51 protein-coding genes (1 of these 51 cut by a window edge) are annotated in these 56,155 nt (G+C 71.3%); 29 read left to right on the top strand and 22 right to left on the bottom strand.

What is annotated here, in order from left to right; genetic code table 11:
* The 4 genes in view from ACZ4TR_RS20715 to ACZ4TR_RS20700 are tightly spaced (at most 55 nt apart) and all read left to right on the top strand, a layout consistent with a single transcriptional unit that may run on beyond the window.
* A protein-coding gene (locus ACZ4TR_RS20715; protein ID WP_465288551.1) for a dihydrolipoamide acetyltransferase family protein crosses the window boundary here: on the top strand, positions 1–817 show its 3' portion. The gene continues 383 nt to the left of window position 1, outside the view; the window shows 817 of its 1,200 coding nt (coding positions 384–1,200); its start codon lies off the left edge, out of view; the stop codon is at positions 815–817.
* A gap of 55 nt (positions 818–872) precedes the next feature.
* The gene (locus ACZ4TR_RS20710; protein WP_465288550.1) at positions 873–1,421 is read left to right on the top strand and encodes a hypothetical protein; all 549 of its coding nucleotides are present in this window, start codon (positions 873–875) and stop codon (positions 1,419–1,421) included.
* Entirely contained in the window at positions 1,418–2,404 is a 987-nt protein-coding gene (locus ACZ4TR_RS20705; RefSeq protein ID WP_465288549.1) for a hypothetical protein, read from the top strand. The genes ACZ4TR_RS20710 and ACZ4TR_RS20705 overlap by 4 nt, the downstream gene beginning before the upstream one ends.
* A gap of 45 nt (positions 2,405–2,449) precedes the next feature.
* Entirely contained in the window at positions 2,450–3,490 is a 1,041-nt protein-coding gene (locus tag ACZ4TR_RS20700) for a class I SAM-dependent methyltransferase (protein ID WP_465288548.1), read from the top strand.
* Between the two features lie 5 nt (positions 3,491–3,495).
* Here the strand turns inward: ACZ4TR_RS20700 and ACZ4TR_RS20695 are convergent, their stop codons facing one another.
* The 6 genes from ACZ4TR_RS20695 to ACZ4TR_RS20670 all read right to left on the bottom strand — a co-directional run bounded on the left by ACZ4TR_RS20695 (position 3,496) and on the right by ACZ4TR_RS20670 (position 10,423).
* Positions 3,496–3,996, bottom strand: coding sequence for a putative immunity protein (locus ACZ4TR_RS20695; protein WP_465288547.1), 501 nt, complete (start codon positions 3,994–3,996; stop codon positions 3,496–3,498).
* A 38-nt stretch (positions 3,997–4,034) separates the two neighbouring features.
* The gene (locus ACZ4TR_RS20690; protein ID WP_465288546.1) at positions 4,035–5,177 is read right to left on the bottom strand and encodes an NAD(P)/FAD-dependent oxidoreductase; all 1,143 of its coding nucleotides are present in this window, start codon (positions 5,175–5,177) and stop codon (positions 4,035–4,037) included.
* Positions 5,174–5,494 carry a bifunctional 3-phenylpropionate/cinnamic acid dioxygenase ferredoxin subunit gene (locus ACZ4TR_RS20685; RefSeq protein ID WP_364519018.1) on the bottom strand — a complete coding sequence of 107 codons (321 nt, stop codon included), beginning with the start codon at positions 5,492–5,494 and terminating at the stop codon, positions 5,174–5,176. The genes ACZ4TR_RS20690 and ACZ4TR_RS20685 overlap by 4 nt, the downstream gene beginning before the upstream one ends.
* A gap of 213 nt (positions 5,495–5,707) precedes the next feature.
* Positions 5,708–7,369 (bottom strand): choline dehydrogenase, encoded by a 1,662-nt coding sequence (gene betA / locus ACZ4TR_RS20680; RefSeq protein ID WP_465288545.1) that lies wholly within the window; start codon positions 7,367–7,369, stop codon positions 5,708–5,710.
* A 9-nt stretch (positions 7,370–7,378) separates the two neighbouring features.
* Positions 7,379–8,938, bottom strand: a complete 1,560-nt coding sequence (locus ACZ4TR_RS20675) for an amino acid permease (protein WP_364519014.1) — start codon at positions 8,936–8,938, stop codon at positions 7,379–7,381.
* Positions 8,939–8,962: 24 nt separating this feature from the next.
* Entirely contained in the window at positions 8,963–10,423 is a 1,461-nt protein-coding gene (locus ACZ4TR_RS20670; RefSeq protein WP_465288544.1) for an aldehyde dehydrogenase family protein, read from the bottom strand.
* 91 nt (positions 10,424–10,514) lie between these two features.
* Between ACZ4TR_RS20670 and ACZ4TR_RS20665 the strand changes: the two genes are divergently transcribed.
* Together ACZ4TR_RS20665 and ACZ4TR_RS20660 are read left to right on the top strand one after the other, a co-directional pair.
* Positions 10,515–11,093: a TetR/AcrR family transcriptional regulator gene (locus ACZ4TR_RS20665; RefSeq protein WP_465288543.1), complete on the top strand. Its 579-nt coding sequence runs from the start codon at positions 10,515–10,517 to the stop codon at positions 11,091–11,093.
* Between the two features lie 238 nt (positions 11,094–11,331).
* A complete protein-coding gene (locus ACZ4TR_RS20660; protein WP_465288542.1) occupies positions 11,332–12,453 on the top strand; it encodes an aromatic ring-hydroxylating oxygenase subunit alpha in 1,122 nt (373 codons plus the stop codon).
* Here ACZ4TR_RS20660 and ACZ4TR_RS20655 read toward each other — a convergent pair.
* Complete coding sequence (locus ACZ4TR_RS20655) at positions 12,450–13,097, bottom strand: GntR family transcriptional regulator (protein WP_465288541.1); 648 nt, start codon at positions 13,095–13,097, stop codon at positions 12,450–12,452. The two genes, ACZ4TR_RS20660 and ACZ4TR_RS20655, sit on opposite strands and share 4 nt — an antisense overlap.
* A 57-nt stretch (positions 13,098–13,154) precedes the next feature.
* On the opposite strand from ACZ4TR_RS20655, the gene ACZ4TR_RS20650 reads away from it, so the two are divergent.
* From ACZ4TR_RS20650 to ACZ4TR_RS20620, 7 genes are all read left to right on the top strand, one after another.
* Positions 13,155–14,369, top strand: coding sequence for a sarcosine oxidase subunit beta family protein (locus ACZ4TR_RS20650; protein WP_465288540.1), 1,215 nt, complete (start codon positions 13,155–13,157; stop codon positions 14,367–14,369).
* A gap of 8 nt (positions 14,370–14,377) precedes the next feature.
* Positions 14,378–14,656: a sarcosine oxidase subunit delta gene (locus tag ACZ4TR_RS20645; RefSeq protein WP_284746047.1), complete on the top strand. Its 279-nt coding sequence runs from the start codon at positions 14,378–14,380 to the stop codon at positions 14,654–14,656.
* On the top strand, positions 14,653–17,190 hold the full coding sequence (locus ACZ4TR_RS20640) for a 2Fe-2S iron-sulfur cluster-binding protein (RefSeq protein ID WP_465288539.1): 2,538 nt from the start codon (positions 14,653–14,655) through the stop codon (positions 17,188–17,190). Before ACZ4TR_RS20645 ends, ACZ4TR_RS20640 begins: the two co-directional genes overlap by 4 nt.
* On the top strand, positions 17,180–17,665 hold the full coding sequence (locus ACZ4TR_RS20635) for a sarcosine oxidase subunit gamma (RefSeq protein WP_465288538.1): 486 nt from the start codon (positions 17,180–17,182) through the stop codon (positions 17,663–17,665). Before ACZ4TR_RS20640 ends, ACZ4TR_RS20635 begins: the two co-directional genes overlap by 11 nt.
* Positions 17,662–18,504: a formyltetrahydrofolate deformylase gene (gene purU / locus ACZ4TR_RS20630; protein ID WP_465288537.1), complete on the top strand. Its 843-nt coding sequence runs from the start codon at positions 17,662–17,664 to the stop codon at positions 18,502–18,504. Before ACZ4TR_RS20635 ends, purU begins: the two co-directional genes overlap by 4 nt.
* A gap of 12 nt (positions 18,505–18,516) precedes the next feature.
* Positions 18,517–20,952, top strand: coding sequence for a GcvT family protein (locus ACZ4TR_RS20625; protein WP_465288536.1), 2,436 nt, complete (start codon positions 18,517–18,519; stop codon positions 20,950–20,952).
* A 161-nt stretch (positions 20,953–21,113) separates the two neighbouring features.
* On the top strand, positions 21,114–22,514 hold the full coding sequence (locus ACZ4TR_RS20620) for a S1C family serine protease (RefSeq protein WP_465288535.1): 1,401 nt from the start codon (positions 21,114–21,116) through the stop codon (positions 22,512–22,514).
* Positions 22,515–22,518: 4 nt separating this feature from the next.
* On the opposite strand, the gene ACZ4TR_RS20615 is transcribed toward ACZ4TR_RS20620, so the two are convergent.
* Positions 22,519–22,893 carry a MarR family winged helix-turn-helix transcriptional regulator gene (locus tag ACZ4TR_RS20615; protein ID WP_465288534.1) on the bottom strand — a complete coding sequence of 125 codons (375 nt, stop codon included), beginning with the start codon at positions 22,891–22,893 and terminating at the stop codon, positions 22,519–22,521.
* Between the two features lie 86 nt (positions 22,894–22,979).
* On the opposite strand from ACZ4TR_RS20615, the gene ACZ4TR_RS20610 reads away from it, so the two are divergent.
* Positions 22,980–24,446 (top strand): MFS transporter, encoded by a 1,467-nt coding sequence (locus ACZ4TR_RS20610; RefSeq protein WP_465288533.1) that lies wholly within the window; start codon positions 22,980–22,982, stop codon positions 24,444–24,446.
* A gap of 62 nt (positions 24,447–24,508) precedes the next feature.
* On the opposite strand, the gene ACZ4TR_RS20605 is transcribed toward ACZ4TR_RS20610, so the two are convergent.
* On the bottom strand, positions 24,509–24,964 hold the full coding sequence (locus ACZ4TR_RS20605) for a carboxymuconolactone decarboxylase family protein (RefSeq protein WP_465288532.1): 456 nt from the start codon (positions 24,962–24,964) through the stop codon (positions 24,509–24,511).
* Between the two features lie 47 nt (positions 24,965–25,011).
* Here ACZ4TR_RS20605 and pdxR point away from each other — a divergent pair, with 47 nt between their 5' ends.
* The gene (pdxR, locus tag ACZ4TR_RS20600; protein WP_465288531.1) at positions 25,012–26,400 is read left to right on the top strand and encodes a MocR-like pyridoxine biosynthesis transcription factor PdxR; all 1,389 of its coding nucleotides are present in this window, start codon (positions 25,012–25,014) and stop codon (positions 26,398–26,400) included.
* Between the two features lie 106 nt (positions 26,401–26,506).
* Here pdxR and ACZ4TR_RS20595 read toward each other — a convergent pair whose 3' ends face one another.
* Both ACZ4TR_RS20595 and ACZ4TR_RS20590 read right to left on the bottom strand, forming a co-directional pair.
* On the bottom strand, positions 26,507–26,860 hold the full coding sequence (locus tag ACZ4TR_RS20595) for a VOC family protein (RefSeq protein WP_465288530.1): 354 nt from the start codon (positions 26,858–26,860) through the stop codon (positions 26,507–26,509).
* A 67-nt stretch (positions 26,861–26,927) separates the two neighbouring features.
* Entirely contained in the window at positions 26,928–27,728 is an 801-nt protein-coding gene (locus ACZ4TR_RS20590; protein WP_364516888.1) for a glycoside hydrolase family 25 domain-containing protein, read from the bottom strand.
* 259 nt (positions 27,729–27,987) lie between these two features.
* Between ACZ4TR_RS20590 and ACZ4TR_RS20585 the strand changes: the two genes are divergently transcribed.
* Positions 27,988–29,568 carry a substrate-binding domain-containing protein gene (locus ACZ4TR_RS20585; protein WP_465288529.1) on the top strand — a complete coding sequence of 527 codons (1,581 nt, stop codon included), beginning with the start codon at positions 27,988–27,990 and terminating at the stop codon, positions 29,566–29,568.
* A gap of 7 nt (positions 29,569–29,575) precedes the next feature.
* Positions 29,576–31,321, top strand: a complete 1,746-nt coding sequence (locus ACZ4TR_RS20580; RefSeq protein WP_465288528.1) for a hypothetical protein — start codon at positions 29,576–29,578, stop codon at positions 31,319–31,321.
* A gap of 4 nt (positions 31,322–31,325) precedes the next feature.
* On the opposite strand, the gene ACZ4TR_RS20575 is transcribed toward ACZ4TR_RS20580, so the two are convergent.
* Complete coding sequence (locus ACZ4TR_RS20575) at positions 31,326–32,000, bottom strand: class I SAM-dependent methyltransferase (RefSeq protein ID WP_465288527.1); 675 nt, start codon at positions 31,998–32,000, stop codon at positions 31,326–31,328.
* A 118-nt stretch (positions 32,001–32,118) separates the two neighbouring features.
* On the opposite strand from ACZ4TR_RS20575, the gene ACZ4TR_RS20570 reads away from it, so the two are divergent.
* Positions 32,119–36,129 (top strand): alpha-(1->3)-arabinofuranosyltransferase, encoded by a 4,011-nt coding sequence (locus tag ACZ4TR_RS20570; protein WP_465288526.1) that lies wholly within the window; start codon positions 32,119–32,121, stop codon positions 36,127–36,129.
* A 114-nt stretch (positions 36,130–36,243) separates the two neighbouring features.
* Here ACZ4TR_RS20570 and ACZ4TR_RS20565 read toward each other — a convergent pair whose 3' ends face one another.
* Positions 36,244–37,446, bottom strand: a complete 1,203-nt coding sequence (locus ACZ4TR_RS20565; protein ID WP_465288525.1) for a lipopolysaccharide biosynthesis protein — start codon at positions 37,444–37,446, stop codon at positions 36,244–36,246.
* Positions 37,447–37,516: 70 nt separating this feature from the next.
* Between ACZ4TR_RS20565 and ACZ4TR_RS20560 the strand changes: the two genes are divergently transcribed.
* Genes ACZ4TR_RS20560 through ACZ4TR_RS20550 form a run of 3 tightly spaced genes read left to right on the top strand, consistent with a single transcriptional unit; the run spans position 37,517 to position 40,454 of the window.
* Entirely contained in the window at positions 37,517–39,208 is a 1,692-nt protein-coding gene (locus ACZ4TR_RS20560; protein WP_465288524.1) for an MmpA family trehalose lipid delivery protein, read from the top strand.
* Between the two features lie 3 nt (positions 39,209–39,211).
* On the top strand, positions 39,212–39,394 hold the full coding sequence (locus ACZ4TR_RS20555; RefSeq protein WP_364516901.1) for a hypothetical protein: 183 nt from the start codon (positions 39,212–39,214) through the stop codon (positions 39,392–39,394).
* Positions 39,395–39,398: 4 nt separating this feature from the next.
* Complete coding sequence (locus ACZ4TR_RS20550) at positions 39,399–40,454, top strand: hypothetical protein (protein ID WP_465288523.1); 1,056 nt, start codon at positions 39,399–39,401, stop codon at positions 40,452–40,454.
* A 171-nt stretch (positions 40,455–40,625) separates the two neighbouring features.
* Here the strand turns inward: ACZ4TR_RS20550 and ACZ4TR_RS20545 are convergent, their stop codons facing one another.
* Complete coding sequence (locus ACZ4TR_RS20545) at positions 40,626–41,765, bottom strand: glycosyltransferase family 4 protein (RefSeq protein WP_465288962.1); 1,140 nt, start codon at positions 41,763–41,765, stop codon at positions 40,626–40,628.
* A gap of 112 nt (positions 41,766–41,877) precedes the next feature.
* Between ACZ4TR_RS20545 and ACZ4TR_RS20540 the strand changes: the two genes are divergently transcribed.
* Positions 41,878–42,612, top strand: a complete 735-nt coding sequence (locus ACZ4TR_RS20540) for a class I SAM-dependent methyltransferase (RefSeq protein WP_465288522.1) — start codon at positions 41,878–41,880, stop codon at positions 42,610–42,612.
* On the opposite strand, the gene pgfA is transcribed toward ACZ4TR_RS20540, so the two are convergent.
* Positions 42,613–43,680 (bottom strand): cell envelope lipid trafficking protein PgfA, encoded by a 1,068-nt coding sequence (gene pgfA, locus ACZ4TR_RS20535; RefSeq protein ID WP_465288521.1) that lies wholly within the window; start codon positions 43,678–43,680, stop codon positions 42,613–42,615.
* A gap of 274 nt (positions 43,681–43,954) precedes the next feature.
* On the opposite strand from pgfA, the gene ACZ4TR_RS20530 reads away from it, so the two are divergent.
* Positions 43,955–44,446, top strand: a complete 492-nt coding sequence (locus tag ACZ4TR_RS20530; RefSeq protein WP_465288520.1) for a hypothetical protein — start codon at positions 43,955–43,957, stop codon at positions 44,444–44,446.
* Here ACZ4TR_RS20530 and ACZ4TR_RS20525 read toward each other — a convergent pair.
* From ACZ4TR_RS20525 to ACZ4TR_RS20510, 4 genes are all read right to left on the bottom strand, one after another.
* Complete coding sequence (locus tag ACZ4TR_RS20525; protein ID WP_364516911.1) at positions 44,443–44,679, bottom strand: helix-turn-helix domain-containing protein; 237 nt, start codon at positions 44,677–44,679, stop codon at positions 44,443–44,445. The genes ACZ4TR_RS20530 and ACZ4TR_RS20525 overlap by 4 nt on opposite strands.
* A complete protein-coding gene (locus ACZ4TR_RS20520; RefSeq protein ID WP_364516913.1) occupies positions 44,679–45,158 on the bottom strand; it encodes a DUF2975 domain-containing protein in 480 nt (159 codons plus the stop codon). Before ACZ4TR_RS20520 ends, ACZ4TR_RS20525 begins: the two co-directional genes overlap by 1 nt.
* A gap of 45 nt (positions 45,159–45,203) precedes the next feature.
* Complete coding sequence (locus tag ACZ4TR_RS20515; RefSeq protein ID WP_465288518.1) at positions 45,204–46,385, bottom strand: PucR family transcriptional regulator; 1,182 nt, start codon at positions 46,383–46,385, stop codon at positions 45,204–45,206.
* A 104-nt stretch (positions 46,386–46,489) separates the two neighbouring features.
* Positions 46,490–47,119 carry a class I SAM-dependent methyltransferase gene (locus tag ACZ4TR_RS20510; RefSeq protein ID WP_465288517.1) on the bottom strand — a complete coding sequence of 210 codons (630 nt, stop codon included), beginning with the start codon at positions 47,117–47,119 and terminating at the stop codon, positions 46,490–46,492.
* 142 nt (positions 47,120–47,261) lie between these two features.
* Between ACZ4TR_RS20510 and ACZ4TR_RS20505 the strand changes: the two genes are divergently transcribed.
* Entirely contained in the window at positions 47,262–49,238 is a 1,977-nt protein-coding gene (locus ACZ4TR_RS20505; protein WP_465288516.1) for a glycosyl hydrolase family 28-related protein, read from the top strand.
* Positions 49,239–49,261: 23 nt separating this feature from the next.
* Positions 49,262–49,729: a nitroreductase family deazaflavin-dependent oxidoreductase gene (locus ACZ4TR_RS20500; protein WP_465288961.1), complete on the top strand. Its 468-nt coding sequence runs from the start codon at positions 49,262–49,264 to the stop codon at positions 49,727–49,729.
* On the opposite strand, the gene ACZ4TR_RS20495 is transcribed toward ACZ4TR_RS20500, so the two are convergent.
* The gene (locus tag ACZ4TR_RS20495; RefSeq protein ID WP_364516921.1) at positions 49,719–50,252 is read right to left on the bottom strand and encodes a GNAT family N-acetyltransferase; all 534 of its coding nucleotides are present in this window, start codon (positions 50,250–50,252) and stop codon (positions 49,719–49,721) included. The genes ACZ4TR_RS20500 and ACZ4TR_RS20495 overlap by 11 nt on opposite strands.
* An 85-nt stretch (positions 50,253–50,337) precedes the next feature.
* Here ACZ4TR_RS20495 and ACZ4TR_RS20490 point away from each other — a divergent pair, with 85 nt between their 5' ends.
* Both ACZ4TR_RS20490 and ACZ4TR_RS20485 read left to right on the top strand, forming a co-directional pair.
* Positions 50,338–50,916, top strand: a complete 579-nt coding sequence (locus ACZ4TR_RS20490) for a YdeI/OmpD-associated family protein (protein WP_465288515.1) — start codon at positions 50,338–50,340, stop codon at positions 50,914–50,916.
* A 261-nt stretch (positions 50,917–51,177) separates the two neighbouring features.
* Positions 51,178–52,533 carry a pyridoxal phosphate-dependent decarboxylase family protein gene (locus ACZ4TR_RS20485; protein WP_465288960.1) on the top strand — a complete coding sequence of 452 codons (1,356 nt, stop codon included), beginning with the start codon at positions 51,178–51,180 and terminating at the stop codon, positions 52,531–52,533.
* Here ACZ4TR_RS20485 and ACZ4TR_RS20480 read toward each other — a convergent pair.
* Positions 52,527–52,919, bottom strand: coding sequence for a hypothetical protein (locus ACZ4TR_RS20480; protein WP_364516925.1), 393 nt, complete (start codon positions 52,917–52,919; stop codon positions 52,527–52,529). The two genes, ACZ4TR_RS20485 and ACZ4TR_RS20480, sit on opposite strands and share 7 nt — an antisense overlap.
* A 156-nt stretch (positions 52,920–53,075) precedes the next feature.
* Between ACZ4TR_RS20480 and ACZ4TR_RS20475 the strand changes: the two genes are divergently transcribed.
* The gene (locus ACZ4TR_RS20475; RefSeq protein ID WP_465288514.1) at positions 53,076–54,275 is read left to right on the top strand and encodes a glycoside hydrolase family 18 protein; all 1,200 of its coding nucleotides are present in this window, start codon (positions 53,076–53,078) and stop codon (positions 54,273–54,275) included.
* Positions 54,276–54,330: 55 nt separating this feature from the next.
* On the opposite strand, the gene ACZ4TR_RS20470 is transcribed toward ACZ4TR_RS20475, so the two are convergent.
* Positions 54,331–55,470 (bottom strand): MFS transporter, encoded by a 1,140-nt coding sequence (locus ACZ4TR_RS20470; protein WP_465288513.1) that lies wholly within the window; start codon positions 55,468–55,470, stop codon positions 54,331–54,333.
* A 54-nt stretch (positions 55,471–55,524) separates the two neighbouring features.
* On the opposite strand from ACZ4TR_RS20470, the gene ACZ4TR_RS20465 reads away from it, so the two are divergent.
* Positions 55,525–55,893, top strand: a complete 369-nt coding sequence (locus ACZ4TR_RS20465; protein WP_465288512.1) for a MerR family transcriptional regulator — start codon at positions 55,525–55,527, stop codon at positions 55,891–55,893.
* Positions 55,894–56,155: the final 262 nt, after the last annotated feature.

Genomic DNA, 56,155 nt, shown 5'->3' with positions numbered 1-56,155 from the left:
GTTCGTGCGGAAGCTGGCTTCCGACAACGGGATCGACCTCGCCCGGCTCACCCCGAGCGGCCCCGACGGGATCATCCGCCGCGCCGACGTCGAGGCAGCCCTCAAGAACTCGACACCGAAGAAGCCCGCCGCGAAGGGCAAGCGCATTCCGCTCACCGGGGTCCGCAAAGCCGTCGCCGACAAGCTCACGACGTCCCGGCGGGAGATCCCCGAGGCCACGGTGTGGGTGGACGTCGACGCGTCCGGGCTGGTCGCCGCCCGCGCGGCCCTGAACGCCAAGACGGACCGGCCGGTCAGCCTGCTCGGGCTGATCGCGCGGTTCGCCGTCGCGGGGCTTCGCCGGTTCCCCGAACTGAATTCGCGCGTCGAGGGCGACGAAATCGTGCTGCTGGACGAGATCCATCTCGGCTTCGCGGCGCAGACCGACCGCGGGCTGGTCGTCCCGGTCGTGCGGGACGCGGGGGAGCTGTCGACCCGGGACCTCTCGGCGGCGATCGGCGACCGCGCCCGCACCGCGCGCGACGGCAAGCTGACGCCCGCGGATCTCACCGGCGGCACGTTCACCGTGAACAACTACGGCGTGTTCGGCGTCGACGGCTCGGCCGCGATCATCAACCACCCCGAGGCCGCGATCCTCGGCATCGGCCGGATCATCGACCGGCCGTGGGTGGTCGACGGCGCGCTGGCCGTGCGGAAGGTCTGCGAGCTGACGCTGGCGTTCGACCACCGAGTCTGCGACGGCGGCACGGCGGGCGGGTTCCTGCGGTTCGTCGCGGACTGCGTCGAATCGCCGGTCACGGCCCTGGGCGAGCTGTAACGACTCACCGGGCGCGTTGGCCGGTGGTGACGCTCGTGGCACTTAAAGTGTTCGCGTGACGACTCCAGCCCAGCACGACCGCGACCAGGCCGAAGCGCGCGTGGGCCGGCTCAAGCAGGACCTGCGGGACGGGCTGGCGACCCCGCCCGCGGACGTCGACGCGATGGACGAGCTCGTCGCGACGGCCCATCGCCTGCTCGATTCCGAGGTGGCGTTCGACGAGGCGAAGCACCGGCTCGCGAACGCCGAGCTCGAGTCGCGGCACGCGGCGACGCAGCGCGCGGTCGTCTACTTCGCGGCCGCGCCGGTGCTGGTGCCCCTGGCCGCCGCCGCGCTCGTGCTGTTCGACGTCCTGTCGCCGGTGTGGCTGCTCGCGCTCGTCCCGCTGTTCGCGGCGGGTGCGTGGGTCGGCTTCGGGCCGGTCCGCCGTGTCGGCGACGTCATCCGCGAGCGGACACGGGCGGCGTGGGCGGGGTCCGGCACGGCCGGGTTGCTGGTCTTGGCACTGGTCCCGTGGTCCGGGGCCGTCGTCTGCACGATCCTCATGGCCCTGGGCGTCGCGGTCACGTGCGGCCTGCTGTGGCGGGAAAGCCGGATCCCATGAGCCACGGCTACGCGACCTACGGCGACGATCCGGAGTTCACGCAGGAGTACGCCGAGCCCGTCGACTCGACGCGGCGCGACCTCGACGAGTTGTTCGCGGCGGTCGACGGGTTGCGCGCGGCCGTCGAGGAATCCGACGACCGCTTGCGCCAGGGCGTCGCCGAGCTGACCGAGCGGCTCGAGAGCGGCGGCGGTCACCGCCAGGAGGACCGGATCGACCTGCTCGGCCGCCAGCTGGAGCGGTTGCAGCAGCAGGTGCAGGCCCTCGAGCGCGCGGTCCGCGTGGCCGACGGCGTGCCGCAGATCAACCTCGACGACGTCGGCGCGGAGACCCGGGCGCTCGCGAAGGAGGCGGCGCGCTGGGACGACCTGCACAAGGAACTCGTCACAAAGGAGCAGCGCGCCCGGCACGAGCAGGAAATTCTTCGTTTGGATTCGGTGCGCGCGGCGCACGCGCAGTGCGATGCGGACCTGCTCGAGGTGATGCGCGTCCTGGCGTCGACGGACCGTGCTTCGCGGGCTCGCGGAGATGCGGAGTCCCGGTTGCGGGCGTTGTCGACGCGGCGCCGGACGCTGCTGGACGAGGAGATCCCGGCGGCGGCCGCGGCGGCGGACCAGGCGCGGCTGGCCTTGCTCGAGGCGGACGCGGTCGAGGCGCGGATCGTGCCGCAGCTGGAGCGCGCCGAGCGCGCGTGGCACGACCTGCAGGTGCGGCTGCGGACCCGGATCACGGACGCGCTGGGCTCGAACGCGCTGCTGCCGACGTGGTTCGGCCACGCTCTCGGCGTGTCCCCGCCGGCGGGTGCGTCGGGAGACGCGTGGATCCGCACGGCGGCGTCGGTGCTGGCCTACCGGGTGACGTTCGGGATCGTCGACCCGGCGTTGCCGTTGGGCCCACCGGCGGGCGAGGGCACGGACACCGGCGAGCGGCGCTGGACCTGGCGGGCGAGGCTGGAGTCCGACCTCGGCGAACTGGCCCTCTAGCGAATTCCGCCCCGGCCGGCGACGGCGATGAACTACGTTTCGATCATGTCCTACCGCGCCGCAACGGCCCACTACACGTCGCCCAAGAGGCGCGACCCGGTCAAGACGATGCTGGAAGAAATCGTCACCCACCGCGTGCTGCGTGACGCCATCACCCGGATCCGGCCCGAGCCCGGCCGGCCGCTGCGGGTGCTCGACGTCGGCTGCGGCACGGGAGACGGCCTGGCCCTGCTGACCGAGCCGCACGGCCCCCTCGCCCCGCTGACCGGCGAGAACACCCTCGACTACCTCGGGGTCGACCTCGACCCCGACATGGTCGGCACGGCACGTGCGCTCCACGCGGGACGGCCGGCCACGTTCGCCGTCGCGGACATGCGGTCCGAACTGCCCACGGGCGACTTCGACCTCTACCTGTCCTGCGGCGTGCCCTACTCCCACCTGCCCCACGAGGACGTCGTCGAGGTCCTGACCGGCCTCATGCGGCGGATCGTCGAGACCCGCGACCGCGCGGTGATCATCGTCGACGTCCTCGGCCGCTACTCGGTCGAGTGGACGCCGAAGTGGCCGGAGACCCGCTGGTCCTACAACATGAGCTTCTTCGAAGACGCGACCGAAACCCTGCACGACCAGATGAGTTTCTTCGACCGCAGGTCGCTCGACGAGGCGCTCGTCGAAGCCGCGACCCGGGCCGGAGCCCGGCTGGGCGGGACGACGTTCACCGACCGGTCCGTCCTCGCCGGCCGGCACACCGCCACCCGGTCGTTCAACCCGGCGATCCCGCCCTACCGCACCCTCCTCAACGAACTCGCCCGCGGCAGCACCGACATCGTCCCCGCGCAGCTGCGCTTCGACCCTCCCGCCGGATACGCGCCACGACAGGTCGAGCTGTTCTTCGCGGCCTTCGCCGAACGCTGGAACCGGATCATCACCACGGCCGCCCGCGACGGGCAGGGCTTGCCGTCGGCCGAGCACGCGAAGCAGCTGGCGACGGAACTGTTCGCGTGCGAACAGCAAGCGCAGCAGGGCCTCGGCGTCGGGCACTCCCTGATGGCCACCGTGGTCGTCGAACGCCCCACCAGCATCTGATCCGCTCAGGCGCGGAGGGCGGACTCCAGGCGGCGGTGCAGTTCGCCCAGGCGGGTCCGGCCGGGCTTGCCTTCCGGGAAGCGGCGCAGGATGTCCCGGACCGCCGGTGGTGCGTGGTCGAGCGCCCAGCCGATCTCGGCTTCCGCGTCGCCGCCGGCGAGTTCGTGAGCCAGCGCCGACTGCTGCGCGGGGCCGACGATGTGTTTCACCTGGTGCGGCGACTCCAGCGGGTGCAGGTAAGCCGCCCCCGCCGCACCGACGGCGGCGCGGGCCGCGGCGGCTGCCACCGCGTCGGAGGTTTCGCCGGCTGCCGCGAGCGCCGCCCAGGCGACCGTGCGAAGCAGCTTCGTGCGCGGAGCGCCCGAAGCGAACTCCTGCGCAGCCGAGATCGCTTCCCGGGGACGACGATCGCCGGGGACCCGCGACTCGTACAACGGCAACGCCCGCGAAGCGCAGTCGGCCGCCCAGCCCGTCAAGGCCCGCAGCTCGGCCAAGGTCAGCTCCATGTGCCTGAAGCGTATCTTTGAACTGCCGGTTGAGACTTTCAGGCAGCCGCCTGAACGCGAAGCGGACGTCGGAGCCGGTTGAACAGTTTCGGGTTGTTCAACGCGAACACGCCGACGGTGGCGCCTTCGCGCGCCCAGACGGCCACGAACGACGAGGACGTCGAATCGCCGTCCACGAACGAGAGCGAGTCGCCGGGACGCGGGTGGCCGGCGAGCTGCAACCGCCCCGAATACTGGTCCGACCAGACGTAACCGCTCGGCGTGTAGGTGCGCTCGGTACGGCCGGCCAGCAGGTTCGCCACCGCGACCGGCGCCTGCTCCGACGCGTTCGTCCAGTGCTCGTGCCGCCGTCCGGCGCCGTCGGCGTGATAGTGCGCGACGTCGCCGATCGCGACCACCTGGGGCAGGTCCGTGACCAGGCCGGCGTCGGTGTGGACGCCGTCGCCGACCTTCAACCCGGACCCGGCCAGCCAGTCCGTCGCGGGGGTCATGCCGACGCCCGTCACGACCACGTCGGCCGGGACGAGCGAACCGTCGGCCAGGCGGACGCCGGCCGCGTCCATGCCGGTCACCGACACCCCGCAGCGCAGGTCCGTGCCGTGGTCGGCATGCAGCCGGGCGCAGACGGCCGCCAGCTCCGGGCCCAGCACGGGCGCCAAGGGCGCGGCCAAAGCTTCCAAGACGACCACGTCGAGGCCGAGAGAACGGCACGTCGAGGCCACCTCGGCGCCGATGAACCCGGCCCCGACGATCGCCACCCGGACTCCGGGCACCAAGGCCGCGCGCAAAGCGAGGGCGTCGTCGAGCGTCCGCAGCGTGTGGGCGCCTTCGAAGCCCGGCAGCGTGCGCGCGCGGCCTCCGGTGGCGATGACGACGCCGTCCGCGTGCACGGAACCGCCGTCCGACAGCAGCACTCGACGCGCGGCCGGCTCCAGGGCCGTGGCCCGCACGCCGAGCCGGAAGTCCAGCGCCAGCGACGCGAGGTCGCCGGCGTCGAGCAGCTCCAGCGAGGCCCGCGAGGCCGTCCCGGCGAGGAACGCCTTCGACAGCGGCGGCCGGTCGTAGGGCAGGTGGGGCTCGTCGCCGATCAGCACGATGCCGCCGTCGTAGCCCTGCGCGCGCAGCTCCTGCGCGGCGCGGACCCCGGCGAGCGACGCGCCGACGACCGCGACGCGCTTCACGCGGCGTCCTCTTTCGCGGCGCTCCGCACGTAGATGACACCGTCGTCGACGACCACGGAGTACGTCCGGACCGGCTCCTTCGCGGGCAGGCAGCTCGGCATGCCCGTGCGCAGGTCGAACATCGCCGCGTGCAGCGGGCACTCGACGAAGCAGCCCTCGAGCCAGCCGTCGGCCAGGGAGGCGTCCTGGTGGGTGCACGTGTCGTCGATGGCGTACAGCTCCCCGTCTTCGGTGTGGAACACCGCGATGGCGGGAGACCCGGGGACTCGGACGGACTCACCCGGGGGCAGCTCGTCCACCGTGCACGCGCGAATCATGGGGTCCTCCGAGACTGTTGCGCATAGGGGAACATCAACTGTGATCCGCAACAAAGTCTGAATCCCGGGAAGGGCGTCGTCAAGGGGGTACGCCCCGGTAGTTTCCGCCCTGGTCACCGGACAATCCGGGCACGCCAAACCCGCCACTTTCGTCCTGAAAGTGGCGGATTTGGGGGCCGAAGGCGGAGCTTTCCCTAGGAAAGATGCATTTCGTCAGTGACGTAACGGTTCGCCGTGGCGGTAGAACGGCGTCTTGATCGGGGCGAGCGGGGTGTTGCCGAGGATGAGGTCGGCCGCCTTCTCGGCGGTCATCATCACCGGCGCGTAGATGTTGCCGTTGGGGATGTAGGGCATGACCGACGCGTCGACGACGCGCAGGCCCTCGGTGCCGTGCACCCGCATCGTCTGCGGGTCGACGACGGACATGTCGTCCACGCCCATCTTCGTCGTGCACGACGGGTGCAGCGCCGTCTCGGCGTCCTTGGCGACCCAGTCGAGGATCTCGTCATCTGTGTCCACTCGGGGCCCCGGCGAGATCTCCCCGCCGTTGTACGGCTCCAGCGCGGCCTGGTTGAGGATCTTCCGCGCCACCCGCACGGCTTCTACCCACTCGCGACGGTCGTTCTCGGTCGAGAGGTAGTTGAACTTGAGCGCCGGGTGCTGCCGCGGGTCGGTCGAGGTGATCTTCACCGAGCCGCGGGTGTCGGCGTACATCGGGCCGACGTGCACCTGGTAGCCGTGCCCTTCCGTGGGTGCCGAACCGTCGTAGCGGATCGCCACCGGCAGGAAGTGGAACATCAGGTTCGGATACTTCACCTCGTCGTTCGACCGGACGAACCCGCCGCCCTCGAAGTGGTTGGTCGCGGCCGGCCCGGAGCGCAGGAACAGCCACTGCGCGCCGATGTAGGGCCGTTTCCACTTCGCCAGCGACGGCTGCATCGACACCGGTTGCTTGCAGGCGTACTGGATGTACACCTCCAGGTGGTCCTGCAGGTTCTCGCCGACGCCCGGCAGGTCCTTCACGACGTCGATGCCGAGCTTCTCCAGGTCGGCCGCGTTGCCGACGCCGGAGAGCTGCAGCAGTTGCGGGCTGTTGATCGCGCCGCCGCAGAGGATGATCTCCTTGCCGTACACCTCACCCGGCACGCCGCGGCCTTCGGCGTACTCGACGCCGATCGCGCGGGTGCCGTCGAAGAGGATCTGTGACACGAACGCGTGCGTCTTCACCGTGAGGTTGGGCCGGTTCTCCGCCGGGTGCAGGTAGGCGCCGGCCGCGGACAGCCGCCGTCCTTTTCGGACGTTGCGGTCGAAGGCCGCGAAGCCTTCCTGCCGGTAGCCGTTGACGTCGTCGGTGCGCGGGTAGCCCGCTTGCTCGGCGGCGTCGAAGAACGCCTGGAACAAGGGATTCGAGGCCGGGCCGCGTTCCAGTTCGAGGGGTCCGTCGTGGCCGCGCCACTGCCCGTCGGGAGCGTCGGCGAGGCAGTTTTCCATGCGCTTGAAGTACGGCAGGCAGTGCGCGTAGTCCCAAGTGGACATCCCGGGGTCGCTCGCCCAGCGCTCGTAGTCCATGGGATTGCCGCGCTGGAAGATCATCCCGTTGATGCTGGACGACCCGCCGAGCACCTTGCCGCGCGCGTGGTAGATGCGGCGGCGGTTCATGTGCGGCTCGGGCTCGCTGCGGTAGCCCCAGTCGTAGAACTTCGACCCGATCGGGAAGGTCAGCGCGGCCGGCATGTGGATGAAGACGTCCCACTTGTAGTCGGACCGCCCGGCTTCCAGGACCAGGACCTTGTTCGCCGGGTCCGCGGAAAGCCGGTTCGCCAGCGCGCAGCCCGCCGAACCGCCGCCGACGATGATGAAGTCGTAGGAACTCATGCGTCCTCCTCAGCCGGGCAGGGTGTCCGGGGCGTTGTCGGGCATGTGCTCGGGGCTCGTGTGCGACGAGCCCCACGTGCCGCGCCGGACGTACAGCATGATCGCACCGATGATCACGATCAGCCCGGTGACGATCACCGCGCCCCACTGGAAGTACCAGTGGTCGTCGCCGTAGACCTCGGCGCGCGGCCAGATCAGGTTGACCGTCATCCCGGCGCCGTAGACGACCGCGACCAGGTTCACCAGCGTGCCCCAGCGGCCCAGCTTGAAGTACGGGCCGTGCCCGGGGCGCGGCCACTGTCCGCGCAGCCGGCGCAGCAGCATCGGGCCGGTGACCATCAGGTAGGGGATGTAGAACAGGATGATCGCCGTCGAGGTCAGGATGAAGAACGCGCGCTGGTTGCCGAGGTTGATCAGCAGCACCACGACGGTCAGGCCGCCGGTGAGCAGCGCCGGCAGGACCGGCGTCTTCGACCGCGGCGACACCTTCGCCATCGCCTTGCTGAACGGCAGCCGGCCGTCGCGGGCCATCGCCCACGCCATCCGGATCGCCGCGGTCTGCACGGCGAGGCAGCACACGGTGATCGCGATCGCCGAGCAGATCAGGAAGGCGTTGCCCAGTCCGGTGCCGAGCGTGCTCTTCAGCAAGTACGGCATGCCGGACGTGCTCAGCTCTTCGGCGTTGATGTCGCCCACGGCCATCATGCCGACCAGCATCACCAGGCCGCCGACGATGAACGACGCGGTGATCGCCCGCAGGATCGCGCGCGGCGCGTGCTTGCGCGGCTGGGTGGTTTCTTCGGCGAGCGAGCCCGCGGTGTCGAAGCCGTAGAAGACGTACGCGCTCATCAGCGACGCCACCAGGAACGCCCCGAGGTACCCGAGCGAGTGACCGTCACCCGTGGCGTGCGTCTCGAAGACCACCTGCGGGCCGCGCTTGATGTGGATCGCCAGCGCGATGATCAGCAGGATGACCGCGGACAGCTCCACCGCGACGCCGAAGTTGTTGATCTTCGCCATCAGCTTGACGCCGATGACGTTCACGATCGTGGCGAACACGACCAGCACCAGGGCCAGGATGATGGCGTTCTGCGCGCCGCCCGGCGTCGACGTCAGCCCGGCGTCGGAGTCGCTGCCGACGATCTGGAACGCGGTCGAGACCTGCGGCAGGATGATCTGGTAGGCGACCGCGACGGCGCCGGCCGTGACGATCGCGCCGATGATCATGATCCACCCGGCCAGCCACGACGTCGCGGGCTTCGCGATCTGTTTCGCCCATTGGTACACCGAGCCGGCGAGCGGGAACTGGCCCGCGAGTTCGGCGAAGCACAGCGCGACGGCGAGCTGGCCGATGAAGACCAGCGGCCAGGTCCAGATGAACGCCGGCCCGCCCGCGCCGAAGCCGAAGAAGAACAGCTGGAACACGCCGGTCATGATCGAGATGTAGGAGAACCCGGCGGCGAAGCTGGAGAAGGAGCCGAGGGAGCGTTCGAGTTCCTGCCGGTAACCGAACTTTTCGAGGTCGGAGCTGTCGTCGGGCGCGGCGTCCGGCTTTTCCTGCGTGGTCATCGTGGCGTCCTCACGTGGTGGGAGTCATCCCTTGAACCAGTGCTGCGGAACGGGATCGATGTTCTGGTAGACGTGCTTGCTCTCCTGGTACTCCGCCAGCCCGGACGGTCCGAGCTCGCGGCCGATGCCGGACCGGCCGAACCCGCCCCACTCCGCCTGCGGCAGGTAGGGGTGGTAGTCGTTGATCCACACGGTGCCGTGGCGCAGGGCCCCGGCGACCCGCTGGGCGCGGGACGCGTCCGACGTCCACACGGCCCCGGCGAGCCCGTACTCGGTGTCGTTGGCCAGCGCGATCGCGTCGGCCTCGTGCGCGAAGCGTTCCACGGTGACGACCGGGCCGAAGACCTCTTCCCGGACGACCGTCATGTCCCTGGTACAGCCGGAAAACACGGTCGGGCGGAGGAAGAAACCGTTTTCGTACTCCGGTCCTTCGGGGCGCTTGCCGCCCGCCCGGAGCGTGGCGCCTTCCTCGAGAGCGCTTTCGATGTAGCCCTCCACCTTGGCGCGGTGCTGCGCCGAGACGAGCGGGCCCGTCTCGGTCGCGGGGTCGAGGCCGTCGCCGACCCGGATCTTGTCGGCGCGCGCGGCGAGGTCCGCCACGAACCGGTCATGGATCCCATCCTGGATGATCAAGCGCGCGCCCGCCGAGCAGACCTGTCCCGAATGGACGAACGCGGCCATCAGCGCGTAGTCGAGGGCGGTGTCGTAGTCGGCGTCGTCGAACACCACGTTCGGGTTCTTGCCGCCGAGCTCGAGGGCGACCCGCCGGACGCCCTTCGCGGCGGCCGTCATGATCTTCTCGCCGGTCGCGTAGCCGCCGGTGAAGGAGACCAGGTCGACACCCGGGTGCTTGACCATCGCCGCGCCGACCCGGCCGTCGCCGAGCAGCAGGTTGACCACACCCGGCGGCGTCCCGGCCTCTTCCAGCAGGGCGACGAGCTTGATCGTGGTCAGCGGCGTGACCTCGCTGGGCTTGAGCACGACGGTGTTGCCCGCGGCCAGGGCGGGCGCGACCTTCCAGGACATCTGCAGCAGCGGGTAGTTCCACGGCGCGATGAGCGCGCAGACGCCCACCGGCTCGTGCACGATCCGGCTGACGACGGTCGCGCTGCCCGCGTCGACCAGGCGTCCGGCGTCCTTGCCGGCGAGGTCGGCGTAGTAGCGGAAGACGTTCGTCACGTCGTCGATGTCGATGCGGCCTTCGCCCAGCGTCTTGCCGGTGTCGAGGCTCTCGGTGCGGGCGAGTTCTTCGCGGTCGCGGACGAGCAGGCCGGCCACCTTGCGCAGGAGTTCGCCGCGCTCGGTGGCCGTGGTCCGGCGCCACGGGCCCTCGTCGAAGGCCCGCTCGGCGGCTCTGACCGCGGCGTCGACCTCCTCGCGGCCGGCTTCGGCGACCTGTTCGATCACCTGGCCGGTCGCGGGGTTCAGCACGTCGGAGTGGCTTTCGGCGTCGGACCAGACGCCGTCGACGTAAAGGTCCTTCATGCGGCCCCTTCCGGATCGGTAGTGGCTGCTCGGTGCCTTGAGTGCGTACATTTGTACGCGAAGCGTGTACAGATGTCCACAAGGGGGCTCGATGGCGAGAACCGAACCCGGCGCGACGCGGCGCCGTGGTCCGAACGACCCCGAACGGCGGGCGCGGATCGCCAAGGCGGCGATCGGGGTGGTCGCCCAGCGGGGGATCGACGGGGTCACGCACCGGTCGGTCGCGGCGGCGGCGGGGGTGCCGCTGGGCTCGACGACCTACCACTTCGCGACCCTGGACGACCTGCTGGAGGTGGCCCTGCACGAGGCGGCCGAGAAGAACGTCCACGCCTTGAAGGAGTGGGAGTCGGCGCTCCCGCCGGACGCCGACTTCGCCGCGGCCCTCTCCGACCTGGTCATGGGCTACATCAACGAGCAGTACCGGGACACGGTCGTCGAGTACGACCTCTACGTCGCGGCCCTGCACCGGCCGGCGCTCCGCAAGGCGAGCGCGGCGTGGGACGAGGCGCTCATCGCGTTCTTCGGCTCCCGCACCGACCCGCTGACCGGCCGTCTGCTGGCCGGCCTGTTCTGCGGCCTCCTGATGCAGGCGGCCCTCGCCGACCCCCGCCCGACCCGCGAAGAGATCGAAACCCTCTTCCGTCGAGCCATCCACGGCCCGACGGTGTGACAGAAGGGGCATCACGTGTGTCTGGAGGGGCATCACCTGTGATTGGAGGGGCATCACGCGTGATGCCCCTCCAATCACGCGTGATGCCCGCTCAATCACGCGCGATGCCGGAAACCTGTGGTGGGCGTTGAAAAACTTGGGTTGACAGCGGTCCTGGCTGCAGTCACTCTGTTCCGGAGTGAGCAACAAGACGCGTTCTGCGCAACTCCGGAACAGATCCGCGGAGAGGACCACGCCGGTGACCACTACCGATCTCCCGCCGAGCCTGCTGGCCACCCTGCCGGGCTCCGCCTACACCGATCCGGCGGTCTTCGCGCTGGAGCAGGCGAAGATCTTCGAGGCCGGCTGGTTCTGCGCCGTGCGCAGCGCGGACCTCGCCGGTCCCGGGTCGTTCGAGACCGTCCAGGTCGGCAAGGAGAGCGTCCTCGTCTCGCGCGGGCGGGACGGGAAGCTGAACGCGTTCCTCAACGTCTGCCGCCACCGCGGCGCCCGCCTCTGCACGTCCGAAAGCGGCACCGTCAAGCGTGCTTTCCAGTGCCCGTACCACGCCTGGACGTACGGCCTCGACGGCAAGCTCATCGCCGCGCCCAACCTCACCGGCATGCCGGACGTCGACCGCACCGAGTTCGGCCTGACGAAGGTCCACCTGCGCGAGTGGCTCGGCTACGCCTGGGTCTGCCTGGCCGACGAGCCGCCGTCGTTCGAGGAGACCGTCGTCGGCGCCGTCACCGAACGCCTCGGCAGCGCCGACGTGATCGACGCCTACGGCATCGACGGCCTGGCGCTGGGCAAGCGCATCGAGTACGACGTCAAGGCGAACTGGAAACAGATCATCGAGAACTTCATGGAGTGCTACCACTGCGCGACGATCCACCCCGAGCTCACCGAGGTCCTCCCGGAGTTCGCGGACGGGTACGCCGCGCAGTACTACGTCGGCCACGGCGCCGAGTTCGGTGGCGAGATCCAGGGCTTCACCATCGACGGCGGCGAAGGCGTCGACCGGCTCCCCGGCGTCACCGAAGCCCAGGACCGCAAGTACTACGCCATCACGATCAAGCCGGGCGTCTTCGTCAACCTCGTTCCGGACCACGTGATCCTCCACCGCATGTTCCCGCTGGCCCCCGACCGGACGCTGGTGCGCTGCGACTGGCTCTACCTGCCCGGAGTCGTCGAATCCGGCCAAGACCTGACGCGCTCGGTCGAGCTGTTCCACCGCGTCAACCTGCAGGACTTCGAGGCGTGCGAACGCTGTCAGCTCGCGATGGACTCACGCTCGTACGTCAACGGCGGGGTGCTCGTGCCCAGCGAGCACCACATCGGCGCGTTCCACGACTGGGTCCGCGCGAAAATCGCGGTCTAGATCAACGCCCGGATGGCGGCCTCGAAGCCGGCGACGTGCTCGAGCGTGAGCGCGGCGGCCTTCTCGGCGTCGCCTTCGATGATCGCGGTGAGGAGCGGGACGTGCTCGTCGACGTGGCCGGCCATCCCGGACAGCCGGGGCACGAACACGCACCAGATCCGCGTCGCGAGGTTGTCGTACCGGATCAGCGTGTCCTCGAGGAACGGGTTGTGCACGCACCGGTAGATCGCCCGGTGCAGGGCGAGGTCGGTGCGCAGCAGCTCGGCGTTGTCCCCGGCGGGGACCCCGGCGTCGAGCTGCGTGCGCAGTTCGGTGAGCGCCGCCCGGTCGGCCTCGGTCGCGCGTTCGGCGGCGGCCGCCGTGGCCATCGGCTCCAGCGTCCGCCGCACCTCGGAGATGTGCGCGAGGTCGGAGATGTGGACGTCGGTGGCGAACGTCCCGCGCCGCGGGTAGGCGACGACCAGGCGTTCGGACTCCAGCCGTTTCAGCGCTTCGCGGATCGGCGTCCGGCCCATGCCGAGTTCGCTGCCGAGCTCCTCCTCGTTGAGGGGGGAGCCCGGCGCGATGTCGAGCATGACCAGCCGGTCGCGGATGAAGACGTACGCCTGTTCCGCCAGCGAAGGGGCATTGACCTGTGGGTGCACGCCGCTTAGCCTACATCGACGATTGATATATCAGAAGTCGACCACGAAGGGTGCGCGATGACCATCCTGCCGGAGCACCCGGACTACCTCTGGGAGAACCCCGACCCGAAACCGGCCTACGACGTGATCGTGGTGGGTGGCGGCGGGCACGGGCTCGCCACCGCGTACTACCTGGCCAAGGTGCACGGCATCACGAACGTCGCCGTGCTGGAGAAGGGCTGGCTCGCGGGCGGCAACATGGCCCGCAACACCACCATCATCCGCTCCAACTACCTCTGGGACGAGAGTTCCGGCATCTACGAACACTCCCTCAAGCTGTGGGAAGGCCTCGAAGAGGACCTCGGCTACCCGATCCTGTTCAGCCAGCGCGGGGTGCTGAACCTGGCGCACAGCCTGCAGGACATCCGCGACAGCGTCCGCCGTGTGGAGGCCAACAAGCTCAACGGCATCGACGCCGAATGGGTGGACGCGGCCGGCGTCAAGGAGCTCTGCCCGATCGTCAACACCGCCCCGGAGGTCCGGTACCCGGTGCTCGGCGCGACCTACCAGCCGCGCGCGGGCATCGCGAAGCACGACTACGTGGCCTGGGGCTTCGCCCGCGCCGCCCACGAAATGGGGGTCGACCTCATCCAGAACTGCGAGGTCACCGGCATCTCGACGGTGAACGGCCGAGTTACCGCGGTCGAGACGTCGAGGGGCCGGATCGCCGCCGGCAAGGTCGCGCTGTGCGCCGCCGGGCACTCGTCGGTGCTGGCGAAGATGGTGGGCCTCGACCTGCCGCTCGTGTCGCACCCGTTGCAGGCGCTGGTGTCCGAGCTGCTGGAGCCGATCCACCCGACGGTCGTCATGTCGAACGCCGTGCACGTCTACGTTTCCCAGGCGCACAAGGGCGAACTCGTGATGGGCGCCGGCATCGACAGCTACAGCGGCTACGGCCAGCGCGGTTCGTTCCACATCATCGAGGAGCAGATGGCCGCCGCGCTGGAGCTGTTCCCGGTGTTCGCGCGGGCGCACCTGCTGCGGACGTGGGCCGGGATCGTCGACGTCAGCCCGGACGCGTCGCCGATCGTCGGGCTCACCCCGGTCGAGAACCTGTTCCTCAACTGCGGCTGGGGCACCGGCGGTTTCAAGGCCACGCCGGGGGTCGGTGACGTCTTCGCGGCCACCATCGCGCGCGGCAAGCCGCACGAGTACGCCGAGCCGTTCAGCCTCGACCGGTTCACCACCGGTGCCCTCGTCGACGAACACGGCGCCGCCGCCGTCGCGCATTAGGAGCTTTGATGCAACTGATTCCCTGCCCGTGGTGCGGGCCACGCGAAGAGGCCGAGTTCCACTACGGCGGCCAAGCCCACGTCGCCTACCCCGAAGACCCCGCCGCACTGTCCGATGAGGACTGGGCCAAGTTCGTCTTCTTCCGCGCCAACCCCAGCGGGCCGCTGGCCGAGCGCTGGAGCCACTCCGCGGGCTGCCGCCGGTGGTTCAACGCCGTCCGCGACACGCGCACCCACGACCTCCTGGCGGTCTACCGCCTGGACGAGCCCAGGCCGGTGATCTCATGACCCGGCTGTCCGGCGTCCCGCTCAAGTTCACCTTCGACGGCCGCGAGCTGACCGGTTTCCTCGGCGACACCCTGGCTTCCGCGTTGCTGGCCAACGGCATCCGCCAGGTCGCGACCAGCATCACCTACGGTCGGCCGCGCGGCATCGTCGCGGCCGGCGTCGAGGACTCGAACGCCCTCGTCCAGATCGAAGCGCCGTTCCCGGAACCGATGCTGTCGGCCACCACCGTCGAGCTGTACGACGGCCTGGAGGCCCGTGGCCTGCGCGGTCAGGGCCGGCTTGCCACCGAACCGGACCCGGCGCGGTACGACGCCAAGCACGCCCACTGTGACGTCCTGGTCATCGGCGCCGGACCCGCCGGGCGCGCCGCCGCGGCCGAAGCCGAGGGCCGGGTCCTGCTCGTGGACGACCAGCCCGACGGCGAAGCTCCGGAGGGTGTCCGGTTCCTCGCGCGCACCACGGCGTTCGGCATCTACGACGACGGGTTCGTGCTGGCCTTGGAGCGCCGAGGCGAGCCCGCCGCGCCCGAACGGATCTCGCGGCAGCGGGTGTGGCGGATCCGGGCTCGAAGGATCGTGCTGGCCACCGGTGCCCACGAGCGGCCGATCGTGTTCCCGGACAACGACCGCCCCGGCATCATGCTCGCCGGTGCCGCGCGCACGTACCTGAACCGCTACGGCGTCCTGGCCGGGCGGCGGGTGGTCGTGTTCACCACCAACGACAGCGCGTACGACGCCGCCTCCGACCTGGCCGGCGCCGGCGCCGGGATCGTGCGGATCGTCGACGCTCGCGAGGGCTACGGCGTCATCGGCACCGACGGCGACTCCCACATCACGGCCGCCCACGTGGCGAAACTGGGGGAGATGCGGGGGGAGCGGGTCGAGTGCGACCTGCTGCTCGTGTCCGGCGGCTGGAACCCCGCCGTGCACCTCTACAGCCAGGCTCGGGGCACCCTGCGATACGACCCCCGGCTGGGTGCGTACGTCCCGGACGGCGACTTGCCGGCCGTGAGTGTGGTCGGCGCGGCGGCGGGCGAAGGCCTGCCGGAAGCGAAGATCCTTTGGCAGGTGCCCGCGCCGGAGTCCGAAGTGGATACGCGGTTCGTCGACCAGCAGCGCGACGCGACCGTGTCCGACGTCCTGCGTGCCACCGGCGCCGGGCTGCGCTCGCTGGAGCACATCAAGCGCTACACCACGATCGGCACCGCCCACGACCAGGGCAAGACGTCCGGCATGCTCGCCGCCGGCATCACCGCGGTAGCTCTCGGTGTCGACTTGGCGACGCAGCGGCCGACGACGTTCCGCCCGCCGTACACGCCCGTGCCGTTCGCGGCGCTGGCCGGACGGCACCGCGGTGAGCTGCACGATCCCGTGCGCGTCACGGCGATCCACCCGTGGCACGTCGAGCACGGCGCCGAGTTCGAGAACGTCGGCCAGTGGAAGCGGCCGTGGTACTACCCGCGACCGGGCGAGTCGATGCACGACGCCGTCCGGCGCGAGTGCCGTGCGGCGCGCAACGACGTGGCCGTCATGGACGGGTCCACTCTCGGCAAGATCGACGTCCAGGGCCCGGACGCCGGCTGGTTCCTCGACATGCTCTACACGAACATGATGAGCACCCTCAAGGTCGGCCGGATCCGCTACGGCGTGATGTGCGGCGTCGACGGCATGGTGATCGACGACGGCACGGTCATCCGTGTCGGCGAGGAGCGCTTCCTCGTCACCACCACGACCGGCAACGCGGCGATGGTCCTCGACTGGATGGAGGAGTGGCTGCAGACGGAGTGGCCGCACCTCGAGGTTTTCGCGACGTCGGTCACCGAGCACTGGGCCACGATCCCCCTGGTCGGGCCGAAGTCCCGGGAAGTCCTGGGTCGCTTGGCGCCGAACCTCGACGTCTCCAACGAGGCCTTCGGGTTCATGACCTGGCAGGACGCCGAAGTCGCCGGAATCGCCGCCCGCGTCTGCCGGATCAGCTTCTCCGGCGAGCTGGCCTACGAGATCAACGTCCCGTCGTGGTACGGGCTCGCGCTCTGGCAGTCCATAGTGGACTCGGGCGCCACGCCGTACGGCACCGAGACCATGCACGTCCTGCGCGCCGAGAAGGGTTACCCGATCATCGGCCAGGACACCGACGGCACGGTGACGCCGCAGGACCTCGGCATGTCGTGGGCGGTGTCCAAGAAGAAGGCGGACTTCCTCGGCAAGCGGTCCTTCGCCCGCGCCGAGAACAACCGCCCCGACCGCAAGCAGCTGGTCGGTTTGCTCCCGGTGGATCCGTCGGTGCTCCTGCCGGAAGGCTCCCAGATCATCGAATCGGAAGTGGTGCCCGAGCCGCCGGTGCGGATGCTCGGCCACGTCACCTCCAGCTACGACAGCGCCGCGCTGGGCCGGTCCTTCGCCCTGGCTCTGGTGCGCTCCGGGCGTGAGCGCGTCGGCGAAACGCTCTACGTGCCGGTCGGCGACCAGGTGGTGCCGGTGACGGTGACCGAATCCGTGCTCTTCGACAAGGAAGGAGCCCGCCGTGACGGTTGACGCGGTCGAAGAACCGTTCCGCACCCAGCTCACCGTCCGCCTCCGCGACGGCGACACCCTCCTCGGCGTCGCCCTGCCCGCCCCATGCACCTTCACCACCGGCCGTGACATCGAGATCCTCTGGATGGGCCCCGACGAGTACCTCGTCCTGGGACCGGCGCTTTCACGTGAAAGTGCCGACCTGGAGGCCGCACTTTCACGTGAAAGTGCGGTTTTGGCCGTGGTGGACGTGTCGTGTCAGCGCAACGTCGTGCGGCTGACCGGGGAGCACGCGCGGGATGTGCTGGCGCACGGGTGCTCGATCGACCTCGACCCGGCGGTGTCGCCGCCCGGCACCTGCGTGCAGACGCTGTTCGCGCGCACCGGGATCGTGCTGATGGTGCGGGAAGAGGGCTTCACGATCCTCGTCCGCCAGTCGTTCGCGAACTACTTCGCGGCGTGGCTGGCCGACGCGAGCCTGGAGTACGTCTCGTGACCTTCACCCTGACGCTCAAGTGCCCGGAACGCTCCGGCATCGTGCACGCCGTCACGACGTTCCTCGTCGGGCAGGGCTGCGACATCGTCGAGCACCAGCAGTTCGACGACGACGTCCGCGGCTCGCTGTTCCTGCGCACGTCGTTCACCTGCCCGGGGCCGGCCACAGTGGACGATCTCACGCGGGCATTCGCGCCGGTGGCCGGCGACTTCGGGATGGAGTTCGGGTTCTCCGACGGGACGCCGCCGCGGATCCTCGTGATGGTGTCGAAGTTCGGGCACTGCCTCAACGACCTGCTGTTCCGCTGGCGCGCGGGCAGCCTCGGCGCGGACATCGCCGTCGTCGTGTCCAACCACGAAGACCTGCGGCCGATGGCCGAGGCGGCCGGCGTCCCGTTCGTGCACGTGCCCGTCACGGCGGAGACCAAGCCGGAGGCCGAGCAGCGGCTGCTCGACCTGGTCGGGGAGTACCAGGCCGACCTCGTCGTGCTCGCCCGGTACATGCAGGTGCTGTCCAACGAGCTGTGCCAGAAGCTCGAAGGCCGCGCGATCAACATCCACCACTCGTTCCTGCCCGGCTTCAAGGGCGCCAAGCCCTACCACCAGGCCTACGACCGCGGCGTCAAGTACGTCGGCGCGACCGCGCACTACGTCACCCCCGACCTCGACGAGGGTCCGATCATCGAGCAGGAGGTCCAGCGCGTCGACCACACCCACTCGCCGCGCGAGCTCGTGACCGTCGGCCGTGACGCCGAAGCCCTCGCCCTCTCCCGCGCGGTGCGGTGGCACTGCGAACGCCGCGTCCTGCTCAACGGCAACAGCACCGTCGTATTCCGGTAGAAGGAGTTCGCCATGACCGCACCGAAAGTCGTGATCATCGGCGCCGGCATCGTCGGCGCGAACCTGGCCGACGAGCTGACCGCCCGCGGCTGGGCCGACGTCACCGTGCTCGACCAGGGCCCGCTGCCGCGCACCGGCGGGTCGACGTCGCACGCGCCCGGCCTGGTGTTCCAGACGAACGCGTCCAAGGCGATGACGGAGTTCGCGAAGTACACCGTCTCGAAGTTCCTGGAGCTGGACTGTTTCCTCCAGGTCGGCGGCATGGAGGTCGCGACGACGCCGGCGCGCTGGGAGGACCTCAAGCGCAAGCACGGCTGGGCGCAGTCCTGGGGCGTCCCGGGTTCCCTCATCGACACCGGCGAGTGCGTCCGGCGCTGGCCGCTGCTCGACGGCTCGCAGGTCTTCGGCGCGCTGCACACCCCGACCGACGGGCTGGCCCGGGCGGCGAAGGCGGTGGCCGTGCTCGCTGAGCGGGCTTCGGCGCGGGGTGCTCGTTTTGTCGGCTCGACGCGTGTCACCGATGTCCTCCAGGAAGGGGGGCGCGTCACCGGCGTCCGGACCGACCAGGGCGACTTCCCCGCGGACGTCGTCGTGTCGTGCGCGGGGTTCTGGGGCCGGGAGATCGGCGCGATGGTGGGCATGGACGTGCCGTTGCTGCCCCTGGCCCACCAGTACGTGAAGACCGGGCAGGTCGCGGAGCTCGTCGGGCACACCACCGAGGAGGTCGAAGCGAGCCTGCCGATCCTACGCCACCAGGACCAGGACCTGTACTTCCGCGAGCACGCCGACCGGATCGGCATCGGCTCCTACGCGCACCGGCCGATGCCGGTCGACGAGTCCACATTGGATCCGTCGGTGACGGAGACGGCGATGCCGTCGATGCTGCCCTTCACCGAAGACGACTTCGCGCCGTCGTGGGAGGAGAGCAAGCTGCTCCTGCCCGCGCTGCGGCAGACCAAGGTCGAGGAGGGCTTCAACGGGATCTTCTCGTTCACCCCGGACGGTCAGTCGCTGGTCGGGGAGTCCGCCGACGTCCGCGGGTTCTGGCTCGCCGAAGCGGTGTGGGTGACGCACTCCGCGGGCATCGCCAAGGCCGTCGCCGAGCTGCTGGTCGACGGGCATTCCGAGACGGACCTGCACGAGGTCGACGTCCACCGCTTCGAGGACGTCCAGCTCGCGCCGTCGTACGTGAGCGAGACTTCGCAGCAGAACTTCGCCGAGGTCTACGACATCCTGCACCCGTTGCAGCCCAGGCTTTCCCCGCGCGACCTGCGCGTTTCGCCGTTCCACGTGCGGCAGCGCGAGCTGGGGGCGGTGTTCCTGGAGGCGGGGGGCTGGGAACGGCCGCACTGGTTCGAGGCCAACGCGCCGCTGCTGAAGAAGCTTCCGCACGATTGGCTCCCGCCGGCGCGGGACGCGTGGTCGGCGCAGTTCCACTCGCCGATCGCGGCGGCCGAGGCGTGGCACACGCGCAACGGTGTGGCGCTGTACGACATGACGCCGCTGAAGCGCGTCGAGGTCAGCGGAAGCGGGTCACTGGCGTTCTTGCAGTCACTGACCACGAACCAGCTGGAGAAATCCGTCGGGTCGGTCACCTACACGCTGATGCTGGACGACGCGGGCGGCATCCGCAGCGACGTCACCGTGGCGCGGCTCGGACCGGAGCGCTTCCAGGCCGGGATCAACGGGAACATCGACGTCGACCACCTCGTGAAGCACGCGCCTCCCGGGGTGCAGATCCGCGACATCACCGGCGGGACGTGCTGCGTCGGCGTCTGGGGGCCGCTCGCGCGTGACCTCGTGCAGCCGCTGAGCCGGGAAGACTTCTCGCACGCCGGGTTGAAGTACTTCCGGGCCCGCCAGGCGCGGATCGCCGGGGTGCCGGTCGTCGCGATGCGACTGTCCTATGTGGGCGAACTCGGCTGGGAGATCTACACGAGCGCGGACAACGGACTGCGGCTGTGGGACGCGCTGTGGGCGGCCGGGCAGTCGCTGGGCGTCATCGCGGCCGGACGAGCCGCCTTCAACGGCCTGCGGCTGGAGAAGGGCTACCGGCTGTGGGGCACCGACATGACGACCGAACACGACCCGTACGAGGCCGGTGTCGGCTTCGCGGTGCGGCCGGCCAAGGGCGACTTCCTCGGACGGGCGGCGATCGAAGGCCGCAGTGAAGACACCGCGTCACGGCGGCTGCGGTGCCTGACGATCGACGACGGCCGCACGGTCGTGCTGGGCAAGGAACCGGTGTTCGTCGACGGGGTCGCTTCGGGCTACGTCACGAGCGCGGCCTACGGCTACACGATCGGCCGGCCGATCGCCTACGCCTGGCTCCCGGCGTCGGCGGACGTCGGCAGCGGCGTCGAGATCGAGTACTTCGGCCGCCGGGTCGCGGCCACCGTGGCCGCCGAGCCGCTGGTCGACCCCGGCATGGACCGGATCCGGCGATGAGCCCCCGTCAGGTGGGCGCGGCGTAACTTCGATCACGTCGGCATGCCGGCCGGGGCTCCTCGGGTACATCCACAGCAACTCCATGGAAGCGCGCCAGGAAATTCTCAGGAACCAGGCGTTTCCTGGAACGGCCGGAGGCTTGTCGAGGGCTGGAGCTGTGCATGAGCGAGTACGAACGAGGACCGCGGGGCGGCGGCGAGTACCCGTACGGCTACGGCCAGGGCGACTACCCGCAGGGTCAGGGCTACTACGGGCAGCAGCCCCACGACCAGCAGCAGTACTACGGGCAGCAGCCCCACGACCAGCAGTACTACGGGCAGCAGCCGTACGGCCAGGCCCGTGACCAGTGGGGCCGCCCGTACCCGCCTCCGCAGTACACCCAGCCCCAGGGCTTCTACGGCCACGAGGGCGCCCCGCACGGCTACGGCTACCCGCCGCCCGTCCCGCAGCCGCCGCGCAGGCGTCCGCTGCGGGCCCTGACCTTCGCCGTCGTCGCGGTCGCCCTCGCCGTGGTCGCCGGGCTCGGCATCGGGCACTTCATCTCCGCCTCGAACAGCTCCACCGCCGGCGGCAACCAGAACTTCGGCTACTCCGGGCAGCCCAGCGCGTCGGCCACGGCACTCGACGCCGACGCCGTCGCCGCGAAGGTCAACCCGGCCATCGTCAACATCAACACCGAGCTCGGCCTGCAGGGCGCCGCCGCGGCCGGCACCGGGATCGTGCTCACCGCGGACGGCGAGGTGCTGACGAACAACCACGTCGTCGCCGGGGCGACCAGCATCAAGGTCACCAGCATCGGCACCGGGGACACGTACAAGGCTGAAGTCGTCGGCTACGACCGCAGCGAAGACATCGCGGTCCTGCAGCTCGAAGACGCGTCCGGCCTGCCCACCGCGAGCATCGGCGACTCGTCCACCGTCAAGGTGGGCGACCAGATCCTCGGCCTCGGCAACGCCGGCGGCCGCGGCGGCGACCCCGTCCCGGCGCCCGGCACGGTGACCGCGCTGGACCAGTCGATCACCGCCTCCGACGAGTCCAGCGGCTCGTCCGAGCAGCTCACCGGGCTGATCCAGGTCCGCGCGAACATCGAGTCCGGCGACTCCGGCGGCCCGCTCGTCAACGCGAACGCACAGGTCATCGGCGTCGACACCGCCGCGTCCACCGGGTACCAGCTCAACGGCCGCCGCAGCGGTGCCGGTGGTCAGGGCTTCGCCATCCCGATCAACCAGGCCGTCGACATCGCGCACCGGATCGTCGCGGGCACCGCGTCCGACAAGATCCACATCGGCAAGACGGCGTTCATCGGCGTCTCGGTGTCGGACGCGCAGGGGCAGGGCGCCCAGGTCCGCGAGGTCGTCGCCCGCGGCCCGGCGCAGCAGGCAGGCCTCGCGGCCGGGGCCGTGATCACCGCCATCGACGGCACGGCGATCGACTCGGCGACGACGCTGACGAACGTGATGGACACCCACCACCCGGGCGACAAGCTGACCCTGACGGTCACCAGCGCCGCCGGCGGTCAGCAGCAGCTCCAGGTGACGGCGGCCGAGGGGCCTGTGGGCTGACGCGTCAGCGCAGGGTTTCGTTGAGCACTTCGCGGTGCGTCCGCTTGGCCGCGAGGTACTTCTCCCGGCCGGCGTCGGTGAGGGTGACGAAGATGCCGCGCCGGTCCACCTCGCACAGCGCGCGCTCGACCAGGCCCTCCTTCTCGAGGCGGGCGACCAGCCGCGAGGTGGCGCTCTGGCTGAGGTGGATGGCTCCGGTGAGGTCGGCCGAGCGGCACTTGAAGTCGCAGGTCGCGAGCCGTTCCAGGGCCTCGAACTCGTTCGCGCCGATCCCGTGGCGCTCCTGCAGGCGGCACTCGAGCGTGGTGAACACGGCCGAGTAGCGGGCCAGCAACTCGTGCCACTCCTGGACCAGGCCCTGCTCGGCGACGTCGCTCACGGCGACCAACTTAGCATGCACGGGCATCAGATGCAAACGCATTAAATGCTTAGACATTAGATGCGTGTGCATGTACTGTCGCCGACATGAGTTCTTCCGTGTCCTTGTCCACCACCTCGACCCGGTGGGACGCACGTCTCTGGGGTGTCCTGCTCACCGTTTCGATCGTCATCGGTCTCGACGCGCTCGACGTGTCGATGGTCGGGGTCGCGCTCCCCGCCATCCAGGCCGACCTCGGCCTGTCCACCAACGCGCTGCAATGGGTCGTCAGCGGCTACGTCCTGGGCTACGGCGGGCTGCTGCTGCTCGGCGGGCGCACCGCCGACCTGCTCGGCCGCCGCCGCGTGTTCCTCGTCGCCGTCGCCGTGTTCGCGCTGGCCTCGCTGCTCGGCGGGCTCGTCGACGACGGCGCGCTGCTCATCGCGAGCCGCTTCATCAAGGGCCTGGCCGCCGCGTTCACCGCCCCGGCCGCGCTGTCCATCATCACCACGACGTTCCAGGAGGGCCCGGCCCGCAACAAGGCGATCAGCATCTTCGCCGTGTTCGGGGCGAGCGGGTACTCCGCCGGGCTCGTGTTCTCCGGCCTGCTGACCGAGGTCGGCTGGCGCTGGACGTTCCTGCTGCCCGCGCCGATCGCCCTGGTCGCGTTCGCCGCCGCGTGGAAGCTGATCCCGGCCTATCGGCGGGAAGAAGGCCGCGGCTACGACTTCCCGGGCGCCATCACCGGCGCCGCCGGCTCGCTGCTGCTGGTGTTCGGCGTCGTCGAGGCGCCCGAGGTCGGCTGGGCCGCACCGCGCACGCTGATCACGTTCGCCGTCGCGCTCGCCCTGCTGGTGACGTTCGTGGTCATCGAGAAGCGCAGTCCCCACCCGCTGCTGCGCCTGGGCATCCTCCGCGCCGGCCCGCTGGCCCGCGCGAACCTCGGCGGCGCGCTGTTCTTCGGCGCGTACATCGGGTTCCAGTTCGTCGTGATGCTGTACCTGCAGCGGGTGCTCGGCTGGTCGGCGCTGCAGACGGCGCTCGGCTTCCTGCCGGCGGCGCTGATCGTGGCGTTCGGCTCGCCGCGCATCGAGCCGCTGATCGACCGGATCGGCACCCCGCGCACGATCTTCGCCGGCGTCGTCGCGCACGTCATCGGCTACGCGCTGTTCCTGCGGGTGGACGAGCACTCGGGGTACGCGGCGTTCGTGCTGCCCAGCATGATCCTGCTCGGCATCGGCTTCACGCTGGCGTTCTCTTCGCTCAACATCCAGGCCACGGCCGGGATCGCGGACAGCGAGCAGGGGCTCGCGGGCGGCCTGCTGAACACGTCGCTGCAGGTGGGCGGCGCGATCGGGCTCGCGGTGGTGACGGCGGTCCTGACCGCCAACGGCGGCCGCGAGGCCTCCCCGGCGGCGCTGCTCACCGGGTTGACGCCGGCGTTGAGCGTGGTCACCGGCATCGCGGTGCTGGGGTTGCTGATCGCGATCAGCGGCCTGGCCGCCCGCAAGCAGCCGGTCACCGAAGAGCCGGCGGCCTCGGAGCCGGAGGACCTGCTGGCTCTCGCGGACTGACGCAAGCCCCTGAAGGCCACCATGAGGGCACTGGATGCCCTCATGGTGGCCTTCAGGGGCATTCAGGCGGCCCGCTCGTCCGTGCCCGGCACCTTCGCCGTGGTGATGGCGATGCGGTTCCACGTGTTGATGGTGAAGATCAGCGCGAGAAGCTGGGCCAGTTCTTCCTCGCCGAACCGACCGGCCGTCCGGGCGTAGACGTCGTCGGGGACGCCGCCGGAGACCAGCGTGACGGCTTCGGTCAAGGCCAGCGCGGCCTGTTCCTTTTCGCTGAAGAAAGGACCCGCTTCCCGCCACACGGCCACCAGGTGCAGCCGCTCCTCGCTCTCGCCGGCCTTGCGGGCGTCCGAGGTGTGCATGTGCAGGCAGTAGGCGCAGCGGTTGAGCTGCGACGCGCGGATCTGGACCAGCTCGACCAGTGCGGGGTCCAGGCCGGCGCGGGCGGCGGCGTCGAAGCCGATCAGGGCCTTGAAGGCCTTCGGGGCGGACTTGGCGAAGTTCAGGCGGGAGTTCGTCATGACCAGAAATCTAGGGCGCGGTTGACCTCTGTGTAGGGTGCATTTCCGTGGCGGATTCGTGGGTCAATTCCGGAGTCGACCTCCACCTGGAGCTGGCGGGCGCCGGCGGCAGGCGGGCCGCGCTCATCACGGCGCTGCGCGACGCCGTCCGCACCGGACGGCTCGCCCCGGGCACCCGGCTCCCGCCGTACCGGTCGCTGGCCGCCGACCTCGGGCTGGCGCGCAACACCGTCGCCGACGCCTACGCCGAGCTGGTCGCCGAGGGCTGGCTGACCGCCGTCCAGGGCTCCGGCACGCGCGTCGCCTCGCGGGCCGAGCCACTCCCGGCGGCCCGGACACCGAAGAAGGCGCCGGGCGTTCCGGCACCGCGGTACGACCTGCGGCAGGGCCGGCCGGACGCGACGTCGTTCCCGCGCCCGGAATGGCTTGCCGCCGCGCGCCGCGCGCTGGCCGTCGCCCCGCACGACGCCTTCGGGCCCGGCGACCCGCGCGGCCGGCGCGAACTGCGGGAGGCACTGGCCGGCTACCTCGCGCGGGCCCGCGGCGTGCGGACGTCGCCGGAGCGGATCGTGGTGTGCTCGGGGTTCGCGCACGCGCTGCGGCTGCTGTTCCCGGCGGTCCTGCGCGGCCCGCTCGCCGTCGAGGCGTACGGTCTCGCGTTCCACCGTTCGATCCTCGCCGCGGCCGGCGTCGAGACGGTTCCCCTTGCCCTGGACGAAAAAGGCGCGCGGGTCGGCGAGCTGGACGTGCCGGCGGTGCTGTTGACGCCCGCGCACCAGTTCCCGACCGGCGGCCCGCTGCACCACGACCGCCGCACCGCGGTGATCGACCACGTCCGCGCGACCGGCGGCCTGCTCATCGAGGACGACTACGACGGCGAGTTCCGCTACGACCGCAAGCCGGTCGGCGCGGTCCAGGGCCTCGACCCCGAGCACGTCGTCTACGCCGGGTCGGTGAGCAAGAGCCTCTCACCGGCGGTGCGGCTCGGGTGGCTGGTGCTGCCGGAGCGCCTCGTCGACGCCGTGCTGGCGGTGAAGGGCGAGCGCGAGGCGTGGGCCGGCGTGCTGGATCAGCTGACGCTGGCGGAGTTCCTGGAATCCGGCGGGTACGACAAGCACATCCGGCGCATGCGCCAGCGGTACCGGCGGCGTCGCGACCTGCTCGTCGAGGCGCTGGCCGAGCGGGCGCCGCACGTGGTGCCGACCGGTGTCGCCGCCGGCCTGCACGCGGTGCTGCGGTTGCCGTCCGGCAGCGAGCCGTCCGCGGTGAAAGCCGCGGCGTGGCAAGGACTCGCGCTGGACGGCCTGGCTGCCTTCCGGCACCCGGGCACCGCGATGTCCACAATGGACGGACTGGTGGTCGGCTACGCGACGCCGCCCGAACACGCGTACCCGGCGGCGATCGACGCGCTCTGCCGCGCACTCCCACCCGCCTGACCGACGCTCCGCCCCCCCCAGCGCCCCAATGTGGCCTTGGTTGCGTCTGACGCACCGAAGGCCGCCTTGGGTGCGTCAGACGCACCGAAGGCCACATTGGGGCGCTTCAGGCGGGTTGCCAGAGTTCGATGCGGTTGCCTTCCGGATCGGTGACCCAGCCGAAGCGGCCGACGCCGGCCATGTCCTGGGTCTCCTCGGCCACCTCCGCACCCTTCTCGCGGAGCTGGGCGAGCATCGCGTCGAGGTCGCGGACCCGGAAGTTGAGCATGGTCTGCTGGGAACGGGCGCCGAAGTAGTCGGTCCCGGCCTCGAACGGCGCGAACACCGTGGGCCCGGACTCCTGCTGCCACATCCCGTGCTCGTCGGCGCCGAGGCCGAGGGCGTCCCGGTACCACGCGCCCAGTGCCGCCGGGTCCGCCGCGCGGATGAAGTACCCACCGATGCCGAGCACGCGTTCCATGCCGCGATACTGCCAGCGGGGCGGGGAGTCCGGGGCCGCCGACACGCGGACGGCCCCGGACCTGCCGCTACCCGACGATGTCGACCTCGAAGGGGTCGGCCGAGCTGTAGTTGATGTCGGCCCACACCGCGCCCGGCAGGTCGTAGCGCCGGTGGGACGTCAGCTTGTTGTTGTAGCCCGCGACCTGCGTGGGGTTGTGGCCGACGCCCTGGTGGTCGTTGCCCCAGGCGAAGATGTCGCCGACCCACATCGGCTTCGAAAACCCGTCACCGCCGAGCCGCGGGCGGATGATGACCGCCGCGCCGGGGCTGCCGGACAGGAACACGCGCACCGTGTTCTGGTTGGCGTTGGGCGGGGTGACGGTGATGCGCTCCATGATCTCCACTCCAGTCGAGGCGGATCCGTTTCCGTCCACGCCGGGCCAGTAGTCGGCGACGGACGAGACGTCGTAACCCGGGGCGACGTCCCCGCGGTACTGCTTGGCGATCGCTCCGTCGGGGATCGCGGGATCCCCGTTGTAGTGGGCGATCCAGTAGTGCGGCTCGGCGACGCCGGCCGACGAGAACGCCGAGCGCACCGAGGGCCAGGTCGAAAGGTTGCAGTAGATCGTGGGGTCCGCGCCGGCCGCGCGGCGCATCCGGACCCAGCCCGGCGCTTCGGCCGGGGTGGCGTCGCCGGGTTCGACGTCCAGGACGTGGCCGTCGTTCGTGCTCGCCTTCTTGACGATCGTGACCTTGACCGCGTTGGGGAAACGTGCCCAGTCGGCGGCCGACCAGGGTTCCAGTTTGATCTTGTCGATGTATCCCGCGACCATCTCCGCGCCGGCGGGGATGTTCGCGGCCGTGACCGCGTCGTACATCGTGCGCACGGGTTGCGTCTCCGTTCGGTGCCGTTCGCCGTTTCGGGGACAGCGAAATCGTCTCCGCGACTCGCCATCGTGCTGTTACCCATGTGGGACGGGCGTCAAGCGCAAATGTTACGCAGTTCCGGACCGTCACCGAGACGGCCGCACCGCGCAATTCCTTCACCACGGGATCACGCGGCGATGGTGACTTTCCGCTATCGGGTCTGGCTTCCCGCTCACCCGGCTGGCAAGCTGCCAGGACTTCATGACGGAAGGTGCGTGCATGGCGGCACACCCGGCGCGATCCCGGCGCATCGACGCGCGGGTCGTCGTCCTGAGCGTGCTGCTCGTGGTCGCCCTGCTCGCCTGGGCCGGCGTCGACTACCTGCGCGACCGCCTCGCCGCCGGCGGCTGCGACACCACCACGCCCGTCCACATCACCGCGGCGCCGGACGTCGCGCCGGTGCTCACCACGCTCGCCCGGACCGTGCCGGCGCCGGACTGCTACACCGTCGAGGTCACGGCGGCCGCGTCGGCGGCCACCGCGGCGGCACTGGAAACCAACGGCGCGAACGGTCCCGACGTCTGGGTGCCGGAGTCGAGCAGCCGGCTGCTGCAGGCCCGCGACGGCGGCGCGTGGAACCTGCCCGAGTCCGGCCAGTCGGTGGCGAGTTCGCCGGTCGTGCTGGCCCTGACCGACGAGGTCGCGAAACAGGCCGGCTGGCCGGGAAAGTCACCGTCCTGGTCGGACGTCCTCGCGGGAAGCCCGGTCGGGCTGCCCGACCCGAGCCGCGACCCGGCCGGCATCGCCGCGCTGATCGGCCTGCAGCAGGTGACCAAGGACGCGCCCGACCCCGCTGCGGCGTTCACCGAGGAGATCCGCAAGCTCTCCGCGGTCAAGGAACCCTTCACCGCGTCGCCGGCGTCGGAACAGTCCGTGCTGGCGCGCGAGCTCGTCGCCGCGTACCCGGCGGCCGGCGTGCCCAGCCTCGACTACCCGTACGTCGTGCTTCCGCGCGCGTCGGAGGCTTCGCGGTCGGCGGCCGAGCGGTTCCTGCGGCTGCTGCTCGACCAGACCGCCACGAAGACGTTCGCCGACGCCGGATTCCGGACGCCGTCCGGGCAGCTGCTCGGCGACCGGCCGCGCGACACCCGCACGGACGCCGCGCCGCGCCCGGCCCGGCCGCCCGCGCCGGACGCGATGTACGGCGTGCTGCAGGCGTGGGCCGGGGCGAACCTCAGCGCCCGCGTCCAGGTCCTGCTCGACGTCTCCGGCTCGATGGCCGCCACCGTCCCCGGCACCGGCCGGAGCCGGATGGCGCTCACCCTGGAAGCCGCGACGCAGGGTCTCGGGTTGTTCAAGCCGACGACGGAAATCGGCCTGTGGTTGTTTTCCACCAAGCTCGACGGCGCCAAGGACTACCGGGAACTGCTGCCGATGCGGTCGATCGCGGAACAGCTCGCCGGTGGTGGGGTGGCGACGCTGCAGGCGGTCAAGCCGAAGGCCGGCGGCGCGACCGGGCTGTACGACTCGATCCTCGCCGCGTACCAGAACGCGCGGCAGAACTGGCAGCTCGGCCGGATCAACGTCGTCGTCGTGCTGACCGACGGCCGCAACGAGGACAGCGACTCCGTCGGGCTGCCCGGCCTGCTCGCGGAGCTGGCCCGGCTGCAGGACCCGCGGAAACCGTTGCCGGTGATCGGGATCGGCATCGGCCCCGACATCGACGCGAGCGAGCTGAAGCAGGTCTCGGCCGCCACCGGCGGCGAGTCGTTCACCACGCCGGACCCGCGCAAGATCTCCGACGTCTTCTACCAGGCGCTGAGCACGCTCATGTGCCAGCCGCCGGCCTGCAAGAAGTGAGGAACCCGTGCTGCAGCTGACGGAAAAGCCGGCGCCACGGGCGCTCCGGAGACCCACGGCCCTGGTGCTGGCGGCGTTCGTCGCCGGCGTCGTGCCGTTCGCGTTCCACGCCTGGGCGGCGCTGCACGGGAGTTTCTCGCAGGACGACTTCATCATGACCTACCGGGCCGCCGTGGCCGGGCCGTTCGACCTCGGGTTCCTGTTCCAGGACTACCACGGGCACCTGAGCCCCGGCGGGTTCTTCGTCGTGGCGGTGCTGACGTGGTCGGCGCCGCTGAACTTCCCGCTGCTCGTGGCGCCGCTGCTGCTGATGCGGGCGGGCGCGACCGTGCTGTTCTGGTGCCTGCTCGCGCGCTGCTTCGGCCGCCGCTGGGCGATCCTGGTGCCGTTCACCGTCTTCACGGCCTCGACGCTGCTGCTGGTCCCGACGCTGTGGTGGGCCTACGGCATCCAGATCGTCCCGGTGGTGCTCGCGGCCGTCGGGGCGTTGTACTGGCACGTCCGCTACCTGCGCGAGGGCGGCCGGTGGTGGATCGGCACGTTCGCCTGGACGCTCTTCGGTTTCGCGTTCTACGAAAAGGCCGTCGTGGTCCCGGTGCTGCTCGCCGGGGTGACCGTCCTGCTCGGACAGTCCTTCCGGGAGCGGTGGCGCTACTGGGCGGGGCACGCGGCGCTGCTCGTCGCGTTCGTCGTGACCTACCTCGCCCTGACCTCGAGCCAGGTGACCGCCGGCGGTCCGCCGATGACCGCCGGGACCGTCGCCGACCTGACCGGCCGGATGCTCGGCGACACCTTCCTGCCCGGGCTGGCCGGCGGGCCGTGGTCCGGGCCGGGCCCGGGCGCGACCTGGGCGCCGTCGCCGTTCGCGGTCGTGGTCGTGCTGTTCGCCGCGGCACTGGCGCTGCTGGCCGGCGGCGCGCGCGTGGGCGGGCGCCGGGCCTGGCGGGCGTGGGCGCTGCTCGGGCTGCTCTTCGCGGTGGACGTCGGGCTGCTGGCGTCGACGCGGCTGCGTGAAGTCGGCCCGGCCGCCGGCGACGATCCGAGGTACCTCGCCGAACTGGCGCTCGTGGCCGCCCTTTGTGGGGCGTTCGCGTTTCTGCCGCCCGGCGAAATTGGTCCGTCCGGCGGAAAGCGTGAACGGCCGATCGCGCTAGCCGTGTGCGTGCTTTTGCTCGTCGGTTCCGGGGTGGGATTTTCGCGGCTCGCGCCGGCGCTGCGGTTCGGCCATTCCGCGCAGTACCTCGGAAACGTCCGGGCGGCCGTCGCCGAGGACCCGGATCTGGTCTTCTACGACACGTTCGTGCCGTCCGATGTGGTCCACGAGTGGTTCGGCGCGGATTCGCAGGCGTCCCGGGTGGCCGGCCTGGTGCCCGGCACGCACTTCGACCAGCCGACGAACCGGATGCACCTGCTCGACGCCACCGGCACGCCGCACCCGATCACCGGGGTGGCCGCGGAATCCCGTGGGGTGCCGGGGCCGGTGCCGAACTGCGGGTACACGGTCGGCCAGACCCAGGTGCGCGTCCCGCTCGACACACCGGTGCTGGGGCGGCACCTGCTGAAGATCGACTACTTCACCTCCGACGGCGGCGAAGGCCTGGTGGACCGGACGCCGGTGTGGTTCCAGGCCGGGCTGCACTCGCTGTACCTGCCGGTGGACGGCCTCTTCGACCACATCGGCCTGCAGCTGTCGAGCGCGGGCGCGCCGGTGTGCGTGGCGAAGGTCGAGATCGGGAAGCCGGTGACCGGGTAGGAGTTCAGTAGGGGTCGTACGGGCTGTCGTGGCCGAAGAGCCGGGCGACCGGCCGCAGCCGCAGGCGCAGCAGCACCTTGATCCCGACGTTGCGCACGAACCACGGCAGCTGCGCCAGCACGCGCACGCGGTCCGCCGTGGACGGTGGCGACAACCGGAACCGCGCCAGCGACGTCGCCCGGTCCACGTAGGTGTACCGGCGTCCGAAGAGGACCTTCGCGATCGTGCCGAGCGTGACGCCGATCGAGGAAAAGCAGTCGTGGACCAGGATTTCCGCGCCCGGTGGCAGGTGTGCCGACCAGCGCAGATCGTCGGTGTAGGTCCAGTAGTCGTGCTTGCCGTCGATGTAAAGCAGCTGTAGGGGCCGGTCCCAGTCAGGGCGCAGTTCCGTGCTGTAACCGGCAACGAGCTCGACGACGTCGTCCAGCCCGGCCCGGCGGATGTGGCGCTCGAACAGCTGCCGCGTCGGCGATCCGCCGAACAGGCGGCCGTCCACGAAGGGGTCGACGGCGATCACCGTGGCGCCGACCGTGCGGGCCGCGGCGCCGAGGACGATCGTGGATCTGCCCTGGTGGCTGCCGATTTCCAGGATGACGTCGCCCTTCTCGAGGCGGCACGCGGCGTTCCACAGCGCTTCGCCCTGCGCGCGCGTCATCCAGCCCTTGACCGGTTCGGCCAAAGCCCAGGCGTCTTCGAACGAGATGGCGCACCTGCCTGGAGTTCGGGGGACTCGGGAACTCTGCCTTCAACAAAACTGTCGGCACATCGTAGCCAGGTTTCGGCCTAGTATCTACCGGATGGTAACCGCCACCCGCGAACGGTCCCGGGACGACGCCCCGCCCTCCGGCGGCGCCCGGAAGTTCTCGGTGGGCGCGTTCTTCCGCCGGCCCGGCACGTGGATCGTGCTGGCGCTGACCACGTTGTCGTTCCTGCAGATGCCGGGGAAGACGACGTTCGACACGAAGCTCGACCTCGCCGTCGACCCGCTCGCCTTCCTCGGCCGCGCACTGCACCTGTGGAACCCGCAAGCCACGGCGGGGGAGCTGCAGAACCAGGCGTACGGCTACCTCTTCCCGATGGGCCCGTTCTTCGCGCTGTGCCAGGCCACCGGGATGCCGGCGTGGGTCGCGCAGCGGCTGTGGGGGGCGGTCCTGCTCTCGGCGGCGTTCGGCGGTGCCCTGCTGCTGGCGCGGGCGATGAGGCTCGGCACCGAACGCACGCGGCTGATCGGCGCGCTAGGGTACGCGCTCGCGCCGCGCATGCTGACCGAAATCGGCGGTCTGTCCGCGGAGATGCTCCCCGCGGTGCTGCTCCCGTGGGTGCTGGTGCCGCTGGTCCGGGCCGGGACGATCGGCTCGCCGCGGCGAGCCGCCGGGCTGTCCGCCGTCGCCGTGCTGTGCATGGGCGGGGTCAACGGCGCGATGGTCGTGATGGCGCTCGTCCTGCCGGGACTGTGGCTGCTGACGCGCAAGTGGACGCGCCACCACGTCGAGCTGGTCCTGTGGTGGTTCGTCTTCGTCGTCGGCGCGACGCTGTGGTGGATCCTGCCGCTGCTGCTGCTCGGCGAATACAGCCTGCCGTTCCTGGACTACATCGAGTCCGCGACGAACACGACCGCTCCCATGTCGCTGTTCGAAGTGCTGCGCGGGACCAACCAGTGGGTCGCCTACGTCGTGCAGGGCACGCCGTGGTGGCCGGGCGGCTGGTCGCTGATCGACAACCCCGTGCTGATGCTCGCGACCGGGCTCGTCGCCGGCGTCGGCCTGCTCGGGCTGACCCGGCGCGGCCTGCCGGAGCGGCGGTTCCTGGTGCTGGGCGTCCTCACCGGCCTGACGCTGCTGACCATCGGCTACGTCGGCACGCTCGACAGCCCGCTGGCCGAGCAGGTCCGGCACCTGCTCGACGGGCCGCTCGCCCCGCTGCGCAACGTGCACAAGTTCGAGCCGGTGCTGCGGCTGCCGCTGATGCTGGCGTTCGTGCACGGCATCTCGAGCCCGCTCCGGGTGAAGTCCGCGCGCCGGTTCGTGCGTCCCGCGCTGGGCCTGCTGCTGGTGCTGGTGATGGCCGCGCCCGCGTGGCTGCTGAACCTGCGGTCCGGGCCGGGCTGGGACGAGGTGCCCGGCTACTGGTACGACGCGATGGGCTACGTCGCCAAGGCCGACCTGAACGCCCGGACGTTGCTGCTGCCGGCCACCGGGTTCGGCGAGTACGACTGGGGCCGCACGGTCGACGAGCCCGCGCAGGCGATCGCGAAGAGCCCGTGGGCGGTGCGCAACCAGGTGCCGCTCGGGTCGGAGGGCAACACGCGGCTGATGGACTCGGTCGACGCGGCGCTCGCCGACGGCCGTGGCGACCCCGGGCTCGCCGCGTTGCTCGCGCGGTCCGGGTACCGGTTCCTGCTGCTGCGCAACGACATCGACCGCGAGCGGAACACGGCTCCGCCGGTCGCGACGCTGCGGGCCGGGCTGGCCGGCTCGCCCGGCATCGGCAAGGCGGCGGAGTTCGGGCCGCTCGAGATCTACGAGGTGCGCAAACAGGTGCCGCGGGCCACCGCGACGTCCACAAAGGACGTTCCGACGGTGAGCGGCGGCCCGGAGAACCTGCTCCCGCTGATCGACTCCGGCCAGCTGGACCCGGCGACGCCGACCGTGCTGACCGGCGACGGCGGTTCACCCGGCGGACCGCGGCTGGTGACCGACGGCCTGCGCCGCGCCGAGCGGAACGTCGGCGGCGTGCGGGACAACCTCAGCCAGACCCTGACCGCCGGGGAGGCGTTCCGCCAGCAGCGCGCCGCGGGTGACCTGCTGCCGTTCCCGGGCGAGGAGCACCAGACCGTCGCCGCCTACCGGGGTATCCGCGCGGTGACGGCGTCGACGGCCGCGTCGTTCGCCGACGCGTTCGGCGGGTCCGACCCGGGCCACCAGCCGTTCGCCGCGATCGACGGCGACCCGCGCACGGCGTGGCACTCGTCGTCGTTCACCGGACCGGTCGGCCAGTGGCTCGAGGTGGAGCTGGACACCCCGCGGCTGGTGAACTCGGTGGACCTGCAGATGGTCGACGACCTGCGGGTGGGCTGGCCGCCGACCCGGATCCGCGTCACCACCGACAACGGCTCGGTCGACCAGCAGGTGATCCGCGGCGCGGGGTCGCACACCTACTCCGTCATGGCCGGGGTCACCCGCAAGGTGCGCGTCACGCTGCTGTCGCTGGTGGTCGGGCGGCAGGACGGGAACGTCGGCATCGCGGAGCTGAAGATTCCCGGCACCGAGCCCCAGCGCACGCTGGAAGTCCCGGCCGACCTGCCCGCCGGGCCGGCGCCCGGGTTCGCGTTCACGCGCGGCGCCCAGCCGCGGTACGCCTGCCTGCCTTCGGCCGGCGCGGTGCGGTGTGACGCGTCCGCCGCGCGGGACGGCGAGGAGCCCGACGGCATCCGGCGGCTGTTCAGCACTCCCGCCGAGCAGACGTTCCTCGTCGGCGGCTCGGTGCTGCCCGCGGGCGGCGGCAAGAACCCGGTGCAGCTGCCGGGGGTCACGGTGGCGTCGTCGTCGCAGCTGGCCGGCGACCCGGCGGCGGGCGGCTTCGCGGCGGTCGACGGCGACGCGGGCACGACGTGGCGTCCCGACGCCACCGACCTGCGTCCGGCGCTGACGCTCGGCTGGAGCGGGACGAAGCGGATTTCCGGGCTGCACATCGGGGTTTCGCCCGCGAGCGGGGCACAGATCCCGCGTCAGGTCGAGCTGGTGGGCCGCGCCGGGTCGCGCTCGGTGCAGCTCGACGCGGGCGGGTCTGCGTCCTTCGAACCCCTGGACACCGACCAGCTGCAGGTCGTGCTGCCCGGGGACGACGACGACCCCGCGGCCCGCTCGGCGGTGGGGATCGGCAGCCTGGAGCTGTCCGGCACCGACGGGCTCCTGCCCGGGCCGGACCCGGCGTTCACGGTGCCGTGCGGCTCGGGGCCGAACGTCCACCTCGACGGGCTCGACTACCGGACGTCGGTGCAGGGGACGCTGGCCGACATCACCGCGCACCGGCCCCTGGAGCTGCGGATGTGCCGGGATTCGGAGGGCGGGATCTCGCTGCCGTCCGGCGGGCACGAGCTGCGGACGGACCGGTCGGAGTCGTTCGTCGTCCAGGACCTGTGGCTGCGACCTTCGGTGTCCTCTTCGCCGCCGGTGCGCCGCGCGGTGCAGGTGGAGAAGTGGGACGCGGCGTCGCGCTCGGTGAAGGTGGCGCCGGGCGCGGAGGCGGTGCTGGCGGTCCCGGAGAACGCGAACGCGGGCTGGGTGGCCACTTTGGACGGACGCGAGCTGGCCCGCACCCGCGTCGACGGCTGGCAGCAGGCGTGGATCGTCCCGGCCGGCGCGGGCGGGGTGGTGTCGCTGGCGTTCACGCCGGACTCTGCGTACCGGACATCGTTGCTGATCGGCGCGTTCGCGGTGGCGCTGATGCTGGCGGGAGTCTTCTGGCCGGCCCGGCGGCGGTCGTTCCCCGTGTTGCCCGGGGGTGCGCTGGTGCCGGTGGCGCTGATCGTGCTGCTGGTGGCGCTGGGCGGGATGCTGCCGGTGGTGCTGCTGATCGCGTGCCTGCTGGCCCGGCAGTTCTGGGACAGCGCCCCGCGGTACCTGGCGTTCGGCGGCATGGCCGTGGCGGCGGGGGTAGCGGTGACGGGCCGCATCCTCGGCCACGGCCAGGAGTGGGCGTACGGTCCGGTGACCCAGGCGGCATTGCTCTTGGCGGCGGCCGCGATGGTGGCGACGTGCGTGGACTGGTTCACCCGCAAGGACAACCCGACGGAACCGGCCACGTAGCTTCGGCCGCGGCAGACGGCAGCCGCCTCGCAGCCATGCGTCCTGAATGAGTCATCCAGGTCTTCGGAGGTCATGAATGAGTCGTTCAAGACCTCCGAGCGGCGGCCGGGGTGCTCAGCCGGTGCGGCGGGCTCGTAACTCCAGCGCGAAACCCGCCACGGCCAGCCCGCCGGCGCAGCAGGCCGCCACCGTCACCACCTGGGTCGCCGATGCGTGCAGCCAAGCCGTGATCAGGAGGGTCTCCACGGCCACCGCCGCCCACATCAGTACCGCCACCCGGCGGTCGCCGTCGGCCAGCCGCGCGTACAACAGGATCTGGACCAGCGCCAGCATCGACCCGGCCAGGGCGAACGGCCACACCGGCATCGTGCTCCCCGCGTACCGCGCCCCGCCGATCAACGACAGCAGTGACGGCCCCAGCACCAGCGAAGCCAGCAGCACGAAGGCGTCCAGAAAAGCGCACACCGCCAACGCCACCGGCAGCACCCGGCGGCGGCCGGACGACGCGGCGAACCGGGGGAGCACCAGCACCCCCACCGCCTGCGGCAGCCAGTACGCGATCTTCGTGACGATCGCACCCAGCGCGTATTCCCCGGCGGACGACGACGGCAGCGTGTGCCGCGCCAGCACCAGGTCCAGGTTCACCAGCAGCACCAGCGCCAGCATCGCTTGCGCCGTGTGGAGTACTTCGACGCCGTGGCGGTCGGCCCACCGGGGACGCGGGCGGCCGCACACCTGCCAGCCCGCCACGACCACCGCCAGCGACCCGAGCGCGGTCCCGGCCAGCGCCCCCGTCGGGGAGCCCGTCACCAGCAGGCCGATCAGGGATCCGCCGACCTTGCCCAAACCCTCCAGCGCGATCAGCCCGGCCAGCAGGGCGAACCGGTGGGCGCCCTGCAGCAGCCCGTGGAACACCCCCAGCAACGTCAACGGCCCGAGCGCGGCCGTCACCAGCAGCGCCGGCGTCAGCGACCCCAGGTGCAGCAGGAGCACCAGCAACGGGCTGAGCGTCAAGGCCGCCGTCGCGACGATCGCGCTCGTCATCAGCCCCAGCGCGAACAGCGAACCCTGGGCGTGCGAAGGCGAGCGCGCCACCCGCAGCGCCACCACCGTCTGCAGCCCCATCGCCGGGACGACGCCGATCACCAGCACCGCCAGCAGCGAGCTCAGCTCCCCGAACGCCCCCGGCGCGAGGATCCGCGCGGCCGCGAGGCTCAGCACGTAACTGGCCGCGTTGTTGCCCGCGAGCGCGAGCGAGACGAGGATCGCCGCGACCCGGTTGCCGGTCCGGGCCGGCACTTCGGTGGCTACGCTCAACGGCGGGCTCCCATTACCGGCGGGTAATTTCCAGGGACCCTAACCGCGCGGACAGCGGAAAGGAAGGGCAGTGGACGCACCGGGCAGGCGGCTCGCGCTCCCCGTGTTGCCCGGGGTGTCCGCTCTGCTGGCGTTCGCCGTCTGCGCGCCGCTGCTGGGCCGCGGGTTCGTCCTCTCCTACGACATGGTGTTCGCGCCCCGGCAGTACTTCGTGCCGGACGCCTTCGGGATCGGCGCCACGCTGCCGCGGTCCGTCCCGGCCGACGCCGTCGTCGCGCTCGCGACCACCGTGCTGCCCGGCGACATCGTCCAGAAGATCGTCCTGCTGTTGGCCCTGTTCGGGGCCGCTTGGGGCGCCGGCCGCCTGGTGCCCACCGAGCACCTGGGCACTCGGCTCGTCGCCGCGACCGCGTACGCCTGGACGCCGTACGTCGCGGAGCGGCTGTTCATCGGGCACTGGCCGCTGCTGCTGACCTACGCCTGCCTGCCGTGGATCGTCAAAGCCGGCCTCGCCGCGCGCGAGCACGAGCCGAACGCCCTGCCGAAGCTGGTGCTCGCGTGCGCCCCGGCGGTCCTGACCCCGCCGGGCGGCGTGCTCGCCGTCGTCGTCATGGCCGTGGCCGCCGGTTCGCGCCGCCTCTGGCAGACGCTCGCCATCGCCATCGTGCTCAACCTGCCGTGGCTGGTCCCGACCTTCCTCAACGCCGAGGGCACCTTCTCGGACCCGGTCGGCGTCACGGCGTTCAGCGCCCGCCCCGAAAGCTGGGGACCCGCGCTGCTGAGCGTGCTCGGCCTGGGCGGCATCTGGAACGCCGAAACGGTGCCCGGCAGCCGGTCCCTGCCCCTCATCCCGGTGCTGACGCTCATCGTCGCCGCCATCGCGGTCGCCGGCCTCGCGCCCCTCACGCGGCGGTGGGGGAATGCGCCGGCCCGCTCGTTGTTCGGCCTCGGCGCCGCGGGAGTGCTCCTGGCGTCCCTGGCGACACTGCCGGGCGGTGACGCGCTGCTGACCGCGGCCACGCGGCACCTCCCCGGCGCGGGACTGCTGCGCGACGCCCAGAAATGGGTCGCGTGGTGGGCGTTGCCGCTCGCGCTGGGCTTCGCGCTGGCCATCGAAATAGCCGCGGCCAAGCTGAAAACCGAGCGGGGACGCATCGCGCTCGTGACGGCGGCGGCCGTCTTCCCCCTGCTCACCATGCCGGACCTGGCCTGGGGCGGCTGGGGACGGCTGAGCACCGTGCAGTACCCGGCCGACTGGCGGGCAGTGTCCGAAGTGCTCGGTGACCGCCCCGGCGACGTGCTCGCGTTGCCGCTTTCGGCGTTCCGCGGGTTCGCCTGGAACGACGACCGCACGCAGCTCGACCCGGCGCCGCGCGTCCTGCCGAAACCCGTGCTGATGGACGACACGCTCCAAGTGGGACAGGACCGCATCGCCGGGGAGGACCCGCGCATCGGCGACGTCCGCGCCGCGACGTCCGCCCGGGAGCTCACCGCCGCGGGCATCGGCTGGATCCTCGTCGAGCACGGGACGCCCGGCTACGTCGATTCCCGGTTGCTCGCCGACGCGACGCCGGTGTGGTCGGGTGACTGGCTGACGCTCTACCGGACCCCGGGTGTGCCCGCGGTGAAAGCGATCTCGTGGGCGCCCGCCTTGGTGGCGAACGGAGTAGTGCTCGCGTCGCTGTGCGTCGCACTGTTGTGCCTCAAGTTACCGATGCGTACATTGGGCCGCGGCAGGAATTCCCCGCCGCGAAGGGAGTGACACGTGGGCACGGTCATCGGCGTGGTCGCCGCCGTCATCATCGGAGGCGGTCTGGCGACCGGAGCCGGGTTCGCCCTCACGCAGGGTGCCGACCCGGACAGCTCCGCCCAGGTGCAGGAAAAGCTCAACGCGCAGGTGAAGTACAACCCGGCCGACCACCCGAACAAGCTCTACGGGAACCGCTGACGCGGTGACCCGGCTCGCCTCCGACGACGCGCACCGCGTCGTCGGGCTCTACGGCGACCCCACCGTTTCGTGGAGCATCCTCCTCGAAGCGGCCCTCGGCACGGCCGCCCCCGAACCGGAAAAGCTCCGGGCCCGGCTCGCGGCCGCCGTCCAGCAGTACCCGCATCTCGGTGCAGTGCCGGAAATCGAGCGGATCACCGACCTGCCGGCCACCCGCGACCGCTTTGCTTCAGCGCCCTACGAACGGACCGCGCCGCTCCTGCGCGTCGCCGTCCGCGTCGAGGAGCCCACCCTGATCGTCGCCGCGCACCACGGCGCCCTCGACGGCCTGGGACTGCTTTCCCTGCTCGGCACCCTCCTCGACGTCCCGGTTTCCTCGGCGGCGAGGGGGATCGGCGCCCGCACCGGCGGCAAACCCTTTGTGCTTTCGGCGGTCCAGCGGCTCGCTGAGGCGCTTTTCGCGCCCCCGGGCCGGATCACGCCCGACCGCCGCGGACAGGCCGCGGGAGACGTCTTCGCCGTCCGGCACGAGCCTCGGCTGCGCCTGGGGGCCGCGGGGTTCGTCGCGGCCGCCGCCCGCGCCACCTCGAGCTGGAACCGCGCGCACGGTGCCCGCACCGCCCGCATGGTGGCCGCGCTGGGCGCGTCGTGGCGCTCCGGGGCCGCGCCGGAACCGGTGCACGACAGCGCGTTCTTCCGGCTGCGGCTGCGTCCCGGCGCGGACGTCGCCGCGGTGCTCGCCGCGCAGGAGCCCGAGCCGGACTTCCCGGCCCGCAGCAGCAGGCTGGCCCGGCTGGGCACGCGGCTGCTGGCGAGCCGGCTCGGCTCGACGTTCCTGGTGTCCAACCTCGGCGTGGTGTCCACCGGGGACACCGTGCGCTCGCTGGCGTTCTACCCGGCCGCGAGCGGCCGGTCAGGGGTGGCGTTCGGCGCGGCGACCACCGGGGAGACGACCACGGTGACCGTCCGGGCCCGCCGCAAGGACTTCGACGCGCCGGCCGCCGGACGGCTGCTGGACGAGTTCCGCGACGCGGTCCGGGACCAGGCGCCGCGGCGATGACCTGAACGACCCTTTTCTCGCGTCGGACGAGGTGAACGAGTCGTTCACAACCTCGCCGCCCCCAGCGCCCGCGCCGCCGAGGCCCGAACTTGCCGCAGTGAATGACTCATTCCTGGCGCTGGACGCCAGGAATGAGTCATTCACTGCATCGGAAGGTGAGCCGACAACGGTTCACGACGCCAAAGCCGAGCCGCGCGTCGCCTGGCTCAGGACCCGCGGCCGGGGCGCCGGGAGCCCGGAGACGTCCCGGACCAGCGACTCGAACTGCCCGACACTCGCGTCCCAGCTGAACATCCCGGCCCGTTCGGCCCCGGCCAGGCCCATTTCCGCCCGCCGCAGGCCGTCGGCGAGCAAGCCGTCGACCTGGGCGGTGAAGTCTTCGAAGTCCTCGGCGAGCAGGCCCGTGCGACCCTCCACGATGGACTCGGCCACGCCGCCCGCGGCGCGGTAGGCGACCGACGGCACGCCGTGCGCCGCGGCCTCCATGATGACGATGCCCCAGCCCTCCTTGACCGACGGGCACAGGTGCAGCCACGACCGCGCGAGGATCTCGTGCTTGGCCTGCTCGTCGACCCAGCCGTGCAGGACCACGCGGTCCGCCACCCCGCGCGAAGCCGCGTGCGCGCGCAGCACTTCGTCCCACGGACCCTGGCCCACCACCTCGAGCTTCAGCGAAGGCCAGCGCCGCGCCAGCCGCGCGACGACGTCGATGGCGTGCTCGATCCGCTTGTGCGGCACCAGCCTGCTCACCGCGACCAGCGTCGGGGAAGCGTCGCGTTCGGACGCGCACACCGGCGGCGCGTCGAGACCGTTCGGTACCACCGTCACCCGTGAACGGTCGATCCCGAGGCCCGCCAGCTCCGCCTTGGTGACCTCGGAAACCGTGGCGTACCGGCACTTGCGGAACAGCCACGGCGCCAGCCGCGACTCGATCCACCAGCCGACCCGGCCCAGCGTCTCGCCGAGCGCGCTGATCCACTGTTCCTTGTGGACGTGGTGCACGAGCACCAGCACGGGACAGCCGGCGACCAGCCGGGCGAAGAACGGCATCCCGTTCTGCACGTCGACCACCAGGTCGGCGCGGGCTTGACGAATCGCGCGCAACGCGTGCGCGTACACGCCGAACTTGTTGCCGCGCCGCCGGTAGCGGACGCCCGCACGCCATTCCCCGGCCGTCGCGCCCGCGTAGGCGGCGCACTGGATTTCGACCCGGTAACCGGCTCTCGCGAGCCCTTCGGCCATCCGCTCGACGTACCGCTCCGACCCGCCGCCCTCGGGGTGGCCGGTGTCGCGCCAGTTGACGAGGAGCACTCGAGGTCGTTCCATCGGGTTATCCAAACTGTAGCGACGATGCTAGGTTACCGGTGCGTACACAGTAGAGGAACGTATTCGGGAAAGCGACGGTTCAATGGTAGGTAATCCGGTGCTCGACCGACCTCATCAAGCGACGCTGAGCCGTTCCGTCACGCTGTTCCGCACCTTCCTCACCGAGCAGACCGACCCGGACGGCTTCTATTCGGCGCTGGCCGCCGACTCGGTCCGGCAACTGGCGGCACACACTCCGCTGTCCGGGCGCACGGTGCTTGACGTCGGGGGTGGCCCGGGCTACTTCTCCGACGCGTTCCGCGCGGCCGGCGCGGTCTACCTCGGCCTCGACCCGGACGTCGGCGAGCTGTCCGCGCGCGGCGAGCCCGGCGAGAACATGGTCCGCGCCAGTGGCACGGAACTGCCCGTGCGCACCGGATCGGTCGACGTCTGCTACTCGTCGAACGTGCTGGAGCACGTCGCCGAGCCGTGGGTGATGCTCGACGAGATGTGCCGGGTGACCAAGCCCGGCGGCACGGTCTTCGCGTCCTTCACGCCGTGGTATTCGCCGTGGGGTGGCCACGAGACCGCGCCGTGGCACTTCCTCGGCGGGCACTACGCCCGGCGGCGGTATTCCCGGAAACTGGGGAAGCAGCCGAAGAACAAATTCGGGGAAAGCCTGTTCCCGGTTTCGGTCGGTGCCGCGCTCCGCTGGGCCAAGGCGACACCGCTCGCCGATTTCGTGGCCGGGTATCCGCGGTACCACCCGAGCTGGGCGATGTGGATCGTGCGGATTCCCGGCCTTCGCGAGATCGCGTCCTGGAATCTTGTCCTGGTTTTGCGCAAGCGGTGATCAGGTCCGGGCGAAGACCACCTGGCGCCGCTGCCGCGGGGCCGGCGGCTCGGCCGGGCGCCGGCGGACCAGCAGCACGATCGCGGCGATGATCAGCACCCCACCGCCGATCCCGAGCCAGATCGGGCCGGTGCTCGACAGGAACTCCAGCTTGCCCTTGTTGGCGTTCACCTGGTCGACCATCTGCGCGATGGTCCGGCCGTTGTAGGCGAGCGTCCCGTCGAACACGACCGTCGAGCTGCCACTGGTCCCGACGCGCAGCTCCTGGTGCTGCTGTTGCTGCTGCTTGACCTGGATCCCGGTGACCGGCTCGACCCACATCGTGTTGACGCCGCGGTAGTAGAGGTCGGCGTCCACTGTGGACTGGTCGGAGCCGACCAGCGAGCCGGGCACCTTCTTCGAGTCGAGCTTCGTGTCCGGGATGTCCTGGACGAACTTGTAGGTCTCGATCCCGTTCACCGTCTCGGTGCCGGTGTAGCGGGCGGTGACGGCCGCGCCCGTGTTGTCGTCGTAGACCTTGTAGTCCTGCTGTTCGGTGCCGAAGGGGAACTTGAAGTTCAGGCCGGGTTGCGCCTTCTCGACGTTCGTCTCGGCCGGCTTCTGGCCGTCCTTGTCGGCCTTGTCCTTCAGTTCGGTGACGTAGCTGCTCCGGGCGTCGCACTTCGGGTCGGCCGCGCCGTTCGGCTCGTAGCCCTCGCCGGTGCGCCGGTCGAAGCAGACCTGCCGCTTGCTCGCGCTGAGCACCGTGCCGTCGGCGTCGTCGGTGACCTGCACCGCCAGCAGCCAGACCGCGTAGTCGGTGTCCCGCTGCATCTCCGGCGCGGCGAAGTTCGCCTGCACGTGCCCCGTCGCGGTCAGCTTGGCGTTCTCGCGGATGTTCGACACGGGGCCGGAGCCGTCGTCGGTCACGGCGAGGACCTTGCTCGCGGTGCCTTCGAGCACCGACGTGGAGTCCTGGTCGAGGGGCACCTTGGCGAGCTTCGGGTAGACGTACGTGGGGAGGAGTACCGCCCCGGCGACCGCGAAAACGCCCAGTGCCAGCAAGATCAGGCCGAAAGCACGTCGCAACGGTCCTCCTGGGTCGGTCTTCGTCGACACGCAAATTACCCGGCGGTAATCAGGTGCTGCGGATAGTGGCCCGCGCCACGCCGCACGTCAAAGTGTGACCGGCGGTCACAGCCGCCCGGTGCGACCGGAAGGCCGCATGTGCGCCGCCGTTCGGACCAAGCAACCAAACATGTTTGTTCCCGGGCACAACGGGCACGGGCCCACCATCGGACGATCCACCCTCCGCCGCGCCGGACCGCAAAGGAGAGCATCCCTTTTGCCCCAGGACCCTTCGATGGTCGCCATCGCGGCCACCGCGCGCTGGCGGGCCCGGATCGTGGCGGTCGCCGCGAGTGCGGGAATCACCCTGACCGACCCGCTGGCCGGCGTGCCCGGCATCCGCGTCCTCGCCTGCACCCCGGGCGACCTCGGCGTGATCGTGCCGAGGCTCGGTGGTGAGCCCTCGCGAGCGGCGATCGGCGCGCATTCGGACTCGATCGCCGACCGGGAGCTGCGTGACGCCGTCGCCGACGTCGCCGCGCTGCTTTCCCTGCACGGCAACGTGGTGCTCGACCTCGACGCCGGCAGCCGCCGGCGCGCGACGGCCCGGCCGGACGTGGTCGTCTCGGCCGGTGTGGACCGTCCCCAGTGGACGGAGCCGGCGGTGACGCTCCCGGTGGGCACGGACCGGCGCGGGGGTCCGCTCACGGTGGCGCTCACCGCCGGTCCCGGCTTCGAAGGCACGCTGCTGGAACTGGCGAGGCTGGTCGAAGCCGACGCGGCCTAGGCCGGGTCCGCCACCTCCGCGCCGGCGTGGTCGTCGACCCACTCCAGCAGGTCGCCGGGCTGGCAGCCGAGCACCCGGCACATCGCTTCCAGCGTGCTGAACCGGACCGCCTTCGCCCGCCCGTTCTTCAGGACGGCGACGTTGGCCGGCGTGAGCCCGACCTGCTCGGCGAACTCCCCGACGCTCATCTTGCGCTTGGCCAGTTCGACGTCGATGCGCACGACGATCGCCATCAGATGACCGCTTCCAGGTCGGTCCGCAGACTGGTCGCCTGACGCAGCAGCGCGCGCATGACCACCATCAGCAGGCCGAGCACGGTGATCCCGACGGTGACCAGGAACAGCAGCATCGGCATCCCGGGGTCGTCGGCGTTGAAGCCGACGAAGAGCAGCATGCCGACGAAGACCAGCCACGCGGCGCCGATGGCCCAGACGATCGCGTCGACCCACTTCAGGGACGCGGCGGTGAAGATCCGGTCCTTCTTGACCAGTGTCAGCAGCTGCCAGGTCGCGACGAGCACCACCTGCACGCACAGCACGAGGAACACCGCGATGGCGGTCAGCGGCCAGCGCAGGTTCGCGTCGTGCGGGTTTTGCTGCGCGTGGTAAGCGATCCCGCCCGGCAGCGAGAACGTCTGGAACACGACGAGCACGCCGAACAGCACCACGAGAAACACCCGGAGCGCGGCAACCGCGCGTCTTTCGGTCAACATGCGACGACTATCGCTGGATACCTATCGAAAGTCAATAGATCGGAGTTAGCCGGCCGGTCCGGGGTCGAGGCGCACCGATTCGAGAGCGACGTACAGCTCGCCGATGTCGACGGGGTCGCTCAGGTCCCTCTTGGTCAGGTCCTGCACGCGGCGCAGCCGGTAGCGGACGGTGTTGGGGTGCACGAACAGGCGGTCCGCGGCCTCCTTCGCCGAGCCGTGGCCGGCGAACCACGCGAGCAGCGTGTCGAGCATGACCTTGCGTTCCGCGCCCGGCAGGGCGAGCACGCCCGCCAGCGCGGACCGCACGACGTCGCGGGCCATCCCCGGCGCCGCGGCGACCAGCGTCGTCACCGGCGAGTCGCCGAACACCACCACGCCGGCCGTCCCGGCGGGCAGCGAGCGGCGGGCGATCCGGGCCCGGTGCAGCGCGTCCGGGACGTCCGGGAACCCGCTGAACGGCTTGCTCAGCCCGGCCGCCACCGGCAGCGAGCCCAGCACTTCGCGTAACCGCCGGACGTCTTCGATGCGGTCGATCGCGACCAGGCCCGCCTCGCCGCCGGGCCGCCACGCCGACCGCCAGCGACGGGCGCGCAGCAGCGCCTCGACGGTGTCCTGCCCGTCGGGCTCGACGCGCTCGGTGACCACGACGACGAACATGCCCGCGGTCGGCAGGCCCAGGTCCCGGGCAGCGGCCTCCATGTCGGCCTGGCTCGGGAGGCGGCCGCGGAGCAGGTCGTCCAGCCGGCGCGCGTCGGCGTGCGACGGCTCGGCGGCGACCTGCTCGTATGCCGTGGTCAAGGCGTCGGAGTAGAGGTCGATCGCCTTCCAGACGTAGGAGTTGATCTCGATCGTGCGGGTGGGGGTGAGGAACTCCGGCCCCGCGAGCTCGAGGAGGGCCTCGTAGACGAAGGTGCCGCCGATGCGGAAGGCGCGCAGCACCGCGGGCAGCGGGATGCCTTGGCGCGCCTGGACGAGCCCGGTCTTGCGGGCGGCGTCGAGGGCGAGGCCGCGGCCCTCGGCCAGCGCCGTCAGCGCGCGTTCGAGGTTGGCCCGGCAGACCTGGCGCAGCTCACCGGGGGCGACGTCCTCCACCTGGCGGTAGAACTCGTCCTCTTCGCTGAGCAGGCGGGCGAGGCGGTCGGCGAACTCGGGCAGTCTGGTCAGCATCTCGCGCACCAGCTCGCGGTGTTCGCGAGGTACCGGCCTGGCCGGAGCTTCGATGCCCATTCCTCACTTTAGCTCGGGTCCGTGGCCCGGGATACGCACGAACTTGAGTAAAATTCATGTCCACCGAGCGGTCGGCCCGGTGAGCGGTTGGCGCGACGATCGACTCACGAAGGCTTGCGCGCGGTGAAGTAGACGTGCGGCTCGGGCCCCGCCTCGGGGTGATCGGGAACGAACAGCGCCTGCTCCTCGCGGACGATTTCCAGGCCGGCCGCACGGAGTTTCTCCGCGAGGACGTCGGCCGGGAAGCTGCTCGCGCGGACCGGGTGTCCCAAGAAGACTATGTCGACGCCGTCCACGTCGGCGGGCACGGTGGCGCAGACGAGGAAACCACCGGGCTTCAGCCAGGCCGCGAACCGGCCGAGCATCGTCTCCTGGTCGGCCCGGGGGAGCTGCAACGTCGAGAAGAACGCCGTGACCGCGTCCCAGGTGCCGGCTTCGAAGGACAGTTCGCGCATGTCGCCGACCTCGAACCGGGCCGCGGGCACCTGGGTCCGCGCGATCTCGACCATCTTCGGCGCGACGTCGTATCCCGTCACCGCGTGGCCGGCCGCGGTGAGCAGGTCGGCGGCCGGGCGCCCGGTCCCCGAGCCGACGTCCAGCACGGTGGCGCCGGCGGGGAGCCGGTCGGCCAGCGCGGTGAGCGCGGCCCGCTGCTCGGCCAGGTTCCGGAAGGCGAGTTCGTAGTCCGTGCCGAGCGCGTCGAAGACTTCGGCGGCGGTTTCGGGGCGCGTCATGAGCCCACCCTGCCAGACGTCCGGTTGCGCAACTTCCGAACTGTTGTACGCAAGTACAGAGTAAGTTCCGGCAAAACCTTGTGGGAGAGGCGAGACGCGACCTACTCTTCCGCGGCACTCCACTCGAGAATCGAGGTCCGTGATGGCGCGCCGCACCCTCGCCACCGTGTTCGCCGCGGTCGCCGCCCTGCTCCCGGTGGCCACCCCCGCGTCGGCCGCCGACCGGCCGGTCGTCACGCGGGCCGCGCTCGACCCGGCGCTCGTCGCCGGCCGCGGCGCCGGTGTCGGCTTCCTCGAGCAGGAGGCGGAGAACGCCCGCACCGACGGCGTCGTGATCGGCCCGGACCGCTCGGCGTACACGCTCCCGTCCGAGGCGTCGGGCCGCCGGGCGGTGCGGGTGACGCCCGGGCAGTACGTCGAGTTCACGCTGCCGGCCGCCGCGAACGCGATCACCGTCCGCTACAGCATCCCGGACGCGCCCGCCGGCGGCGGGATCACCGCGCCGCTGGACGTCACCGTGAACGGCGCGCACCGGCAGCGGATGACGCTGACCTCGCAGTACTCCTGGCTGTACAACCAGTACCCGTTCACCAACGATCCCGGCGCGGACCTGCTGCACCCGGACTGGTGGATCACCGAGTGCTCGTGCGTGCCCGCGGCGGCCACGCCGTCGCCGGTGATCGCGAAACCGTTCCGCCCCAGCCACTTCTACGACGAACAGCGCCTTCTGCTCGGCCGTTCGTACCGCGCGGGGGACAAGGTCCGGCTCACCGTCCCGGCCGGGAGCGCCGCCGCGTGGACCGTCGTCGACCTGCTCGACTCCGAACTCGTCGCGCCGCCGCGGTTCGTTCCCTTCGCGGCCAACGCGCTGCTGTTCGGCGCCGACCCGACCGGCCGCCGCGACTCGGCCGACGCCCTCGACCGCGCCATCTCCTTCGCGCGGCGCGCTCACTTGAAGGTGTACCTGCCGCCCGGGACGTACCAGGTCAACCGGCACATCGTCGTCGACGACGTCACGATCGAAGGCGCCGGCAGCTGGTACACGATCGTCAAGGGGCACGAAGTGGCGCTCGGCACCCCGGACCCCGACGGGTCGGTGCACACCGGCGTCGGCTTCTACGGCAAGCCCGCCTCCGCCGGGGGCAGCCACGACGTCCACCTCTCGGGTTTCGCGATCGAGGGCGACGTCCGGGAACGCGTCGACACCGATCAGGTCAACGCGATCGGCGGCGCGCTCAGCGACTCCACTGTGGACTCCCTGTACCTGCACCACACGAAGGTCGGCCTCTGGTTCGACGGGCCGATGCGGAACACGCGCGTCACGCGGAACGTCGTCGCCGACCAGATCGCCGACGGCCTGAACTTCCACACGGGAGTGACGGATTCGATGGTGGCGAACAACTTCGTGCGCAACACCGGGGACGACGGCCTGGCCATGTGGGCGGAGAAGACCCAGAACGCGCGGAACACGTTCGACCACAACACGGTCCAGACGCCGGTGCTGGCCAACGGGATCGCGCTGTACGGCGGCGCCGACACCACCATCTCGGGCAACCTGGTCGCCGACCCGATCCGCGAGGGCAGCGCGATCCAGGTGGGATCGCGGTTCGGCGCCGAGCCGTTCGCCGGGAAGCTGCGGATCGCGGACAACACGACCGTGCGAGCGGGAACCTTCGAGCTGAACTGGAAGATCGGCCTCGGCGCGATCTGGTTCTACGCGCTGGAGCGGGACATCGCCGCGGACATCTCGGTGACCGGCGACCACTTCCTCGACACCACCTACAACGCGATCATGCTGGTCAGCGACTTCCCGGTGAAGGACAGGTATTCGATCACCGGGCTGAAGTTCGCGGACCTGCGCGTCGATGGCACCGGGACGTCCGTCCTCAGTGCCCGGTCGGCGGGATCGGCGTCGTTCCGGAACGTCGACGCCCGCAACGTCGGCGCGGTCGGCGTCAACAACTGCGGCTCGTTCAACTTCCCGCCCACGGGTTCGGAGTTCTCGCTGACCGACCTCGGCGGCAACTCCGGCTGGCTGGCTCCCTGGCTCCTCCCGAACACGATCACGTGCGACGACCGGCCGCCGGTCGTGCCGCCGCCGGCGCCGTCGGGGTGGTGACCTAGGGTTCGACCGTGGCCGGTTTGCGCGGGGTGTTCGCGGGGTTCGGGAAGAGCAGGGCGTTCGCGGTGCTGGGGCGGGCGCTCGTGCCCGCCGACCGGGTGCTGCTGCGGATCAGCGGCGGCCGGGTCGGCGTCGGCGCGGCCGTCGGGCTGCGGACGCTGCTGCTCACGACGCTCGGGCGCCGCAGTGGTGAGCCGCGGCAGGTGCCGCTGCTCTACGTCGAGCGGGGCGGCGCGTACGTCGTGATCGGCTCGAACTGGGGCGGCGAAGCCCACCCGGCGTGGTCGGCGAACCTGCTGGCCCAGCCGAAGGCGACGGTCGCGATCGGCGGCCGGACCGTCGAGGTCGCCGGCCGGCTCCTGACCGGCGGCGAGCGCCAGGAGATGTGGGACGCGGTCGCGTCGTACTGGCCGGCCTACGACCGCTACGCCGTGCGCGCCGGCGACCGCGAGATCCGCGTCTTCCTGCTGGAGCCGGTCAGTCGATGAGGTCGGTGTGCCGGATCCGGTACACCTGCAGCCGCAGGTTGTAGTACTTCTCGGTCTCGCCGACCCACTGCATGCCGAGCCGCTTGGCGACGGCGATCGCGCGCGTGTTGTTCGGCCGCGCGACGGCGAACAGCTCCTCGGTGTCCTGGGTGAAGGCCCACTCGATCAGCGCGGTCGCGGCCTCCGACGCGTACCCCTGGCCCCAGGCTCCGGGGCTGAGCTGCCAGCTCAGCTCGAGGTCCTCTTCGAACGGCGGCAGCAGCCGGATGCCGAGGCCGCCGATCACCACGCCGTCTTCCTTGCGCTCGACGGCCCACCGTCCGCGCGGCGGCGGCAGGTTCGGCTGCGTCTCCTGCCAGGCGTGCAGCACCTGACGCATCGCGCCGACGTCGCCGACGCGCTCCATGGCCGGGGTCAGCCAGTGCGTCACGTCTTCCGCGCCGTAGATGTCGAACGCGGCTTCGGCGTCGTCCACCGTCCAGTCCCGGATCACGAGCCGGTCGGTGCTCAACGGAGTCTCCATACCAGGACGCTACGCCGCGCGGCGTCCGATTGTTCCCGGGGCAACGTGCTCAGAAGATGAACACTTCACCCGCGACGATGTGGGCATGGAGACTCTGGAAGGCATCGCGGTGCTGAAGATCACGTCGGTGGCGCAGTGGCGGGAGTGGCTGGCGGCGGCCGCGCTGCCATCGGTGTGGCTGGTGCTCCGGCGGAAGGGGAGCCCGGAGCCGGGCGTGCTGGTCCACGAGGCGATGGAGCAGGCGCTGTGTTTCGGCTGGATCGACAGCAAGGCGCTCCGGCGCGACGCTTCCAGCACGTACTTGTGTTTCACACCGCGGAATCCGAAGAGCACGTGGAGCAAGGTCAACCGCGAACGCGTGGCCCGGCTGACGTCGGCGGGCCTGATGACGCCGCGTGGCCAGGCGATGGTCGACCTCGCCCGGCGAACGGGCACCTGGGACGCGCTGGCCGAGGCCCAGGACGGAGTGGTGCCGCCGGATCTGCGGCACGCGTTCGACCCGCCCGCGGCGGCGCATTTCGCGGCGTTCCCCCCGTCGTCCCGCCGGCTGATCCTGGAGTGGATCGCGAAGGCCAAGCGGCCGGAGACGCGGCAGCGAAGGATCGCGACGACGGTCGAGCTGGCCCGCGAGAACCGCCGCGCGGCCCACCCGAAGGCGGCTTAGGACAGCCGGTTCCGAGCGCCCCAAGGTGGCCTTCGGTGCGTGGGACGCACCCAAGGTGGCCTTCGGTGCGTGGGACGCAACCAAGGCCGCCTTGGGGTGCTCGGCCCGGCCTGTCCTCGACGGCCGGGACCGGTCGGCCGCGCGGCGGGCGCCGCCTCGCGTGGCGGCTGGCGGAGATGGCGCTCGGCCCGGCCTGTCCTCGACGGCCGAAACCTGCGGGCCGCGCATCCCGAGGCGGCCTACAGTCGTCCCGTGGACGAGATGCGTGACCTCCTGGCCCGGGCCGCCGAGCTGGCCGCCGACCACCGGGAAAGCCTGGCCGACCGGCCCGTCGTCCCGGCCGCCGGCCAGGCCGCCCTGCGCGACGGCTTCGGCGGGCCGCTGCCGAAGGAGCCGAGCCCACCGTCCGAAGTGCTCGAACAGCTCGCGCGGGCCGCCGAGCCCGGGTTGATGGCCACCGCCGGGCCGCGGTTCTTCGGCTTCGTCATCGGCGGGTCGCTACCCGCCGCCACGGCCGCCGAGGTGCTGGTCGCCGGCTGGGACCAGAACGCGTTCAACGCCGTCCTCTCGCCCGCCGCCGCGGCCGCGGAGGACGTCGCGGGCGGCTGGCTGAAGGAGCTGCTCGGCATCCCCGCCACCGCGTCGGCCGGGTTCGTCACCGGGGGACAGGCGGCGAACATCGCCGGGCTCGCCGCGGCGCGGCACCACGTCCTCGCCGAAGCCGGCTGGGACGTCGAGCGCGAGGGGCTCTTCGGCGCTCCGCGCGTCCGCGTCCTCGCGAGTGCCGAACGGCACGCCACCATCGACCGCGCGCTGCGGCTGCTGGGTTTCGGCACGGCCGCCGTCGAGGAGGTGGCCGCCGGTCCCCACGGCGCGATCGACGTCGCCGACCTCGCGAGGAAAGCCGGCGGCGGCCCCACGATCGTCTGCCTGCAGGCGGGCAACGTGAACACCGGCGCCTGCGACGACATCCGCGCCGCCCGCGCGGCCGCGAAGAACGCCTGGATCCACGTCGACGGCGCCTTCGGACTCTGGGCCGCCGCCAACCCCGCGACAGCCGCGCTCCTCGACGGCGTCGAGCTGGCCGACTCCTGGGCCTGCGACGGGCACAAGTGGCTCAACGTCCCGTACGACTCCGGGTTCGTCTTCTGTGCCCGCCCGGACGTCCACGCCGCCGCCTTCGCCCACCGCGCCGCCTACCTGACCGGCGCCGGCGAGGTGTCCGGCATGGGCGATCTCACGCTCGAGTCCTCCCGCCGCGCCCGCGGGTTCGCGGTCTGGGCGGCGCTGCGTGAACTGGGCCGCGACGGCGTCGCCGAGCTCGTCGACCGCTGCTGCCGCCTGGCCCGCCGGTTCGCCGGCGCCCTCGCCGAAGGCGGCGCCGAGATCGCCAACGACGTCGTCCTGAACCAGGTCCTGGTGTCCTTCGGGGACGATGCCCGCACCGAGGCGATCGTCACCGCGGTTCAGCGCGACGGCACCTGCTGGCTCGGCGGAACCACCTGGCGCGGCCGCCGGTATCTGCGGATTTCGGTGTCCGGCTGGTCGACGACGGAGGCCGATGTGGACCGTTCGGCCGCGGCGATCCTCCGCCTGGCCGCTGAACGTCCTCAGTAGCCTTCGCGCACCGAGAGAGTGTCCCTCCGCCAGGCGATCCGCTTCTCCTTGCCGGTGGGCCAGCTCGACGAGAGCCGCCGCCGGACGCTGCCGAGCGCGCCCAGGCGCACCAGGTCCACCCGGGATCCCTGCGCCGCCAACGAGGTCACCTCGGCGGCGGTGAGCGGCACGAAGTCGAAGTACTGCGCGTCCTCACCGCCGGTCCAGTCGACGAACTCGGTGAAGATCGCGGCGAACGCCTGACCGCATTCCGGGCACGCGCGCAGCGAGATGCCGAAATGCGACTGTTCGACCAGACGGTGGGTTTCGCGCAGGCGGGTCGTGCAGAACGCCAGCGCGGTCAGGGCGTCTTCGCCCGAGCAGCGCGCGCAGCCGAACTCGGTCATCGGCCGATCATCGCACGCGGTGAATCCGCGCCCGGCTCCGGGGGTACCGAGAAACCCTTTGACCACAACGTTTCGGTCTGGTCCGCAGTGGTCTGGACCTGTTAGCCTCAGCGCGTCCGACCGGCCGGCTCGCCGAAGGGGAATTCCTTGCTTGGCATGAGAAAACGCATCGCCGTCGCAGCGCTGGCGCTGGCCGGTGCTTCCGTCGTCGCCCCGCCCGCGGCCGAAGCCGGGCCGTCCCCGGGCAAGGTGATGGCCTACTTCGCCGACTGGGACGTTTACGCCCGCAATTACCACGTCAAGGACATCGAGACGTCCGGTTCGGCCGCGAAGCTGACCCACGTCAACTACGCGTTCGGCAACGTGACGGGCGGCGGCTGCGCGGTCGGTGACCCGTGGGCCGACCACGACATGCCCTACGACGCCGCCACGAGCGTCAGCGGCCAGGCCGACAGCGCCGAGCCCGGCGCGCTGCACGGCAGCTTCAACCAGATCCTCGAGCTGAAGAAGCTGCACCCGAAGCTGAAGGTGCTGTGGTCCTTCGGCGGCTGGACCTGGTCGGCCGGCTTCACCGAGGCGGCGAAGAACCCGGCCGCGTTCGCCGAGTCCTGCTACAACCTGGTCAACGACCCGCGCTGGGCGGGCGTCTTCGACGGCATCGACATCGACTGGGAGTACCCGAACGCCTGCGGCAACACCTGCGACGCGAGCGGGCCGAAGGCCTTCACGGCGCTGGTCAAGGCGCTGCGCGAGAAGTTCGGGCACCGGCAGCTCGTCACCGCCGCGATCACCGCGGACGGCTCGAAGAACGGCAAGATCGACGCCACCGACTACGCCGGGGCGAGCCGCTACCTCGACTGGTACAACGTGATGACCTACGACTACTTCGTCGCGGGTGGCCAGCCGACCGGGCCCACCGCGCCGCACTCGCCGCTGCGGTCCTACCCGGGCATCCCGACCGCCGGGTTCTACGCCGACGCCGCCATCCAGAAGCTGCGCCACCAGGGCGTGCCGCCGTCGAAGATGTTGCTGGGCCTCGGGTTCTACGGCCGCGGCTGGGACGGCGTGACGCAGAAGCAGCCCGGCGGCACCGCCACCGGCCCAGCGCCGGGCACGTACGAAGCGGGTGTCGAGGACTACAAGGTCCTCAAGTCGACTTGCCCGGCCAACGGCAAGATCGCCGGTACGGCGTACGCGAAGTGCGGCTCGCAGTGGTGGAGCTACGACACGCCCGAGACGGCGTCGGCCAAGGCCGGTTACGCGAAGTCCCAGGGGCTGGGCGGCGTGTTCGCCTGGGAGCTGTCCGGGGACACCGCGAACGCGGAACTGCTGCGGGCCATCGCCGGCCGCTGCTGAAAGCTGGAGGGCCCGGGCGCGAACCCGCCCGGGCCCTTCGTCCACCCGGGATCGCTCACGCCGCTGCGGGGAAACCGTGCCGCCGCGCGCCGAGCACCACGGCGAGCACCGGGACGAGGAGCACGAGCAGCGTCCAGGGGAACGACGCCGGTCCGGCGGCGTCGAGCAGGACACCGCCGAGCACGCCGCCCGCGGCCATCGCCGCGTTCCACAGCGTGACGAGCATGGCCTGGGCGTTGTCCGCCGCGTCGCCGCCCGCGTTGCCGGCCGCGGTCTGCAGGAGCGTCGGGACGCCGCCCCAGCCCAGACCCCACAGGGCGACGGCGGCGTAGACCAGCGCCGGGCCGCCCGTGAACACCGCCAGGAGTGTCGCGGCGACCGCGACCAGGACCGTGCTGAGGACCGTCAGCGTGCGCAGCGCGCGGTCGATCCGGGCGCCGACGACCCAGATCCCGGCCATCGACGCGACGCCGAACACCAGCAGGACGACGTCCACGGCGTCGCCCATCCCGGCGTGCCCGAGGAACGCCGCGACGTAGGTGTAGAGCACGGTGTGGGCCAGCACGAACACGAGCGTCACGGCCAGCACGGGCACGACGCCCGGCACGGTGATCGTGCGCCGGACCGGCACCCGGGCGCCGGCCTGCCCGGGCTGGTCCGGGACCCGCGCGGCGATCCAGGCGAGCAGCACGACGGCGATCGCCGACATGACGCCGAACGCCGAGCGCCAGCCCAACAGGCCGCCGAGGAACGTCCCGGCCGGGATGCCCAGCGACAGTGCCAGGGGGATGCCCGCCATGACGATCGCGATGGCCCGGCCCTGGTTTTCCGGGGGTGCGAGCCGGCGCGCGTACCCGGCCAGCAGCGCCCAGACGACGCCCGCGGCCACCCCGGCGACGAACCGGGCGACCATGGTGAGCGGGTAGGCCGGGGACAGCGCCGTCACGGTGTTGGCGACGGCGAACCCGGCCACCCCGGCCAGCAGCAAGCGCTTGCGGGGCCAGGCCGCGGTGGCCGCGGAGAGGGGGACCGCGGTGAGGGCCGTGCCGAGGGCGTAGACCGTCACGGCCTGGCCCGCCGCGGACTCGCCGACGCCGAGGCTCGCGCTCATGCCGGGCAGCACGCCGGCGGGCAGCGCCTCGGTGAGCACGGTGACGAACGCGGCGGTGGTGAGGGCGAGGAGAGCACTTCTCATGCCGTTATGCTCGAACCCTCACATACGTGTGAAGGTCTACGTGAGGTGGCGCACATGCGGATCGGCGAGCTGTCCGAGCGCACCGGCACATCCCGCCGGCTGCTCCGGTACTACGAGGAGCAGGGCCTGATCATCGCTTCGCGCGGCGCGAACGGCTACCGCGACTACGACGAGGCGACGGTCGACCGCGTGATCCAGGTGCGCGGGCTGCTCGACGCCGGGCTGCCCACCCGCATCATCAAACAGATCCTGCCCTGCCTCGACAAGCCCCGCGCGATCTACTTCCCGGACGCGACCCCGGAGATGCTCGCGACGCTGGAGCAGGAGCGCGACCGCATGGCCCGGCGAGCGGAGTGCCTGCTGCGCAACCGGGACGCGATTTCCGAGTACCTCGACGCTGTACGCGAATACAACCGCGTTTAGCCGGGTTCCTCAGGCGTGGGACCTTGACCCAGTGCCGGCTACCGGCTCCGGGCTCCGGGCTCCGGCCGGGACCGCGCCCGCGCTCGTGGTCCGGATCGAGCGCCCCGATGTGGCGTTGGTTGCGTGGGACGCACCCAATGTGGCGTTTGGTGCGTCCGACGCACCGAACGCCAAACCATGGGGCTCCCGGTTCGGGGAGGGTGGGGAGGGGGGGGTCTCGTGTGGCCCCGGACCACTCCTTTTCTACCCCGTCTCCCGCCAA

The sequence above is a fragment of the Amycolatopsis sp. NPDC028719 genome, assembly GCF_055565395.1.
Note: the sequence above shows the minus strand (reverse complement) of the source record. Positions and strands in the feature narration are given on the sequence as shown.

Excerpts from the sequence above, each read along its gene's own strand:
- ACZ4TR_RS20705 (WP_465288549.1), top strand. The coding sequence starts at position 1,418 with ATGAGCCACGGCTACGCGACCTACGGCGACGATCCGGAGTTCACGCAG.
- ACZ4TR_RS20700 (WP_465288548.1), top strand. The coding sequence starts at position 2,450 with ATGTCCTACCGCGCCGCAACGGCCCACTACACGTCGCCCAAGAGGCGC.
- ACZ4TR_RS20695 (WP_465288547.1), bottom strand. The coding sequence starts at position 3,996 with ATGGAGCTGACCTTGGCCGAGCTGCGGGCCTTGACGGGCTGGGCGGCC.
- ACZ4TR_RS20685 (WP_364519018.1), bottom strand. The coding sequence starts at position 5,494 with ATGATTCGCGCGTGCACGGTGGACGAGCTGCCCCCGGGTGAGTCCGTC.
- betA (WP_465288545.1), bottom strand. The coding sequence starts at position 7,369 with ATGAGTTCCTACGACTTCATCATCGTCGGCGGCGGTTCGGCGGGCTGC.
- ACZ4TR_RS20675 (WP_364519014.1), bottom strand. The coding sequence starts at position 8,938 with ATGACCACGCAGGAAAAGCCGGACGCCGCGCCCGACGACAGCTCCGAC.
- ACZ4TR_RS20670 (WP_465288544.1), bottom strand. The coding sequence starts at position 10,423 with ATGAAGGACCTTTACGTCGACGGCGTCTGGTCCGACGCCGAAAGCCAC.
- ACZ4TR_RS20665 (WP_465288543.1), top strand. The coding sequence starts at position 10,515 with ATGGCGAGAACCGAACCCGGCGCGACGCGGCGCCGTGGTCCGAACGAC.
- ACZ4TR_RS20650 (WP_465288540.1), top strand. The coding sequence starts at position 13,155 with ATGACCATCCTGCCGGAGCACCCGGACTACCTCTGGGAGAACCCCGAC.
- ACZ4TR_RS20645 (WP_284746047.1), top strand. The coding sequence starts at position 14,378 with ATGCAACTGATTCCCTGCCCGTGGTGCGGGCCACGCGAAGAGGCCGAG.
- ACZ4TR_RS20640 (WP_465288539.1), top strand. The coding sequence starts at position 14,653 with ATGACCCGGCTGTCCGGCGTCCCGCTCAAGTTCACCTTCGACGGCCGC.
- ACZ4TR_RS20625 (WP_465288536.1), top strand. The coding sequence starts at position 18,517 with ATGACCGCACCGAAAGTCGTGATCATCGGCGCCGGCATCGTCGGCGCG.
- ACZ4TR_RS20620 (WP_465288535.1), top strand. The coding sequence starts at position 21,114 with ATGAGCGAGTACGAACGAGGACCGCGGGGCGGCGGCGAGTACCCGTAC.
- ACZ4TR_RS20610 (WP_465288533.1), top strand. The coding sequence starts at position 22,980 with ATGAGTTCTTCCGTGTCCTTGTCCACCACCTCGACCCGGTGGGACGCA.
- ACZ4TR_RS20605 (WP_465288532.1), bottom strand. The coding sequence starts at position 24,964 with ATGACGAACTCCCGCCTGAACTTCGCCAAGTCCGCCCCGAAGGCCTTC.
- ACZ4TR_RS20595 (WP_465288530.1), bottom strand. The coding sequence starts at position 26,860 with ATGGAACGCGTGCTCGGCATCGGTGGGTACTTCATCCGCGCGGCGGAC.
- ACZ4TR_RS20585 (WP_465288529.1), top strand. The coding sequence starts at position 27,988 with ATGGCGGCACACCCGGCGCGATCCCGGCGCATCGACGCGCGGGTCGTC.
- ACZ4TR_RS20570 (WP_465288526.1), top strand. The coding sequence starts at position 32,119 with ATGGTAACCGCCACCCGCGAACGGTCCCGGGACGACGCCCCGCCCTCC.
- ACZ4TR_RS20530 (WP_465288520.1), top strand. The coding sequence starts at position 43,955 with ATGGTCGCCATCGCGGCCACCGCGCGCTGGCGGGCCCGGATCGTGGCG.
- ACZ4TR_RS20525 (WP_364516911.1), bottom strand. The coding sequence starts at position 44,679 with ATGGCGATCGTCGTGCGCATCGACGTCGAACTGGCCAAGCGCAAGATG.
- ACZ4TR_RS20520 (WP_364516913.1), bottom strand. The coding sequence starts at position 45,158 with ATGTTGACCGAAAGACGCGCGGTTGCCGCGCTCCGGGTGTTTCTCGTG.
- ACZ4TR_RS20515 (WP_465288518.1), bottom strand. The coding sequence starts at position 46,385 with ATGGGCATCGAAGCTCCGGCCAGGCCGGTACCTCGCGAACACCGCGAG.
- ACZ4TR_RS20510 (WP_465288517.1), bottom strand. The coding sequence starts at position 47,119 with ATGACGCGCCCCGAAACCGCCGCCGAAGTCTTCGACGCGCTCGGCACG.
- ACZ4TR_RS20505 (WP_465288516.1), top strand. The coding sequence starts at position 47,262 with ATGGCGCGCCGCACCCTCGCCACCGTGTTCGCCGCGGTCGCCGCCCTG.
- ACZ4TR_RS20495 (WP_364516921.1), bottom strand. The coding sequence starts at position 50,252 with ATGGAGACTCCGTTGAGCACCGACCGGCTCGTGATCCGGGACTGGACG.
- ACZ4TR_RS20490 (WP_465288515.1), top strand. The coding sequence starts at position 50,338 with ATGGAGACTCTGGAAGGCATCGCGGTGCTGAAGATCACGTCGGTGGCG.
- ACZ4TR_RS20485 (WP_465288960.1), top strand. The coding sequence starts at position 51,178 with ATGCGTGACCTCCTGGCCCGGGCCGCCGAGCTGGCCGCCGACCACCGG.
- ACZ4TR_RS20480 (WP_364516925.1), bottom strand. The coding sequence starts at position 52,919 with ATGACCGAGTTCGGCTGCGCGCGCTGCTCGGGCGAAGACGCCCTGACC.
- ACZ4TR_RS20475 (WP_465288514.1), top strand. The coding sequence starts at position 53,076 with ATGAGAAAACGCATCGCCGTCGCAGCGCTGGCGCTGGCCGGTGCTTCC.
- ACZ4TR_RS20470 (WP_465288513.1), bottom strand. The coding sequence starts at position 55,470 with ATGAGAAGTGCTCTCCTCGCCCTCACCACCGCCGCGTTCGTCACCGTG.
- ACZ4TR_RS20465 (WP_465288512.1), top strand. The coding sequence starts at position 55,525 with ATGCGGATCGGCGAGCTGTCCGAGCGCACCGGCACATCCCGCCGGCTG.